52 protein-coding genes and 1 tRNA gene are annotated in these 57,022 nt (G+C 63.5%); 15 read left to right on the top strand and 38 right to left on the bottom strand.

What is annotated here, in order from left to right; genetic code table 11:
• The first annotated feature begins 297 nt into the window (after positions 1 to 297).
• Entirely contained in the window at positions 298 to 3,486 is a 3,189-nt protein-coding gene (gene rne, locus BVH06_RS02310; protein WP_075933037.1) for a ribonuclease E, read from the top strand.
• Between the two features lie 253 nt (positions 3,487 to 3,739).
• Here rne and murB read toward each other — a convergent pair whose 3' ends face one another.
• From murB to BVH06_RS02255, 11 genes are all read right to left on the bottom strand, one after another.
• Positions 3,740 to 4,759, bottom strand: a complete 1,020-nt coding sequence (murB, locus tag BVH06_RS02305) for a UDP-N-acetylmuramate dehydrogenase (RefSeq protein ID WP_075933036.1) — start codon at positions 4,757 to 4,759, stop codon at positions 3,740 to 3,742.
• The gene (locus tag BVH06_RS02300) at positions 4,756 to 5,220 is read right to left on the bottom strand and encodes a low molecular weight protein-tyrosine-phosphatase (protein ID WP_075929391.1); all 465 of its coding nucleotides are present in this window, start codon (positions 5,218 to 5,220) and stop codon (positions 4,756 to 4,758) included. The genes murB and BVH06_RS02300 overlap by 4 nt, the downstream gene beginning before the upstream one ends.
• Complete coding sequence (kdsB, locus tag BVH06_RS02295; RefSeq protein ID WP_075929392.1) at positions 5,220 to 5,984, bottom strand: 3-deoxy-manno-octulosonate cytidylyltransferase; 765 nt, start codon at positions 5,982 to 5,984, stop codon at positions 5,220 to 5,222. The genes BVH06_RS02300 and kdsB overlap by 1 nt, the downstream gene beginning before the upstream one ends.
• 1 nt (position 5,985) lies before the next feature.
• On the bottom strand, positions 5,986 to 6,171 hold the full coding sequence (locus BVH06_RS02290; RefSeq protein WP_013791977.1) for a Trm112 family protein: 186 nt from the start codon (positions 6,169 to 6,171) through the stop codon (positions 5,986 to 5,988).
• Between the two features lie 40 nt (positions 6,172 to 6,211).
• The gene (lpxK, locus tag BVH06_RS02285) at positions 6,212 to 7,219 is read right to left on the bottom strand and encodes a tetraacyldisaccharide 4'-kinase (RefSeq protein ID WP_075929393.1); all 1,008 of its coding nucleotides are present in this window, start codon (positions 7,217 to 7,219) and stop codon (positions 6,212 to 6,214) included.
• Entirely contained in the window at positions 7,219 to 7,647 is a 429-nt protein-coding gene (locus BVH06_RS02280) for a biopolymer transporter ExbD (RefSeq protein WP_075929394.1), read from the bottom strand. Before BVH06_RS02280 ends, lpxK begins: the two co-directional genes overlap by 1 nt.
• Complete coding sequence (locus tag BVH06_RS02275) at positions 7,644 to 8,300, bottom strand: MotA/TolQ/ExbB proton channel family protein (RefSeq protein ID WP_075929395.1); 657 nt, start codon at positions 8,298 to 8,300, stop codon at positions 7,644 to 7,646. Before BVH06_RS02275 ends, BVH06_RS02280 begins: the two co-directional genes overlap by 4 nt.
• 72 nt (positions 8,301 to 8,372) lie before the next feature.
• Positions 8,373 to 10,595, bottom strand: coding sequence for a DNA internalization-related competence protein ComEC/Rec2 (locus BVH06_RS02270; RefSeq protein ID WP_177345387.1), 2,223 nt, complete (start codon positions 10,593 to 10,595; stop codon positions 8,373 to 8,375).
• Between the two features lie 119 nt (positions 10,596 to 10,714).
• The gene (locus tag BVH06_RS02265; protein ID WP_075929397.1) at positions 10,715 to 11,959 is read right to left on the bottom strand and encodes a lipoprotein-releasing ABC transporter permease subunit; all 1,245 of its coding nucleotides are present in this window, start codon (positions 11,957 to 11,959) and stop codon (positions 10,715 to 10,717) included.
• Positions 11,959 to 12,660, bottom strand: coding sequence for a lipoprotein-releasing ABC transporter ATP-binding protein LolD (lolD, locus tag BVH06_RS02260; protein ID WP_075933035.1), 702 nt, complete (start codon positions 12,658 to 12,660; stop codon positions 11,959 to 11,961). The genes BVH06_RS02265 and lolD overlap by 1 nt, the downstream gene beginning before the upstream one ends.
• Positions 12,653 to 13,903, bottom strand: a complete 1,251-nt coding sequence (locus tag BVH06_RS02255) for a lipoprotein-releasing ABC transporter permease subunit (RefSeq protein WP_075933034.1) — start codon at positions 13,901 to 13,903, stop codon at positions 12,653 to 12,655. Before BVH06_RS02255 ends, lolD begins: the two co-directional genes overlap by 8 nt.
• Before the next feature lie 95 nt (positions 13,904 to 13,998).
• On the opposite strand from BVH06_RS02255, the gene BVH06_RS02250 reads away from it, so the two are divergent.
• From BVH06_RS02250 to BVH06_RS02235, 4 genes are all read left to right on the top strand, one after another.
• A complete protein-coding gene (locus BVH06_RS02250; RefSeq protein ID WP_075929400.1) occupies positions 13,999 to 14,571 on the top strand; it encodes a PilZ domain-containing protein in 573 nt (190 codons plus the stop codon).
• Positions 14,568 to 14,864: a phosphodiesterase gene (locus BVH06_RS02245; RefSeq protein WP_075933033.1), complete on the top strand. Its 297-nt coding sequence runs from the start codon at positions 14,568 to 14,570 to the stop codon at positions 14,862 to 14,864. Before BVH06_RS02250 ends, BVH06_RS02245 begins: the two co-directional genes overlap by 4 nt.
• Positions 14,865 to 14,873: 9 nt before the next feature.
• A complete protein-coding gene (locus BVH06_RS02240; RefSeq protein ID WP_075933032.1) occupies positions 14,874 to 15,593 on the top strand; it encodes a glycerophosphodiester phosphodiesterase in 720 nt (239 codons plus the stop codon).
• 108 nt (positions 15,594 to 15,701) lie between these two features.
• Complete coding sequence (locus BVH06_RS02235) at positions 15,702 to 16,208, top strand: AAA family ATPase (protein ID WP_075933031.1); 507 nt, start codon at positions 15,702 to 15,704, stop codon at positions 16,206 to 16,208.
• 157 nt (positions 16,209 to 16,365) lie between these two features.
• On the opposite strand, the gene sthA is transcribed toward BVH06_RS02235, so the two are convergent.
• From sthA to BVH06_RS02185, 10 genes are all read right to left on the bottom strand, one after another.
• Positions 16,366 to 17,760 (bottom strand): Si-specific NAD(P)(+) transhydrogenase, encoded by a 1,395-nt coding sequence (gene sthA, locus BVH06_RS02230; RefSeq protein WP_075933030.1) that lies wholly within the window; start codon positions 17,758 to 17,760, stop codon positions 16,366 to 16,368.
• A 128-nt stretch (positions 17,761 to 17,888) separates the two neighbouring features.
• Positions 17,889 to 18,122, bottom strand: coding sequence for a (Na+)-NQR maturation NqrM (gene nqrM, locus BVH06_RS02225; protein ID WP_075929405.1), 234 nt, complete (start codon positions 18,120 to 18,122; stop codon positions 17,889 to 17,891).
• Positions 18,119 to 19,162 (bottom strand): FAD:protein FMN transferase, encoded by a 1,044-nt coding sequence (locus tag BVH06_RS02220; protein ID WP_083651830.1) that lies wholly within the window; start codon positions 19,160 to 19,162, stop codon positions 18,119 to 18,121. The genes nqrM and BVH06_RS02220 overlap by 4 nt, the downstream gene beginning before the upstream one ends.
• On the bottom strand, positions 19,159 to 20,382 hold the full coding sequence (gene nqrF, locus BVH06_RS02215; protein ID WP_075929406.1) for an NADH:ubiquinone reductase (Na(+)-transporting) subunit F: 1,224 nt from the start codon (positions 20,380 to 20,382) through the stop codon (positions 19,159 to 19,161). Before nqrF ends, BVH06_RS02220 begins: the two co-directional genes overlap by 4 nt.
• Before the next feature lie 10 nt (positions 20,383 to 20,392).
• Positions 20,393 to 21,001, bottom strand: a complete 609-nt coding sequence (gene nqrE / locus BVH06_RS02210; protein ID WP_075929407.1) for an NADH:ubiquinone reductase (Na(+)-transporting) subunit E — start codon at positions 20,999 to 21,001, stop codon at positions 20,393 to 20,395.
• A 1-nt stretch (position 21,002) separates the two neighbouring features.
• A complete protein-coding gene (locus BVH06_RS02205) occupies positions 21,003 to 21,671 on the bottom strand; it encodes an NADH:ubiquinone reductase (Na(+)-transporting) subunit D (RefSeq protein ID WP_075929408.1) in 669 nt (222 codons plus the stop codon).
• A gap of 3 nt (positions 21,672 to 21,674) precedes the next feature.
• Positions 21,675 to 22,460, bottom strand: coding sequence for a Na(+)-translocating NADH-quinone reductase subunit C (locus tag BVH06_RS02200; protein WP_075929409.1), 786 nt, complete (start codon positions 22,458 to 22,460; stop codon positions 21,675 to 21,677).
• A complete protein-coding gene (locus BVH06_RS02195; RefSeq protein WP_075929410.1) occupies positions 22,453 to 23,664 on the bottom strand; it encodes an NADH:ubiquinone reductase (Na(+)-transporting) subunit B in 1,212 nt (403 codons plus the stop codon). The genes BVH06_RS02200 and BVH06_RS02195 overlap by 8 nt, the downstream gene beginning before the upstream one ends.
• 2 nt (positions 23,665 to 23,666) lie before the next feature.
• Complete coding sequence (locus BVH06_RS02190; RefSeq protein WP_075933029.1) at positions 23,667 to 25,004, bottom strand: Na(+)-translocating NADH-quinone reductase subunit A; 1,338 nt, start codon at positions 25,002 to 25,004, stop codon at positions 23,667 to 23,669.
• Positions 25,005 to 25,358: 354 nt separating this feature from the next.
• Positions 25,359 to 26,807: a glyceraldehyde-3-phosphate dehydrogenase gene (locus BVH06_RS02185; protein ID WP_075933028.1), complete on the bottom strand. Its 1,449-nt coding sequence runs from the start codon at positions 26,805 to 26,807 to the stop codon at positions 25,359 to 25,361.
• Between the two features lie 152 nt (positions 26,808 to 26,959).
• Here BVH06_RS02185 and mfd point away from each other — a divergent pair, with 152 nt between their 5' ends.
• Positions 26,960 to 30,403: a transcription-repair coupling factor gene (gene mfd / locus BVH06_RS02180; RefSeq protein WP_075933027.1), complete on the top strand. Its 3,444-nt coding sequence runs from the start codon at positions 26,960 to 26,962 to the stop codon at positions 30,401 to 30,403.
• Positions 30,404 to 30,586: 183 nt separating this feature from the next.
• Here the strand turns inward: mfd and nagZ are convergent, their stop codons facing one another.
• Complete coding sequence (nagZ, locus tag BVH06_RS02175) at positions 30,587 to 31,585, bottom strand: beta-N-acetylhexosaminidase (RefSeq protein ID WP_177345389.1); 999 nt, start codon at positions 31,583 to 31,585, stop codon at positions 30,587 to 30,589.
• 147 nt (positions 31,586 to 31,732) lie between these two features.
• Positions 31,733 to 32,437 carry a TetR/AcrR family transcriptional regulator gene (locus BVH06_RS02170; RefSeq protein ID WP_013792001.1) on the bottom strand — a complete coding sequence of 235 codons (705 nt, stop codon included), beginning with the start codon at positions 32,435 to 32,437 and terminating at the stop codon, positions 31,733 to 31,735.
• 554 nt (positions 32,438 to 32,991) lie between these two features.
• Here BVH06_RS02170 and lexA point away from each other — a divergent pair.
• On the top strand, positions 32,992 to 33,603 hold the full coding sequence (gene lexA, locus BVH06_RS02165) for a transcriptional repressor LexA (protein ID WP_075929415.1): 612 nt from the start codon (positions 32,992 to 32,994) through the stop codon (positions 33,601 to 33,603).
• Between the two features lie 11 nt (positions 33,604 to 33,614).
• Complete coding sequence (gene sulA / locus BVH06_RS02160; protein WP_075929416.1) at positions 33,615 to 34,070, top strand: SOS-induced cell division inhibitor SulA; 456 nt, start codon at positions 33,615 to 33,617, stop codon at positions 34,068 to 34,070.
• A gap of 102 nt (positions 34,071 to 34,172) precedes the next feature.
• On the opposite strand, the gene BVH06_RS02155 is transcribed toward sulA, so the two are convergent.
• From BVH06_RS02155 to fadB, 6 genes are all read right to left on the bottom strand, one after another.
• The gene (locus BVH06_RS02155) at positions 34,173 to 34,412 is read right to left on the bottom strand and encodes a hypothetical protein (RefSeq protein WP_027910358.1); all 240 of its coding nucleotides are present in this window, start codon (positions 34,410 to 34,412) and stop codon (positions 34,173 to 34,175) included.
• 112 nt (positions 34,413 to 34,524) lie between these two features.
• Positions 34,525 to 35,046, bottom strand: a complete 522-nt coding sequence (locus BVH06_RS02150; RefSeq protein WP_075933025.1) for a DUF6586 family protein — start codon at positions 35,044 to 35,046, stop codon at positions 34,525 to 34,527.
• Positions 35,047 to 35,091: 45 nt separating this feature from the next.
• Positions 35,092 to 37,698, bottom strand: coding sequence for a type I DNA topoisomerase (topA, locus tag BVH06_RS02145; RefSeq protein WP_075933024.1), 2,607 nt, complete (start codon positions 37,696 to 37,698; stop codon positions 35,092 to 35,094).
• 261 nt (positions 37,699 to 37,959) lie between these two features.
• Entirely contained in the window at positions 37,960 to 38,196 is a 237-nt protein-coding gene (locus BVH06_RS02140) for a DUF1653 domain-containing protein (RefSeq protein WP_075929553.1), read from the bottom strand.
• Positions 38,197 to 38,389: 193 nt separating this feature from the next.
• The gene (fadA, locus tag BVH06_RS02135) at positions 38,390 to 39,565 is read right to left on the bottom strand and encodes an acetyl-CoA C-acyltransferase FadA (RefSeq protein WP_075933023.1); all 1,176 of its coding nucleotides are present in this window, start codon (positions 39,563 to 39,565) and stop codon (positions 38,390 to 38,392) included.
• Between the two features lie 30 nt (positions 39,566 to 39,595).
• Complete coding sequence (fadB, locus tag BVH06_RS02130) at positions 39,596 to 41,743, bottom strand: fatty acid oxidation complex subunit alpha FadB (RefSeq protein WP_075929420.1); 2,148 nt, start codon at positions 41,741 to 41,743, stop codon at positions 39,596 to 39,598.
• A 434-nt stretch (positions 41,744 to 42,177) separates the two neighbouring features.
• Here fadB and BVH06_RS02125 point away from each other — a divergent pair, with 434 nt between their 5' ends.
• Complete coding sequence (locus BVH06_RS02125) at positions 42,178 to 42,996, top strand: hypothetical protein (protein WP_075933081.1); 819 nt, start codon at positions 42,178 to 42,180, stop codon at positions 42,994 to 42,996.
• A 26-nt stretch (positions 42,997 to 43,022) separates the two neighbouring features.
• On the opposite strand, the gene BVH06_RS02120 is transcribed toward BVH06_RS02125, so the two are convergent.
• The gene (locus tag BVH06_RS02120) at positions 43,023 to 43,460 is read right to left on the bottom strand and encodes a hypothetical protein (RefSeq protein WP_075933022.1); all 438 of its coding nucleotides are present in this window, start codon (positions 43,458 to 43,460) and stop codon (positions 43,023 to 43,025) included.
• A gap of 88 nt (positions 43,461 to 43,548) precedes the next feature.
• On the opposite strand from BVH06_RS02120, the gene BVH06_RS02115 reads away from it, so the two are divergent.
• Positions 43,549 to 43,992 (top strand): universal stress protein, encoded by a 444-nt coding sequence (locus BVH06_RS02115; protein WP_075929422.1) that lies wholly within the window; start codon positions 43,549 to 43,551, stop codon positions 43,990 to 43,992.
• 79 nt (positions 43,993 to 44,071) lie between these two features.
• Here BVH06_RS02115 and BVH06_RS02110 read toward each other — a convergent pair whose 3' ends face one another.
• A complete protein-coding gene (locus BVH06_RS02110) occupies positions 44,072 to 46,000 on the bottom strand; it encodes an ATP-binding cassette domain-containing protein (protein ID WP_075933080.1) in 1,929 nt (642 codons plus the stop codon).
• Between the two features lie 366 nt (positions 46,001 to 46,366).
• Between BVH06_RS02110 and BVH06_RS02105 the strand changes: the two genes are divergently transcribed.
• Positions 46,367 to 48,295, top strand: coding sequence for a transglycosylase SLT domain-containing protein (locus BVH06_RS02105; protein WP_075929423.1), 1,929 nt, complete (start codon positions 46,367 to 46,369; stop codon positions 48,293 to 48,295).
• 485 nt (positions 48,296 to 48,780) lie between these two features.
• Positions 48,781 to 50,421, top strand: a complete 1,641-nt coding sequence (locus tag BVH06_RS02100; RefSeq protein ID WP_075933021.1) for a hypothetical protein — start codon at positions 48,781 to 48,783, stop codon at positions 50,419 to 50,421.
• Between the two features lie 125 nt (positions 50,422 to 50,546).
• On the opposite strand, the gene BVH06_RS02095 is transcribed toward BVH06_RS02100, so the two are convergent.
• From BVH06_RS02095 to moaB, 5 genes are all read right to left on the bottom strand, one after another.
• Positions 50,547 to 51,347 carry an MOSC domain-containing protein gene (locus tag BVH06_RS02095; RefSeq protein ID WP_075933020.1) on the bottom strand — a complete coding sequence of 267 codons (801 nt, stop codon included), beginning with the start codon at positions 51,345 to 51,347 and terminating at the stop codon, positions 50,547 to 50,549.
• 72 nt (positions 51,348 to 51,419) lie between these two features.
• A complete protein-coding gene (locus BVH06_RS02090) occupies positions 51,420 to 52,349 on the bottom strand; it encodes a chemotaxis protein CheV (RefSeq protein WP_075933019.1) in 930 nt (309 codons plus the stop codon).
• A gap of 121 nt (positions 52,350 to 52,470) precedes the next feature.
• Positions 52,471 to 53,367, bottom strand: a complete 897-nt coding sequence (yegS, locus tag BVH06_RS02085; RefSeq protein WP_075929427.1) for a lipid kinase YegS — start codon at positions 53,365 to 53,367, stop codon at positions 52,471 to 52,473.
• 100 nt (positions 53,368 to 53,467) lie between these two features.
• Positions 53,468 to 54,679, bottom strand: coding sequence for a gephyrin-like molybdotransferase Glp (gene glp / locus BVH06_RS02080; RefSeq protein ID WP_075933018.1), 1,212 nt, complete (start codon positions 54,677 to 54,679; stop codon positions 53,468 to 53,470).
• Complete coding sequence (gene moaB / locus BVH06_RS02075; protein ID WP_075929429.1) at positions 54,676 to 55,215, bottom strand: molybdenum cofactor biosynthesis protein B; 540 nt, start codon at positions 55,213 to 55,215, stop codon at positions 54,676 to 54,678. Before moaB ends, glp begins: the two co-directional genes overlap by 4 nt.
• Positions 55,216 to 55,283: 68 nt before the next feature.
• On the opposite strand from moaB, the gene mobA reads away from it, so the two are divergent.
• The 3 genes from mobA (at position 55,284) to BVH06_RS02060 (ending at position 56,363) form a co-directional block, all read left to right on the top strand.
• Complete coding sequence (gene mobA / locus BVH06_RS02070; protein ID WP_075933017.1) at positions 55,284 to 55,856, top strand: molybdenum cofactor guanylyltransferase MobA; 573 nt, start codon at positions 55,284 to 55,286, stop codon at positions 55,854 to 55,856.
• A gap of 106 nt (positions 55,857 to 55,962) precedes the next feature.
• The gene (locus BVH06_RS02065; protein WP_075929431.1) at positions 55,963 to 56,184 is read left to right on the top strand and encodes a YgdI/YgdR family lipoprotein; all 222 of its coding nucleotides are present in this window, start codon (positions 55,963 to 55,965) and stop codon (positions 56,182 to 56,184) included.
• A gap of 102 nt (positions 56,185 to 56,286) precedes the next feature.
• Positions 56,287 to 56,363, top strand: a tRNA-Pro gene (locus BVH06_RS02060).
• Between the two features lie 171 nt (positions 56,364 to 56,534).
• Here BVH06_RS02060 and BVH06_RS02055 read toward each other — a convergent pair.
• Both BVH06_RS02055 and BVH06_RS02050 read right to left on the bottom strand, forming a co-directional pair.
• On the bottom strand, positions 56,535 to 56,717 hold the full coding sequence (locus BVH06_RS02055) for a hypothetical protein (protein WP_075933016.1): 183 nt from the start codon (positions 56,715 to 56,717) through the stop codon (positions 56,535 to 56,537).
• Positions 56,718 to 56,885: 168 nt separating this feature from the next.
• Positions 56,886 to 57,022, bottom strand: a 137-nt coding sequence (locus BVH06_RS02050) for a transposase (protein WP_139315544.1), incomplete at its 5' end; no start/stop codon positions are given.

The following is a 57,022-nucleotide window of genomic DNA, read 5'->3' as shown; positions in this document are numbered from 1 at the left end:
TTAGTAACAGCCCCCAATATGGGGCGGGCAAGGAAACGACCTTTACTTCAATGGTAAACGGGCCTTCCAGACCGGTGTTAACGCAGCAAGGCCGATGCTTAGCCGATCACAAGCGAGTTCTGAGGGCTTTCTGTCACATACAGCAAGCAGGAGACGTCCGTCGCGGCCCAGCACAACTGGCTGCTGCCGCTAGACAATGAAACGATTTACGCCCGTTTCTGACGCACCTGACACCGACCCTGATCGTCGTGTGTGCCTAACGCGGCTTCCGGCAGCACCGGAAACCACTGGTACCACATGAAAAGAATGCTGATTAACGCAACTCAACCCGAAGAGTTGCGTGTTGCGCTGGTAGATGGCCAGCGCCTGTACGATCTGGACATCGAGTCCGGCGCCCGTGTACAGAAGAAATCCAACATCTACAAAGGTCGCATCACCCGCGTAGAACCCAGCCTCGAAGCGGCGTTCGTCGACTTCGGCTCCGAGCGTCACGGCTTCCTTCCCCTCAAAGAAATCTCCCGCGAATACTTCAGCAAGGCCCCCGAAGGCCGCGTCAACATCAAGGACGTGCTCAAGGAAGGCCAGGAAGTCATCGTTCAGGTCGAGAAAGAAGAGCGTGGCAACAAGGGCGCAGCCCTGACCACCTTCATCAGCCTCGCCGGCCGCTACCTGGTGCTGATGCCCAACAACCCGCGCGCCGGTGGCATCAGCCGCCGTATCGAGGGTGAAGAGCGCAACGAACTGCGCGAAGCGCTGAACGGCCTCGACATCCCGGGCGACATGGGTTTGATCGTGCGCACTGCCGGCCTGGGCCGCAGCAGCGAAGAAATGCAGTGGGACCTCGATTACCTGCTGCAACTGTGGAGCGCCATCAAGGAAGCCTCCCAGGACCGCCCTGCCCCGTTCCTGATCTACCAGGAAAGCAACGTCATCATCCGCGCCATCCGCGACTACCTGCGCCAGGACATCGGCGAAGTACTGGTCGACAGCGTCGAAGCCCAGGAAGAAGCCCTGACCTTCATTCGCCAGGTAATGCCGCAGTACGCCAGCAAGATCAAGCTGTACGAAGACAGCGTGCCGCTGTTCAACCGTTTCCAGATCGAAAGCCAGATCGAAACCGCCTTCCAGCGTGAAGTGAAGCTGCCGTCCGGCGGCTCGATCTACATCGACCCGACCGAAGCCCTGGTGTCCATCGACATCAACTCGGCGCGCGCCACCAAAGGCAGCGACATCGAAGAAACCGCCCTGCAGACCAACCTGGAAGCGGCCGAAGAGATCGCCCGCCAGCTGCGCCTGCGCGACATCGGCGGCCTGATCGTCATCGACTTCATCGACATGACCCCGGCCAAGAACCAGCGCGCCGTCGAGGAGAAGGTTCGCGAAGCCCTGGAAGCCGACCGCGCCCGCGTACAGGTCGGCCGCATCTCGCGCTTCGGCCTACTGGAAATGTCCCGTCAGCGCCTGCGTCCCTCCCTGGGCGAAAGCAGCGGCATCGTCTGCCCGCGCTGCAACGGTCAGGGCATCATCCGCGATGTCGAATCGCTGTCGCTGGCCATCCTGCGCCTGATCGAAGAAGAAGCCCTGAAGGACCGCACTGCCGAAGTACGCGCCCAGGTGCCGATCCCGGTCGCCGCCTTCCTGCTCAACGAGAAGCGCAACTCGATCACCAAGATCGAACTGCGTACCCGTGCGCGCATCGTCATCCTGCCGAACGATCATCTGGAAACCCCGCACTTCGAAGTGCAGCGTATCCGTGACGACAGCCCGGAAGCCCAGAGCGCCCAGACCAGCTACGAAATGGCCACGGTCGAAGCCGAAGAAGAGAAACCGGCAGCCGCCACTCGCACCCTGGTTCGCCAGGAAGCCGCCATCAAGGCCGCGCCGCCACGCAGCGCGCCGGCTCCGGTCAGCGAAGCCGCTCCGGCTGCCCCGGTTGCCGCTGCAGCGCCTGCCGGTGGCCTGTTCAAAGGCCTGGTGAAATCCCTGGTCGGTCTGTTCGCCGGCGCCGAAGAGCAAAAGCCGACCGTCGTCGAGAAGAAAGCGGGCGAGCGTCAGCCGCGTGGTGACGAACGTCGCAACGGCCGTCAGCAGAACCGCAACCGCGGCAACCGCCGTGACGACGACCGCAAGCCACGCGAAGAGCGCGCCCCACGTGAAGATCGCGCAGCCCGCGAAGAACGTGCGCCACGTGAAGAGCGTGCACCGCGTGAAGAGCGTCAGCCTCGCGCTCCGCGTGAAGATCGCCAGCCGCGTGAAAACGTGGAAGTACGCGAGCCTCAGGAAGTGCGTCAATCCCGTCCGCCGCGCGAACCGCGTGAAGGCCAGGAAAACCGCCGCGAGCGTCGCCCGCGCGAAGAGCGTCAGCCACGCGAACTGCGTGCCCCGCTGGACGCCGAGCCGCAGAACGAGAACGCCGCCGTTGCCAGCGAGGAAGCACCCCGTGCCGAACGCCCGCAACGCGAGCCGCGTCAGCCACGTCAACCTCGTGAGGAGCGTCAACCACGCACCGAGCAGGCTCAGGCCGATAGCGCCGAAGAAGAAGTGCTGAACGGCGAAGAGCAGCAGGATGACGAGCAGGACGGCACCGAGGGCAGCGAGCGCCCACGTCGCCGCTCCCGTGGTCAGCGTCGCCGCAGCAACCGTCGCGAGCGTCAGCGTGATGCCGATGGCAACCCGATCGAAGGCAGCGAAGAAAATGCCGAGCAGCCGGTCGCCGGCGCCAGCATCGCAGCCGCCGCTACCGTAGCCGCCGTGATCGCAGAAACCGAGCAACCTGCCGAGCAGAACGTCGCCAGCGAAAGCCAGGCGGCCGCCCCTGCCGAGCCAGCTCAGGCTGCCGCTGCAGTCGAAGCCGAGCAACCGGCACCGACCGTAGAAGACGCGCCGGCGCCAGTGGTCGCCGAGCGCGCCGACGTGGTGGTCGAAGCACTGCCGCAAGTCGAGCAGCCACGTGAACCGGCTCCGGTTTTCGAAGCCGTCGCTGAGCAGCCAGTTGTCGCCGAGCCGGTCAGCGAGCCTGCTGTCGTTGAAGCAGCCGCCATCGAAAAGCCGCTGGTCGAGGCGCCGATCGCCGAAACTACCGTCGTCACCGAGGCAGCGCCTGCAGTCGAAGCAGCCCCGATCGCTGAAGCCGAGCCCGTCGTCGAGCAGATCACTGTCGCGCCAGCCGAGCAGCCTGCGCCAGCAGCGCCGGCCAGCAGCAACGGCCGTGCACCGAACGATCCGCGTGAAGTGCGTCGTCGCAAGCGTGAGGAAGAGCGCCTGGCTCGCGAAGCCGAGGAGGCTGCCAAGGCCGCCGCTGTTGCGCCTGCCGTCGTCGAGGCTGCTCCAGTGGTTGAAGCGCCGCAGATCGCGGAAAGCGAAGCCGTGGTCGATGCCCAGCCGGCCAGCGAGCCGGTCGAGCAAGCGGAACAGGCTGACGTGATCGTCACGCCGGTCGACGAAAGCGCCCAGCGCGATCAGGATGCGCCCAAGCCGCAAGCCTGATAGCTGACGCGTAAACGAAAGGGATGCTTCGGCATCCCTTTTTTATTGCCTGCGATTCGAGACTCCGTCGCCTCCTGTATCAGCTGGACTGACCTGGGTATCGCCGGGCTCAACCCAGGCTACGGAAAGCCTGCCCTGCACACGCGGGGATATGCGCGATGTAGCCCGCGGTTGAGCGCAGCGATACCCGGGAGCAACGAGAAATGGGATAAGGAGACCTACGCAGCCCCGCCAATGCAGCGGGGCTACGCAATCAGAGCACGTTCGGCTCGATCTCCAGGCTGACACCAAAACGCTCGGCGATATCCACCTGAATGCGCTGCGCCAGGCCGAGCAATTGCTGCCCGGTGGCGTTGCCATGGTTGACCAGCACCAGCGCCTGCAGGCGGTGCACGCCAGCGTCGCCGTCGCGGTAGCCCTTCCAGCCGGCCTTCTCGATCAGCCAGCCGGCAGCCAGTTTCACCTGGCCATCGGCCTGCGGGTAGGCCACCAGGTCGACGTATTCGGACTGCAGGCGCTGCGCCAGTTCGGCGGGCACCAGCGGATTCTTGAAGAAACTGCCGGCATTGCCGAGCAGCGCCGGGTCCGGCAGCTTCTCGCCACGAATCGCGCAGATGGCGCGACTGACATCCAGGGCGGTTGGCGCCTCGATACCCTGCTCTGCCAGGCGCTGGCGCACCGGGCCGTAATCCAGATGCAGCGCTGCGTTGCGGCTCAGGGCGAAGCGCACGCGCAGGATGATCCAACGCCCGCTTTCGCGCTTGAACAGGCTGTCACGGTAGGCGAAGGCGCAGTCCTGCAGGCTGAACTCGCGAACCTCGCCGCTCTGCCGATCCAGGGCCGTGAGACCGAGAAAACAGTCCTTGAGCTCGACGCCGTAGGCGCCGATGTTCTGCACCGGCGAAGCGCCGACCGTGCCGGGAATCAGGCTGAGATTCTCCAGACCGACCAGGCCCTGAGCCAGCGTCCACAGCACGAAGTCGTGCCAGGGCTCACCGGCTTCGGCTTCGATCTGCACGTGCTCGCCGTCGTCGGCCAGCACGCGAATGCCGCGGCCGACCATACGCAGCACCAGCGCCTCGATATCGGCGGTCAACAGCAGGTTGCTACCACCGCCTAGCACCAGCAACGGCACCTGACGCTCGCGCGCCGCTTCGAGCGCCTGACGAACCTGCTGCACGTCGCCCGCCTCGGCCCAGTAGCGCGCGGCCACATCCACACCGAAGGTGTTGTAGGCCTTGAGCGATACGCCCGACTGCACCACCAGGCTCATAACCGCCCCTTGAGTTCGATCAACAAGGCATCGCTGGCCTGCTCGAGCAGATCCAGCACATGCTCGAAACCCTCACTGCCGCCGTAATACGGATCCGGCACGTCGTCCTCGGCCAGTTCGAAACGGCGCAGGTAGAGGTCCAGCTCGCCCCGCGCCTGGGCCGGACGCATACGCTGCAGATCGCGCAGGTTGGCGCCGTCCATGGCGAGGATCAGGTCGAAACGCGCGAAATCATCCACCGAGACCTGGCGGCCGCGCAGGCTGGACAGGTCATAGCCACGGCGGCTGGCCGCCTGCTGGGTGCGCGAATCCGGCGCCTTGCCCACGTGCCAGTCGCCAGTACCGGCGGAGTCGACTTCGATACGCTCGGCCAAGCCGGCCTGCTGCAGGCGCTGACGCATGACCGCCTCGGCGGTAGGTGAACGGCAGATGTTACCCAGGCAAACGAACAGGACGCGCATCAGGCACCTAGCAAACGACGGACACGATCCAGGTCTTCCTGGGTGTCGACGCCCGCGGGCGGTGCTTCCAGGGCGTCGGCGACATGGATACGCACGCCATGCCAGAGCGCACGCAGCTGCTCCAGGCATTCGGTGTTCTCCAGCCAGCACGGGCCCCAGGCGACGAAATCCTGCAGGAACCCGGCGCGGTAGGCATAAATGCCGATATGCCGGCGGTAAGGCACGCCCGCCGGCAACGCGTCACGGTCGGCGGCAAAGGCATCACGCGCCCAGGGCAACGGCGCTCGGCTGAAGGTCAGCGCCAGGCCGTTGAGGTCGCTGGCGACCTTGACCACGTTGGGATTGAACAGCGCGGCGACATCCTCGATCGGCTCGGCCAGGGTGGCGATGCCCGCCTGGGGATTGCCAGCCAGGTTGGCGGCCACCTGATCGATGATCGACGGCGGCACCAGCGGCTCGTCGCCCTGCACGTTGACCACGATGGCATCGGCTGCCAGGCCCAGCGCCGCGGCCACTTCGGCCAGGCGATCGGTACCGGAGTTATGGTCGACGCGGGTCAGCAGCACCTGGGCGCCAAAGCCTTTGCATGCTTCGACGATGCGCGCATCGTCGGTGGCCACTACTACCTGGGTCGCACTGCTCTTGCAGGCCTGCTCCCAGACATGCTGGACCATCGGCTTGCCGGCGATGTCCTGCAGCGGCTTGCCAGGCAGGCGGGTCGACGCATAGCGCGCTGGAATAACCACGGTAAAGGCGTTGCTCATGTTACTTGTCCAGGCGCTCGTCATCGTTGAGGGTGCGGGCTTCGCTTTCCAGCATGACCGGAATGCCGTCGCGGATCGGATAGGCCACACCGGCGCCCTTGCTGATCAGTTCGGTCTTGTCCTGGCTGAGCTTGAGTGGGCCCTTGGTGATTGGGCAAGCCAGGATATCGAGCAGTTTCGGGTCCATGGGAAATCCTTGAGAACAGGGAGGAAATAGGCGCGCAGGCTTAGTGTCGTTCGCCGAGCAGACGTTCCAGCCGGGCGTCGAACCAGGCGCGGAAAGCAGCGGACGGCTGGGCATCGACGGCTAGGTACCACCAGTCGTCGGCCGCGAAGGCCCGGCATTTCACCGCATCCTTCTCGGTCATCACCAGCGGCAGCGCCGGCGAGAAATTCAGCAGCTCCGCGCTGTAGGCAGCATGGTCGGCGAAGGCATGCGCGACAGGCCGCCAGTGTAGCGCCTCGAGGGTCTTGAAGAAACGCTGCGGGTTCCCAATGCCGGCCACGGCGTGCACGGCCTGGCCGGGGGGGAAATGATCGAGTGAACGGCGCTCACCGCTGCGCAGGTTGATCAGCGCGCTGGGCACCAGGGTGAAGGCGTAGCCGCCAGGTGGATCCTCGGGCGCGCCATTGTAGAGGCAGGCATCCACGCTCTGCAGGCGCTCGGCCGGCTCGCGCAGCGGCCCGGCGGGCAGACAGCGGGCATTGCCGAGGCCGCGAGCGGCGTCGATCAGCACCAGTTCCACGTCGCGGGCCAGGCGGTAATGCTGCAGGCCGTCGTCGCTGAGCAACAGATCCAGCGGCTCCTCGGCAAGCAGCGCGCGGGCCGCACGGCTGCGATCCGGGTCGATCATCAACGGCACGCCGCTGCGTTGCACGATCAGCAAGGGTTCGTCCCCCGCCTGCTCGGCACTCTGTTCGGCGCGAACCCGCCAGGGCAGGCTCGGCGGCTTGGCGCCGTAGCCGCGGCTGATCACCCCAACGCGCAGGCCGCGGGCCTGGCACTGCTCGACCAGCCAGAGAATCAACGGGGTTTTGCCGGTACCACCGACGGTGATGTTACCCACCACGATCAGCGGCACCGGCGCGCGGTAGATCTCGCCGTCACCGGCCAGGAAACGCTCGCGCTTGCGCTCTACCACGCGGCGGTAAAGGGCCTCCAGCGGGCGCAACAAAGCCAGCGCCGGGTGCCCCGCATACCACGCCCGTACCAGGCGGTCGGACAGGCTCGCCATCAGGGTGCGGCCTGGGTCTCGACCGTGGTGATACGCAGGTGCGCGAAGCCCAGCTTGCCGGCGGCGTCCATGGCAGTGATCACCGACTGGTGGCTGGTCTTGGCATCGGCGCTGATGGTCAGCGGCAGGCTGTTGTCGCCGCCGGATTCTTTCTGCAACGCAGCCATCAGGTTGTCCAGGTCGTTCTTGATCAGCGCCTGACCGTTGAGCGAGAAAGCGCCGTCAGCGGAAATCACCACTTCCAGCTGCTTGAGCTCGCTCTGCTCCGGCGGCGTGCCACTGGCCGCCTCGGGCAGATCGACCTGCATACGGGTCTCACGGGTGAAAGTGGTGCTTACCACGAAAAACAGCAGGAGGATGAACACCACGTCGATCAGCGAGGCGAGATTGATCTCGACCTGCTCACGCCGTCTACGTCTGAACTTCACGCCTTTTTGCTCCCCTTGGCCGGCTTGGGCTCCTCGGCCAGGTCGACGTCGCGTTCGCCCTGCACCATCTCCACCAATTTGATCGCCTCCTGCTCCATGCCGATGACCAGTTCATCGACACGGCGCTGTAGGAAGCGGTGGAAGAACAGGGCTGGAATCGCCACGGTGAGGCCCGATGCGGTGGTGATCAGCGCCTTGGCGATACCGCCGGCGAGCAGCGCCGGGTTGGCGGTGCTTCCGCCCATGAACGAGCCGAAGATGTCGATCATGGCGATTACCGTACCGAGCAGGCCGAGCAGCGGCGTGATGCCGGCGATGGTGCCCAGCGCATTGAGGTAGCGCTCCATTTCGTGCACCACCCGTGCGGCGGCCTCCTCGATGCACTCTTTCATGATCTCGCGACCATGCTTGGAGTTGGCCAGGCCCGCTGCGAGGATCTCACCGAGTGGGGAGTCGGCGCGCAGTTCCTTGAGCTTCTGGCTGTTCAGCTGTTTGTCCTTGATCCAGCGCCAGACCTGCCCCAGCAGATGCGGTGGCGTGACGCGGCTGACGCGCAGCGTCCACAGACGCTCAACAATGATGCCCAGGGCAGCGATTGAACACAGAATGATCGGCAGCATCACCCAGCCGCCAGCTTTAACCAGTTCCCACACGGTGGCAGATCCCCTTCGCAAAAGTGGCGCCACTCTAGCATAGGGTCGTGATGTCGCCGACGGCTGCGGTTCTCATTTTTCCCGCCAGAAACGCGGTATTTCACGCAACGCCTGCGGCTCGTCAAAGCTGCCGAGGTCGATACGCAGCGCGCCGGTCTCGACGCTGTCGTAGGCACGGGCATCGAAGACCTCGTAGCGAGAGACGATTGCCGGATGGGGATGGCCATAGGCGTTATGGTTGCCCCGCGAATACAGCACCGCCCGGGGCTGCACCGTCTTGAGCAACGCCCAGGACGACGAGCTGCGGCTGCCGTGGTGCGGCGCCACCAGCCAGTGAGCCTGCAGGTCACGGCCCGTGTCGATCAGTGCACGCTCGGCCCGGGCATCGATATCACCGGTCAGCAGGATGCGCTCGCCGGCAGCCTCGATGATCAACACGCAGGATGACTGGTTGCTGTTCGCCGCATCGGCCCAGCGCCAGGTGTCGAATTGCACGCCATCCCACGACCAACTCGTTTCCTCGCAATCCTCCGCACCAAGCCCCCCGGGTAGCTCAGGAGCTTCGCCGCTGACTACGCGCTTGACCGGCATGCCACGCGCCACCGCTTCGGCACCTCCGGAATGATCGTTGTCCGAATGACTGATCAGCAGCATGTCCAGCCCGCGCACGTCCAGCGCCCGCAACGACGGCAGCACCACCCGCTCGCCCATGTCGAAGTCGCCGAAACTGGGGCCGGCGTCGTACAGCAACGCGTGATGGCGGGTCAGCACCAGCATCGACAGGCCCTGGCCGACGTCCAGCATCCACACCTCGGCGCGCTGCTCGGCAGGCCGCGGTACAGGCGTGAAAAACAAAGGCAGCAGCAGGATCAGCCCCAGGCCGCGCATTGGCACACCGCTGGGCAGCAGAATGAACAAGGCCCCCAGCGCCACCAGCAGCCAGCCCCACAACGGCAGGTCGCTGGGCAACCAGGCCGGCAGCCACTCGGCCATCGCCCCAAGCACGCGAAACAGCCACTCCAGCGAGAAGCCGGCTAGCCACAGCAGCCCCTCGCCGAGCCAGGGCACCGGTAGCAGCAAGGTGCCAAGCAATGCCAGCGGCACCACGGCGAAGCCGACCCAGGGTACGGCGATTAGATTGGCCAGCGGGCTGCTGGCACTGACCGGCAGGCCAAGGGCCAGCAACATCGGTAGCAGGCCCGCGGTCATTGCCCACTGCGCGCGACCCAGGGTGCGCCACCAGGCCCAGGCCCCCAGGCGCGCGGCGAAGATCAGAATCAGCAGCCCCACCGCGCCGAACGACAACCAGAAGCCTGGCTGCAAGACCGCCAGCGGTTCGAGAATCAGCACTGCGACCAGCGCCACCAGCAACGGCAAGGTGATACCCAGGTGACGAAAACGCCAGCGCCATAAAAGTACCAGGCCGATCATTGCGCAGGCACGCTGCACCGGCACCTCGAAACCCGCCAGCAAGCTGTAGCCCAGCGCCGATGCGAAGCCCAACAGACAGGCAACCGGCAGCCAGGGCAGCGTGCGCGGCCACCAGCCCAGGCGCGCCAGCCAGAACACCAGGCCGTAGAACATGCCGGCCACCAGCGTCACGTGCTGGCCGGAGATCACCAACAGGTGCACGGTGCCGGTGTCCTGCAGCACCCGCCAGTCGGCCACCGACAGGCCAGAACTGTCGCCCAGCACCAGAGCGGCCAGGCCACCGGCGCGGCCATGGGGATCCTTGGCGAGCATGTGCTGGCGCAACCCATCGCGCCATGCCGAACTGCCGCCGGCTTCGCTCAGGCGCTGGCCGGACTTGATGGTGCCCACCCCGCCTATGCGCTGGGCCAAGAGCCACGCCTCGTAATCGAAGGATTGCGGATTGACCAGCCCATGGGGCCGCTTGAGGTTCACCGCCACGCGCCAGCGCTCACCGGCACGAATCTCCGGCCCGTCGTACCAGGACAGGCGCAGCAACTGCGGCAGCTCGGCGCGACGCGAGTATGGCTCGGCCAGATGAAAGCGCACCACGCCTTCGCGCACGTCCGGCAGGTCGACCACCCTGCCCTCCAACCACAACGTGCGACCGTCCAGTTCCGGCTCCAGGCGATCATCCAGCGCCCATTGCGCAGAGGTACATGCCCAACTGAAACCAAGCAGAAACAGACCGACCAGATAGCCGCGAGAAACCAGAAGTACCAGCCCCAGCAGCGCCGTCATCCACAACAAAGAGGTGGGCGGTAGTTGCGGCAGGAAGCGCAGCAGCAGCAAGCCGGCTGCCAATGCCAGCAAAGCGCTACGCAAATCGCCTGTTCGAGTGCCGCCCATGGACGTCCCGCTGAGCAAAGGGTACAGAAACGCGAAGGCCGCTACGTTCATAGCGGCCTTGCGAGCCTAGCAGGCGGATGATGCGGCGGCGGGCGTCACTCGTAACGCAATGCCTCGGCCGGCTGGGTACGTGATGCGCGCCAGGACGGATACAAGGTGGCGAGGAAGCTCAGGGTCAGCGCGGCACTGCAGATCAGTACCACGTCGGCGACCTGCAACTCCGACGGCAAGGTGCTGATGAAGTACACGTCGGAGCTGAACACGTGCTGGCCGCTGACGCGCTCCAACCAACCCACCAGTTCGCTGACGTTGAGCGCCGCCAGCACGCCCAGCACGCCACCGATCAGTGTGCCGATCACGCCGATCACCGTGCCCTGGACCATGAAGATGCCCATGATTTGCCGTGGCGTGGCACCCAGCGTACGCAGGATGGCGATATCGGCGCCCTTGTCGGCAACCACCATGATCAGCGTGGCGATGATGTTGAAGGCCGCCACCGCGACGATCAGCAGCAGCAACAGACCGATCATGGTCTTTTCCATCTTCATGGCGCTGAACAGGCTGCCCTGGGTCTGGGTCCAGTCGCTGGCGTGGTAGCCCTCGCCCAATTGCGCGGCAATCGCCGCCGCCACCTGGGGCGACTGATACAGGTTCTTGAGCTTGAGGCGGATGCTCTGCACCGACCCCGGCTCCAGGCGCTGGATCTGCGCGGCATCGGCGACGTTGATCAGCGCCAGGGAGCTGTCCAGGTCGGCGCCGACCTTGAAGATGCCGACCACGTTCAAACGCTGCATGCGCGGCGTGATGCCACCAGGCACGGAGCTGACTTCCGGCACGATCAGCGCCAAGCGGTCGCCGATCTGTAGCTGGAAACGCCGTGCGGTGATCTCGCCGATGATCACCCCGTACTCGCCTTCGCGCAGATCGCTCAGCCGGCCCTGCACCATGTGGTCACCGATGATCGAGACCTTCGGCTCCAGCGCCGGGTCGATGCCATGCAGCTGGATCGGCTGCATCACGCCGCGGTAGGAAAGCATGCCTTCCAGCTCGGCGAACGGCACCGCGGCCTCGACCTGCGGATTTTGCAGCGCCACCTTGGCCGGCGCCTGCCAGTCGGCCAGGGCAGGTGCCCCGGCGATGGTAGCGTGGGGCACCATGCCGAGGATGCGCGAGCTCATTTCCCGGTGAAAGCCGTTCATCACCGACAGCACCACGATCATCGCCAGCACGCCCAGGGACAGGCCGATCATCGAGGTCAGGGAAATGAACGAGATGAAATGATTGCGCCGCTTGGCGCGGGTATAACGCAGGCCGATGAAGACACTCAGCGGGCGAAACATCAGGCGCGCACCAGCTTGCCGTCTTCCAGGCTCAGCACCCGGTCCATCTGCCGCGCCAGATGCAGATCGTGGGTCACGATCAGGAAGGCGGTCTGCGACTGGCTGCTCAGCTCGCGCATCAACTCCTGAATACCCTGGGCAGTATGGGAATCGAGGTTGCCGGTAGGCTCGTCGAGCAGCACCAGGCCGGGGCGGTTGACCAGTGCCCGGGCGATCGCCACACGCTGGCGCTCACCGCCGGACAGCTCGGCCGGCTTGTGGCTCAGGCGATGGCCAAGGCCGACTCGCTCGAGCAGCTCGGTGGCGCGCTGGCGCGCTTCGGGAATCGACGTTTTGCCGATCAACAGCGGCATGCACACGTTCTCCAGCGCAGTGAACTCGGCAAGCAGGTGGTGAAACTGGTAGACGAAGCCCAGCGCGCGGTTACGCAGCAGGCCGCGTTGCTTCTCGTTGAGTGCCGACAGCTCCTCGCCAGCCAGCCAGACGCTGCCGCTGCTCGGCGTATCCAGGCCGCCGAGCATGTTGAGCAGCGTGCTTTTGCCCGAACCGGAACTGCCGACGATGGCCACGCGCTCGCCGGGAAACAGCTCCAGCTGCAGATCGTCGAGCACTACCACCGATTGCGGGCCTTCTTCGTAGCGCTTGCTCAGGTTGCGGCAGCTGAGCACGGCGCCTTGCGCCTGCACGACCGGTTCACTCATAACGTAATGCCTCCGCGGGCTGGGTGCGCGCCGCGCGCCAGGCCGGATAAAGAGTAGCGAGGAAACTCAGGACCAATGCCGCACCGCACACTTGCACCACGTCGGCGAGCATCAGCTGCGACGGCAGGTAGTCGATGAAATACACGTCGGCATTGAGAAACTTGAAGCCCAGCAGGCGCTCGACGCCGGCGATGATGGCGCTGATGTTCAGCGCGGCGAGAATGCCCAGCACCGCACCGATGATGGTGCCGATTACCCCGATCACCGTGCCCTGCACCATGAAGGTGGCCATGATCTGCATCGGCGTGGCGCCCAGGGTGCGCAGAATGGCGATGTCGCCCTTCTTGTCGGTGACCACCATCACAAGCGTGGAAATGATGTTGAACGCGGCGACGGCAACGATCAGCAGCAGCAGCAAGCCGATCATGGCTTTTTCCATGCGGATGGCCTGATAGAGGTTGCCGTGGGTGCGCGTCCAGTCGCGGGCCAGGTAATCCTGCTGACCGAAGCTCTGGGCCAGTTGCCAGGCGGTGCGCGGCGCCTGGAACAGGTCGGCGAACTTGAGGCGGATACCCTGGACCTGGTCAGGCTGATGACGCTGCAGGCGGGCCAGATCCTGGACGTGAGTCATGGCCATGAATCCGTCGATTTCGCCAGCACCGACATGGAAGATGCCGACCACGGTAAAGCGCTTCAGGCGCGGGAACACGCCGCCCGGGGTAACGGTGACTTCCGGCGCCACGAAAGTGATCTTGTCGCCCATGCCGACGCCGAGCTTGGCGGCGGCCTTGTCGCCGATGACGATGCCGAAGGTGCCCGGCTGCAGATCCTCGAGGCGACCTTCCCGGAAGAAGTCGCCGATGATCGACACCTTGGGCTCCTCGACGGGATCCACGGCATTGATCAATACCTTTTGCACCTTGCCGTCGTTGGTCAGCAGGCCCTGCATCTGACTGAAAGGCGCCACCGCCAGCACCTGCGGGTTCTCCAACGCGCGGTCGGCCAGGCGCTGCCAGTCGGTGATCGGCGTAGCGCTCTCGATGGTCGCGTGGGGCACCATACCCAGCACGCGGGTGCGCATTTCATGGTCGAAGCCGTTCATGACCGACAACACCAGGATCATCACCAGCACACCAAGTGCCAGCCCGATCATCGAGGTCAGGGAAATGAACGAAACGAAGTGGTTGCGACGCTTGGCCCGCGTGTAGCGCGTACCGAGAAAAACGGACAGGGGTCTGAACATGTGGGGCGCTTGTTCGAGGGAAAGAGAAACGTCCTTGTGGCGGGGCCTGGCGAGCGGCCTTACACTCTGACCACCACTGCTGCCATGGGTTCGCCATGTCGACTCAAGACGAAAACGATCGCCGCGAATACTACCGTATCGAGGACACGATCGCACTGGATTTCACCCCCCTGGCCGGCGCCGAGGCCCTGGCCAGTGACGAGCTTCACGACGCATCCCCCCTGTTCAACCTGCTCAGCGAACTGCACGTGATGGACTTCGAATCCCAACACCTGCTGCGCAACATCAGCGAGCGCGACCGCACCCTGGCGGGCTACCTCAAGGTAGTCAACAAGCGCATCGACCTGCTCGGCCAGGCGATGGCCCAGAGCCTGCTGCGCGATATCGGCCCGCCCAAGCGGGTGACGCTGTCCGAGGGCGGCATCAGTTTTCTCAACACACAGCCGGTAACAATCGACAGCCACCTGGCCATGAAGATGGTCTTGATGCCCCAGGCACTCGGCCTGCTGCTGCGCGCCAAGGTGCTGCATTGCACCGAGCGTGACGGCCAGTTCGAGATCGGCGCCGAGTTCGAAGCGCTGACTGACGCACAACGCCAATTGCTCGCCCGGCATATCCTGCAGCGTCAGGCGCAGGAGCGCCGCCAGGCCCGCGAGGAACTCACGTGATACCGTCCCGACTGCTGCTTTCGCTAATCCTGCTGCTGCCCCTGGCGGCCCAGGCCGAGACCCTGACGATTCCCGTCGGCCAGCAAGGCGCCGATCTCACCGACCTGCCGCAAAAGGGCCAGTCGAAGCGTTTGGTGCTGGAACGCTTCGGCCTCGCCGATGAAGAACACCCCGCGGTCGGCAAGCCGCCGATCACCCGCTGGGACTACCGCGAATTCAGCGTCTACTTCGAATACGATCATGTGATCGACAGCGTGCGCCACCTGCAACCGCGCACCACCGCCACCGAGTAAGGAGCAACCGTGACCCTGATCTACGGCCATCGCGGCGCCAAGGGCGAAGCCCCGGAAAATACCCTGGTCAGCTTTCAGCAGTGCCTGGAGCACGGCGTACGCCGTTGTGAGCTGGATCTGCACCTGTCGCGCGACGGCGAGCTGATGGTCATCCACGACCCGACGCTCAAGCGCACCACCGGCCAGCGCGGCAAGGTGGTCGAGCACGATGCCGCCGAACTGGTGCATTACGACGCTCGCCGCGGCGGCCCGGGCTGGCGGCACCCCTGCCCCATTCCACGGCTGAGCGAACTGTTCGAGCAATGCGACTTCGAGCACTGGCAACTGGAGGTCAAGAGCGCCTCCAAGGTGCGCGCGGCACGAACCGTGGAAGCCATTGCCCTGCTCAGTCGCCGTTTCGGCCTGGACGACAAGATCACCATCACCTCCAGCTCTCGCGAAGTGCTCAGCGCCGCCCAGCGCCTGACGCCACATCTGGGTCGCGGCCTGGTCGCCGAATACGCCTGGCTGGACCCGATCAAGGTGGCACGTAACTATGGCTGCGACCTGCTCGCTTTGAACTGGACGCTGTGCACCCCGGAACGCCTGCTCAAGGCGCAGAAAGCCGGCCTGCACGTGTCGGTGTGGACCGTCAATGAACCCGCCCTGATGCGCCGTCTCGCCGACTTCGGTGCCGACAGCATCATTACCGATTTTCCCGGTATCGCCGTCAACACGCTGCGCAGCTAAGCGAAACGGCTCCTTAATGTGGGAACGGGCCATGCCGGTGATTTCGCGCGCATGGCGCGCTCCCACTTCCTGCCCCGCAGTGAAGGCGCAAGCACAAATGGATCGAACATGCTGATCGTCCTCAGCGGCCTGCCGGGCACCGGCAAGACCACCCTCGCCAAAGTCCTGGCCGCCCATCTCGAAGCCGTCTACCTGCGCATCGACAGCATCGAGCAGGCACTGCGTAACAGCACGGTACTCAGCCAGGGCGTCGGTAGCAGCGGCTACCAGGTGGCCAACGCCATCGCGCTGGACAACCTCAAGATGGGACGTCGGGTGATCGCTGACTGCGTCAATCCGGTAGAGGAAAGCCGCCAGGCCTGGGCCGATACAGCCGCACAAGCACGGTGCCCATTGTTGAACGTTCGGATCATCTGTTCCGATCCTGATCAACATCGCCGGCGCGTGGAGTCCCGAATCAGCGACGTACCGGGGCTGGTGGTGCCGGACTGGCAATCGGTCATGGTCCACGAGTACGAGCCCTGGCTGCAGGCGCCACTGACCCTCGATACCGCGCAGCTATCGACGGATGCAGCGCTGGCGCTGCTCATCGAGCACCTAACCGCCTATTCGTAAGCGCGCGTTTGAAAACGCCAGGGATCTCCCATAAAAAAACCGATCCACTGGGAATCGGTTTTCTGGCCTGCTCAGACGCTCTCGCGGTTTGGCCAGCGCCAGTCGCGGGAGTCGGCGAACGGATCCCCGACCGGCTCAGGCCGCCGGCCGGAGCCGCTCAAAAAAGCCGGTTGAGGCCGTCGAATGCCGCCACCCGGTAGGCTTCGGCCATGGTCGGGTAGTTGAAGGTGGTATTGACGAAATACTTGAGTGTATTCGCCTCACCCTTCTGGTTCATGATCGCCTGGCCGATGTGTACGATCTCCGAGGCCTGGTAGCCGAAGCAGTGCACGCCGAGCACTTCCAGGGTTTCGCGGTGGAAGAGGATCTTCAGCATGCCCACCGGCTCGTGGGAAATCTGCGCCCGCGCCATGCTCTTGAAGAACGCCTTGCCGACTTCGTAGGGAATCTTGGCCTTGGTCAGCTCGTGCTCGTTCTTGCCGATCGAGCTGATCTCGGGAATCGTGTAGATACCGGTCGGGATGTCGTCGACGATCCGCCAGCTACCATTGTCGACGATGCTGCCGGCGGCGGAACGGCCCTGGTCGGCGGCGGCACTGGCCAGGCTCGGCCAACCGATCACGTCACCCGCGGCATAGATGTTCGGGACTTCGGTACGGTAGTGCTCATCGACCTGCACCTGGCCACGGCTGTTGACGTTGATACCGATGTTTTCCAGGCCCAGCTTGTCGGTGTTGCCGGTACGACCGTTACACCACAGCAGCGCATCGGCCTTGATCTTCTTGCCGGACTTCAGGTGCAGGATCACGCCGTTGTCCAGACCCTCGATGCGCTCGTACTCCTCGTTGTGACGAATCAGCACGTTGTTGGTGCGCAGGTGATAGCTCAGGGCATCGGAGATTTCCGAGTCGAGGAAGCTCAGCAGTTGATCGCGGTTGTCGATCAGATCGACCAGCACGCCCAGGCCGCTGAAGATCGACGCATACTCGCTGCCGATCACGCCGGCACCGTAGATGATCAGGCGGCGCGGGGTGTGGCTGAGGGTCAGGATTGTGTCGCTGTCGTAGACGCGCGGATGGTTGAAGTCGACATCCGCCGGGCGGTAAGGGCGCGAGCCGGTGGCGATGATCACCTGCTTGGCGGACAGCGTTTCCACCACGCCGTTGGGGCAGACCACTTCGATGGTCTGCTCGTCGGCGAAGCTGCCGGTGCCGAAGAACACGTCGATGCGGTTGCGCGCGTAGTAACCGGTGCGCGAGGTGACCTGCTTGGCGATCACCCGCTCGGCACTTTTCAGCACGTCGGGGAAGGAGAACCAGCGCGGCTCGCCGATCTGGCGGAACATGGGGTTGGTGTTGAACTGCATGATCTGCCGCACCGAGTGGCGCAGCGCCTTGGACGGGATGGTGCCCAGGTGGGTGCAGTTGCCGCCGACTTCACGGCGGTCGTCGACCACCGCCACCTTGCGACCGGCCTTGGCCGCGTTCATCGCCGCCCCTTCACCTGCAGGGCCGGAGCCCAATACCACGACATCGTAGTTGTAGACCGCCATGTTCACTCCTCTGATCACGCCGTAACGCTTATCGCGCGTTATCGACAGAACCAGGCCGACCGGGCGGCCTGGCACGCAACATCATGCAAAACGTTGCATAGGGTAACGCCCTATGCGGCGCTTGGCGATCAGCGCTTGCTGGCGTCGTAGGTTTGCACGCCGGATTTGCCATTGCCTTCGGCATCACCCGACACTTCCGGGCACTTCTCGCGGTCGTCACCGCAGATCGAGCACTTCTTCTCGATCCCCAGGTTGGCGATACCGCCGCACGAACCGGCGATGGGCTTGCGGCCCATCATCACACCGACGGCCATCAGGCCGACGACGGTGAGCATGATCAGAAAAACCATCACGAACGTCATTGCTTGCCTCCCGCAGCGAATAGCTGCTCGAAAGTGGCGGTACTGCGTGTGACGAATCCGTCACCCTCACGGGTCACGAAGAACGCCGCGATACCTTCGCGCTCCGCGTACTCGAAGCCCTTATCCGGGCCGAGCACGAGCAGCACGGTGGACAGGCCGTCGGCCATCAGCGTAGTGGGCGCGGCCACGGTGACCGCCGCCAGGGTGTGCTGAATCGGTGCGGCGGTCTGCGGATCGAGGGTGTGGGAATAACGTACGCCCTGCTCCTCGAAATAATTGCGGTAGTCACCTGAGGTGGAAATGCCGTAACCGTCCAGCTCGATCACCCGCTGGATGGCACGCTGATCGTCTCGAGGCGCCTCGAGCGCAATGCGCCAGGGCTGGCCGTCGGGTTTGCGCCCGACTGCCTTGAGTTCACCCGTGGCTTCGACCAGGTAACTGCTCACCCCCTGTTCGACCAGCCGCGCAATGATTCGATCAACCGTATAGCCGGCCGCGATGCTGTTGAAGTCGACCTGCAGGTCGCGATCCTTGCACAGGCGCTCGCCGTCGATGTGCAAATGCTCCTGGCCGATACGCCCGCGCACCTCCTGCAGCGCCTCGGCATCCGGCACCTGACGTTGGCCATTGCCGCGCGGACCGAAGCCCCACAGGTCGAGCAACGGCTCGAGGGTCAGGTCGAAGGCACCGCCACTGTCGCGATGCAGGGTATTGCCGGTCTCGATCAGTTGCAGCACGCCCGCCGGCATCGGCATGCAGGTGCCGGCGGGGGCGCGGTTGAACTGCTCGATCAGCGAATCATCGCGGTAAGTGGACATCTGCTCGTCGACTTCGGCGAAGATCGCCTCCACATCGGCTTTGAGCGTGGCCTTGTCCGGCACGCCTTTGGCGCTGACGTACTTGACCGAGTAGGTGCTGCCCTGGGCGGGCCCACCGAACTCTTCGACGGTCTCGGAAAAACCGCAGCTCACGAGCGTAGCAACCAATGTCGCAGCCAGGGCTGCGACAAGGGCGGGCTGCTTCAGAGCGGCTGCAATCATCCGCCGAAGTCGTCGAGCAGGATGTTGTCCTGTTCGACACCCAGGTCGGTGAGCATCTTGATGACCGCGGCGTTCATCATGGGCGGGCCGCACATGTAGAACTCGCAATCCTCGGGCGCCGGGTGATCCTTGAGGTAGTTCTCGTAGAGCACGTTGTGGATGAAGCCCTTGAGCCCCGTCCAGTTGTCTTCCGGCTGTGGGTCGGACAGCGCCAGGTGCCATTCGAAGTTCGGGTTCTCCGCCTGCAGCTGGTCGTACTCCTCGGTATAGAACGCCTCGCGCATCGAGCGCGCGCCGTACCAGAAGCTGATCTTGCGCGTCGATTTGAGGCGCTTGAGCTGGTCGAAGATGTGCGAGCGCATCGGTGCCATGCCGGCACCCCCGCCGATGAAGACCATCTCGGCATCGGTGTCCTTGGCAAAGAACTCGCCGAACGGCCCATAGACCGTGACCTTGTCACCCGGCTTGAGGCTAAACACGTACGAGGACATCTGCCCCGGCGGCAGGTGATCCTTGCCGGGAGGCGGCGAGGCGATGCGGATGTTGAACTTCACCAGCCCGCGCTCTTCCGGGTAATTGGCCATGGAGTAGGCACGAATCACCGTTTCGTCGACTTTGGACACGTACTTCCACTGGTTGAACTTGTCCCAGTCGCCGCGATACTCCTCCTGGATGTCGAAGTCCTTGTAGTGCACTTCGTGGGGCGGGCACTCCAGCTGCACGTAACCACCAGCGCGGAAATCGACGTTCTCGCCTTCCGGCAGCTTGAGGGTCAGCTCCTTGATGAAGGTAGCCACGTTCGGGTTGGACTCGACCGTGCACTCCCATTTCTTCACGCCGAACACTTCTTCGGGTACTTCGATCTTCATGTCCTGCTTGACTGGCGTCTGGCAGGACAGGCGCCAGCCCTCGCGGGCCTCGCGCTTGTTGAAGTGCGACTCCTCGGTGGACAGCATCTCGCCACCACCGCTTTCCACGATGCACTTGCACTGCGCACAGGTTCCACCGCCGCCACAGGCGGACGACAGGAATATCTCGTTTTCGGCCAGGGTCTGCAGCAACTTGCCGCCGGCCGGAACGGTGATGGTGCGCTCACCGTTGATCTCGATGTTCACGTCGCCGGCGGAAACCAGACGCGCACGCGCCATGAGGATCACCGCCACGAGGAGGATGATCACCACAGTGAACATGGAGACTGCTACTAGAATCTCGAAAGCCATCGGCAACCCCTTACAGCTGTACGCCGGAGAACGACATGAAGCCCAGCGACATCAGGCCAACGGTGATGAAGGTCAAACCCAGGCCGCGCAGGCCGGCGGGTGGGTCGCTGTACTTGAGCTTCTCGCGGATGGCGGCCAGCAACACGATGGCCAGCGCCCAGGACACACCGGCACCGGCACCGTAGACCACGCTCTCGGTGAAGTTGTAGTCGCGCTCGACCATGAACAGCGTGCCGCCGAAGATGGCGCAATGCACGGTGATCAGCGGCAGGAAGATACCCAGCGCGTTGTAGAGCGCGGGCAGGTACTTGTCGAGCACCATCTCCATGATCTGCACCACCGCAGCGATCAGGCCGATGTAGCAGATCAGGCCGAGGAAGCTCAGGTCGACTTCCGGCAGGCCGGCCCAGGCCAGCGCGCCGTCCTTGAGCAGGTAGACGTACAACAGGTTGTTCAGCGGCACGGTGATGACCATCACCACGATGACCGTCAGGCCGAGCATCAGGGAGGTTTCGACCTTCTTGGAAATCGCCAGGAAGGTACACATGCCCAGGAAGAACGCCAGCGCCATGTTCTCGATGAACACCGCGCGGACGAACAGGCTGATGTAATGTTCCATATCAGTAAGCCTCCTCGTTCTTCACTTGCGGCGCCATGCGGTACTCGACCTTCTCGACCTGCTCCTTCTTGTAGCTACGCAGGGCCCAGATGAACAGACCGATCAGGAAGAACGCCGACGGCGGCAGCAGCAGCAGGCCGTTGGGCTGGTACCAGCCGCCATTGTTGACGGTGTGCAGGATCTGCACGCCCATCAGCGAACCGGCACCGAACAGCTCGCGCACGATACCCAATGCCACCAGCATGGCGCTGTAGCCCAGACCGTTGCCCAGGCCGTCGACGAACGACGCCACCGGCGGGTTGGACATGGCGAACGCTTCGGCACGGCCCATGACGATGCAGTTGGTGATGATCAGGCCGACGAACACCGACAGACGCTGACTCAGGCTGTAGGCATAGGCCTTGAGGAACTGGTCGATGACGATCACCAGGGAGGCGATGATCACCACCTGGGCGATCATGCGAATGGAACCCGGGATCTGGTGGCGCACCATCGAGATGAAGAAGCTCGAAAACGCCGTAGTCAGGGTCAGCGCGATGGACAGTACCAACGCGGTGCTCAGGCTGGAGGTAACCGCCAGCGCCGAGCAGATGCCGAGAATCTGCAGGCCGATCGGGTTCTTATTGAGAATCGGATCGAGCAACAGCTCTTTCATGGTGGGTTTGGACATGGATCAAGCCTCCCCTGCGGACAGCTTCTTGAGGAACGGCGCGAAGCCATCCTCACCGAGCCAGAAGTGGATCATGTGGGTCACGCCGTTGGCGGTGATGGTCGCCCCGGCGATGGCGTCCACCTGGTAATCGGCCTGCGGGCTCTGGGCATTGACGCTGCCTTTGATCACGCGCAATACCGGCTCACCGTTCTGGTAAACCTTCTTGCCGACCCACTTGGCCTGCCAGTTGGGGTTGTCGATCTCGCCACCCAGGCCCGGCGTTTCACCGTGCTGGTAGAAGCCGATGCCGGCCACCGTTTCCAGGTCGCCCTGCAGGGCCACGAACCCGTACATGGTCGACCACAGGCCGTAGCCGCGCACCGGCAGCACCAGGCGATCCATCTGCCCGTTCTGCTCGATCTGGTAGACCACCGCGTAGTGTTCCAGGCGACGGATCGAGGCGATATCGCGCTCTTCCGGAATCGCGCTGGACAGCGACGAATCGGCAACCGCCTTGTTCTGGTCGAAGGTGTGCGGGTCGAAGGCGTCGCTGTAATCACCGGTGCGCAGATCGACCAGGCGCGGCGTGACGCGCGAGGCGAACACCTCGCGCACTTCGTCGCTGGACATGCCGGGCTGCCACAGCTCGGCGATCACCAGCACCGCGCGCTGGCGATCCACCAGGGCATTTTCCTGCTGGGTAGGACGCAGGATCAGTGCAGCGGCCGAGACGGCGATGGAGCACACCAGGCACATCACCAGGGTGACGACCAGCGTGCGTGTCGGGGTTTCTTTGAGCTTAGACATTACGCGCCAGCCTCCGCTTGATGTTAGCCCGCACCACGTAATGGTCGATCAGGGGCGCACACAGGTTGCCGAACAGGATCGCCAGCATCATGCCTTCCGGGAACGCCGGGTTGACCACACGGATGATGGTCACCAGCAGGCCTATGAGAATGCCGAAGATCCACTTGCCGGTATTGGTCATGGAGGCCGACACCGGGTCGGTGGCCATGAAGATCATGCCGAAGGCGAAGCCCCCGGTGACCAGGTGCCAGTACCAGGGCATGGCGAACAGCGGGTTGTTGTCCGAGGCGATGGCATTGAACAGCGTGGCGGTGGCGATCATGCCGATCATCACGCCGCTGACGATGCGCCACGAGGCGATCTTGGTGATCAGCAGCACCGCGCCGCCGAGCAGAATCGCCAGGGTGCCGGTCTCGCCGATGGAGCCCGGCATCAGGCCGATAAAGGCATGCGTCCAGGTCAGGCCATCGTTGACCAGGCCGTTGACGCCGCCGTCGGCGATAGCGGTCAGCGCCGTGGCGCCTGCGTAACCATCGACAGCCGTCCACACGCCGTCACCGGATATCTGCGCCGGGTAGGCGAAGAACAGGAAGGCGCGACCGACCAAAGCCGGGTTGAGGAAGTTCTTGCCGGTACCACCGAACACTTCCTTACCGATCACCACGCCGAAACTGATGCCCAGCGCGACCTGCCAAAGCGGAATGCTCGGCGGCAGGATCAGGGCGAACAGCACGGAAGTGACGAAGAAGCCTTCGTTGACCTCGTGACGGCGGATGGACGCGAACAAGACTTCCCAGAAGCCGCCGACGATGAACGCCGTGAGGTACACGGGCAGGAAGTACGCCGCCCCCTGGATGAAGTTGTCCCACAGGCTGGTCGGGTCGAAGCCGCCCAGCGCACCGATCAGCGCGAAGCGCCAGCCGTCCTGGGCGGCGAGCAGGTCAGGGCTCTGCGCATAGATCAGGTTGGCCTGATAACCGGTGTTCCACATGCCGAAGAACATGGCCGGAAAGGTGCAGGCCCACACGGTAATCATCATGCGCTTGAGGTCGATGCCGTCACGCACGTGGGCGGTGGTTTTGGTCACGCTGCCGGGGCGATAGAAGAAGGTGTCAACGGCCTCGTAGAGGGCGTACCACTTTTCGTATTTGCCACCTTTTTCGAAGTTGTGCTCGATCTTGTCGAGGAACTGGCGAACGCCCATGTTCAACCCTCCTTCTCGATGAGGGCCAGACAATCACGCAGGATCGGACCGTATTCGTATTTGCCGGCACAAACATAGGTGCACAGCGCCAGGTCTTCCTCGTCGAGCTCCAGGCAGCCGAGCTGCTGGGCCATCTCGGTGTCGCCGACGATCAGCGAACGCAGCAGCTGCGTCGGCAGGATGTCCAGTGGCATCACTTCCTCGTAGTTACCTACCGGCACCATGGCGCGCGGGCTGCCATTGGTGCTGGTGGAAAACGCGAAGCGCTTGGCGGCGTTGAGCTTGGACACGAAGATATTGAGGATCGAGTGCTTGTTCACCCCGGCACGCAGGTAATGCAGCATTTCGCGTTCGGTGCCTTCGCTCAGGCACGACACCTGCAAGTGGTAGCGCCCCAGGTAGGCGCAGGCGCCACGCGAAGTGCGACCACCGAGTACCGAGCCGGAGATCACTCGATTCTCGCCAGGTGCCAGTTCACCTGCCGTCAGCTCGGTGAGGTTGGCGCCCAGACGGGTACGCAGCAGGCGCGGACGCTCGACGACGGGGCCGCCCAGCGCGACCACGCGCTCGACCCATAGCTGGCCGCTGGTGAACAGCTTGCCGACGGCGATCACGTCCTGGTAGTTGATGCTCCACACGCTCTTGCTGGCGCTGACCGGGTCCAGGTAATGAATGTGGGTACCCGGCAAACCAGCCGGGTGCGGCCCGGCGAAGGCCTGGCTGCGCACGCCTTGGGCCTGCTCGCCCGGCACGCTCACGCCTGGCGCCTTGCACAGGAATACCGGGCTCAGGCGAGCCAGCACCTTGAGGCCGTTTTCGAAATCGCCAGCATGCTCGGCGATGATCGGGGCTGGGTCTGCAGCCAGGGGGTGGGTGTCGATTGCGGTGACGAAGATCGAACTCGGCACGGCATCGACTGCCGGCACCTTGCTGAACGGCCGCGTACGCAGCGCCGTCCACAGGCCGGACTGCTGCAGGTTGTCGCGCACCTGCGAAGGCTCCAGGCTGCCCAGTTGGGCGGCCGGATACTGGGCGAAGGTTTCCTGCTCGTCGCCATCGAGATCGATGACCACCGACTGCAGCACCCGTTTTTCACCGCGGTGAATCGCGCTCACCACACCGGCACCTGGCGCGGTGTAGTGAATGCCTTCCGAGCGCTTGTCGGAGAACAGAATCTGGCCCAGCTTGACCCGGTCGCCCACCTGTACCGCCATGGTGGGCTTCATCCCGTGATAATCGAAGCCTATGACAGCCACGCTGCGCACCGGTCTCGAGTTATCGATCTGCTGAGCCGGCGCGCCCGCTATGGGCAAATCGAGCCCACGTTTTATTTTGATCATAGGTTTGCCTAGCCACTGAGCTTATAAATTTTTGAATGACGCTCGACAAACCGTCAGTCACAAAGCAAGACGCACCCCAATATCGCTACTGGTGTGGATCAATGTCGAACGCAGGTAAGAAATCGCCGGGATTATAGAGTTATGCGACAACGTGAAGCCACCCGGGCGGCCGGCTTTTTTCGGATTTCCGTTACAGAACGCAACAGGAATTTAGCGATGGCAGGCTCACCAGGCGGCGACATAACGCCGCACCACCCTACCCGCCGGCTTCGCCGTTGAGCGGCCGCGCAAAAACGGCAGGCAAAAAAATGGGAGCCCGAAGGCTCCCATCTGGTGTCGCGCGGTGCGCTGCGATCAGCGCGGGAAAGCAGGCGGGTTGACCCCGGCCATGTCTTCCATGACGCGGATCACCTGGCAGCTGTAGCCGAACTCGTTGTCATACCACACGTACAGTACGACGCGGTTGTCGTTGGCGATGGTGGCTTCGGCATCGACCACACCGGCGTGGCGCGAGCCGACGAAGTCGGTGGAAACCACTTCCTGGGAGCTGACGAAATCGATCTGCTTCTGCAGGTCGGAGTGCATGGCCATCTGGCGCAGGTACTCGTTGATCTCTTCGCGGCTGGTGGCCTTCTCCAGGTTCAGATTGAGAATGGCCATGGACACGTTCGGCGTCGGTACGCGAATCGCGTTGCCGGTCAGCTTGCCCTTGAGCACCGGCAGTGCCTTGGCAGCGGCAGTGGCTGCACCGGTTTCGGTGATGACCATGTTCAGCGCGGCGCTACGACCACGACGACTGCCCTTGTGGAAGTTGTCGATCAGGTTCTGGTCGTTGGTGTACGAGTGAACGGTCTCGACGTGACCGTTGACGATGCCGTACTGGTCATTGACGGCCTTGAGCACCGGCACGATGGCGTTGGTGGTGCAGGAAGCGGCCGAGATGATCTTGTCGTCAGCGGTGATCTCGCCATGGTTGATGCCATGCACGATGTTCTTCAGCGCGCCCTTGCCCGGTGCGGTGAGGATCACGCGGTCGATACCCGGGCACTTGAGGTGCTGGCCCAGGCCCTCGGCATCACGCCATACGCCGGTGTTGTCGACCAGCAGCGCATCCTTGATGCCGTACTGGGTGTAATCGATGGCCGACGGGTCCTTGGCGTAGATTACCTGGATCAGGTTGCCGTTGGCGGTCAGGGTGCTGTTCTCTTCGTCGATGGTGATGGTGCCATCGAACTTGCCGTGTACCGAGTCGCGGCGCAGCAGGCTGGCGCGCTTGACCAGGTCGTTCTCGGCGCCCTTGCGCACCACGATGGCACGCAGACGCAGGCCGTCGCCACCACCGGTGTGTTCGATCAGGATGCGTGCCAGCAGACGACCGATACGGCCGAAACCGTACAGCACCACGTCGGTGCCCTTGCGCGGCGAAGCGTTCTGCTGGTTGGCGACATCGGCCAGCTCGTCCTTGACGAACTGCTCTATGCTGCGGCCATTACCTTCGGCCTTGAACTTGCCGACCATCTTGCCCAGGTCGACGGACGCAGCGCCCAGCTTGAGCTCGCTCATGGCCTTGAGCACGGCGTAGGAATCGTGAACGGCCAGGCCGTTCTGATCAGCCTGACGGTGACGGGCGAAGCGATGCGCCTTGAGAATCTCGATGACCGAGCGGTTGATCAGGCTGCGGCCATGGATCGACAGCACCACGTTGTTGTTGCGGTACAGCTGACCAATCAGCGGAATCATCGCCTCGGCGAGGGCTTCACGGTCAATCCATTCACCAAGACACTGGTCGGGCTTCTGAGTCACGGCAATACCTTCCACATGTAGGGGCTGAAAAAAGGGGCTACATTATGACGACCCAGCTGTGGGTCGGCAATCTGCAGCGGTCGAAACACTGACAGCCATCCTCGCGGATAGTTACAATCGGGGGCCAAATCGTTACCAATCGCGAGCCACCCGTGCCTGTACTGCGTCTGCCGTCCTTGCCGGCCACCGCCGGTAAACAACACTGGGGCAACCTGCCCGGTGCCGCGCTGAGCCTGGCCATCGCCGAGGCGGCCAGCTCCGCCAAACGCTTTACCCTGCTGCTTACCGCCGACAGCCAGAGCGCCGAGCGCCTGGAGCAGGAATTGAGCTTCTTCGCGCCGGAATTGCCCGTGCTGCATTTCCCAGACTGGGAAACGCTGCCCTACGACCTGTTCTCGCCGCATCAGGACATCATCTCCCAGCGCATTTCGGCGCTCTATCGCCTGCCGTCGCTGAGCCATGGCGTGCTGGTGGTGCCGATCACCACCGCCCTTCATCGCCTGCCGCCGAAGCGTTTCCTGCTGGGCAGCAGCCTGGTGCTGGACGTGGGCCAGCGCATAGATGTCGACGACATGCGCGCGCGCCTGGAGGCGGCCGGTTATCGCTATGTCGATACCGTCTACGAGCATGGCGAGTTCGCCGTACGCGGCGCGCTGATCGACCTGTTTCCCATGGGCAGCAAGCAGCCGTTCCGTATCGATCTGTTCGATGACGAGATCGAAACCCTGCGCACCTTCGACCCGGAAACCCAGCGCTCGATCGACAAGGTCGAGTCGATCAAGCTGCTGCCGGCCCGGGAATTTCCACTGGAGAAGAAAGCCGTCACCGATTTCCGCGGCCGCTTCCGCGAGAGCTTCGATGTCGACTTCCGGCGCTGCCCGATCTATCAGGACCTGTCCACCGGCATCACCCCGGCGGGCATCGAGTACTACCTGCCGCTGTTCTTCGAGGAAACCGCCACCCTCTTCGACTACCTGCCCCAGGACACCCAGGTGTTCTCGCTACCCGGTATCGAAAAGGCTGCCGAGCAGTTCTGGCTCGACGCACGCAACCGCTACGACGAGCGCCGCGTGGACCCCGAGCGCCCGCTGCTGCCACCAGCCGATATCTTCCTGCCGGTCGAGGACTGCTTCGCGCGCCTGAAGGACTGGCCGCGCGTAGTGGTCAGCGCCGACGACATCGAGCCGGGCGTTGGCCGCACGCGCTTCGAGGCCGCCGCCCTGCCTGACCTGGCGATCCAGGCCAAGACCAGCGAGCCGCTGGCGGCGCTGCGCCGCTTCATCGAGGAGTATCCGGGCCGCGTGCTGTTCTGCGCAGAATCCGCGGGGCGCCGCGAGGTGCTGCTCGAGCTGCTCGCCCGTCTCAAGCTCAAGCCCAAGGAAGTCGAGGGCTGGCCACAGTTCTGCGCGAGCAAGGAGCGCCTGGGCATCACCATCGCGCCGCTCGATGAAGGCCTGCAGCTCGAAGATATCGCGCTGATCGCCGAAAGCCCGCTGTTCGGCCAACGCATCATGCAGCGCCGTCGCCGCGAGAAGACCCGCGATGCCGGCGACAACGTGATCAAGAACCTTACCGAGCTGCGCGAAGGCGCACCGGTGGTGCACATCGATCACGGCGTAGGCCGCTACCTGGGCCTGGTGACCATGGAGTTCGACGGCCAGGCCGCCGAGTTCCTGGCGCTGATGTACGCCGAGGAAGCCAAGCTCTACGTGCCGGTGGCCAGCCTGCACCTGATCGCCCGCTACACCGGTAGCGACGACGCCCTGGCGCCATTGCACCGCCTGGGCTCGGAAACCTGGCAGAAGGCCAAGCGCAAGGCTGCCGAACAGGTGCGCGACGTCGCCGCCGAGCTGCTCGACATCTACGCACGCCGCGCCGCCCGTGAAGGCTACGCGTTCCGCGATCCAAAGGCCGATTACGAAACCTTCAGCGCCGGCTTCCCGTTCGAGGAGACGCCGGACCAGCAGAGCGCCATCGAGGCGGTGCGCGAAGACATGCTCGCCGCCAAGCCGATGGATCGCCTGGTGTGCGGCGACGTCGGCTTCGGCAAGACCGAAGTGGCCATGCGCGCGGCGTTCATCGCCGTGCACGGCGGCCGCCAGGTGGCGATTCTGGTCCCCACCACCCTGCTCGCCCAGCAGCACTACAACAGCTTTCGCGACCGCTTCGCCGACTGGCCGGTGACCGTCGAGGTGATGAGCCGCTTCAAGAGCGCCAAGGAAGTCAGCGCCGCCATCGAGCAGCTCGCCGAAGGCAAGATCGATATCATCATCGGCACCCACAAGCTGTTGCAGGACGACGTCAAGATCAAGAACCTTGGCCTGGTGATCATCGACGAGGAACACCGTTTCGGCGTGCGCCAGAAGGAGGCCCTCAAGGCCCTGCGCAGCGAGGTGGACATTCTCACCCTGACCGCCACGCCGATCCCGCGCACCCTGAACATGGCCGTGTCGGGCATGCGCGACCTGTCGATCATCGCCACGCCGCCGGCGCGGCGCCTGTCGGTGCGCACCTTCGTCATGGAGCAGAACAAGCCGACCATCAAGGAAGCCTTGCTGCGTGAGCTCTTGCGCGGCGGCCAGGTGTATTACCTGCACAACGACGTGAAAACCATCGAGAAATGCGCGGCGGATCTGGCCGAGCTGGTGCCCGAAGCACGCATCGGCATCGGCCACGGGCAGATGAACGAGCGCGAGCTGGAACAGGTGATGGGCGACTTCTATCACAAGCGCTTCAACGTGCTGATCGCCTCGACCATCATCGAAACCGGCATCGACGTGCCGAGCGCCAACACCATCATCATCGAGCGCGCCGACAAGTTCGGCCTGGCCCAGCTGCACCAGTTGCGCGGTCGGGTCGGCCGCAGCCACCATCAGGCGTACGCCTACCTGCTGACCCCGCCACGCAAGCAGATGACCGACGATGCGCAAAAGCGCCTGGAGGCCATCGCCAACGCTCAGGACCTGGGTGCCGGCTTCGTGCTCGCCACCCACGACCTGGAAATCCGCGGCGCCGGCGAGCTGCTCGGCGACGGCCAGAGTGGGCAGATCCAGGCGGTCGGTTTCACCCTGTACATGGAAATGCTCGAACGTGCGGTCAAATCGATCCGCAAGGGCGAGCAACCGAACCTCGACCAGCCCCTGGGCGGCGGCCCGGAAATCAACCTGCGGGTGCCGGCGCTGATCCCCGAGGACTACCTGCCGGACGTGCACGCCCGCCTGATCCTCTACAAGCGCATCGCCAACGCCACCGACGAGGACGGCCTCAAGGAACTGCAGGTGGAGATGATCGACCGCTTCGGCCTGCTGCCCGAGCCGACCAAGAACCTGGTGCGCATCACGCTGCTCAAGCTGCAAGCCGAGCGGCTGGGCATCAAGAAGATCGATGCGGGCCCGCAGGGCGGGCGCATCGAATTCGCGGCGGAAACACCGGTCGATCCGCTGACGCTGATCAAGCTGATCCAGAGCGCGCCGAACCGCTACAAGTTCGAAGGTGCCACGCTGTTCCGCTTCTCGGTACCGATGGAGCGCGCCGAGGAACGCTTCAATACCCTGGAAGCACTGATGGAGCGGCTTCTGGCGACGGTGAAGAGCTGAAAATGATCAGGGCCGCTTATGCGGCCCTGAGCGTTTGTGGTTGAGCTAAAGCAGACACAGCCGAAAGTAATACTCTGTGGGAGCGGACGGGGACGCCTAGTTCATGCCCGCGAAAGAAGTCACGGGCATGGCCCGTTCCCACAGACTGCCTACCCTGTCACTTCGCGGCGACTCGCCTCAAGCTCACTCCACCAACTGCGCCGCCCGTAGCGCCGAAAGCGCCTGCGCCCAGCGCGGATCCTGGCGATAGTCGACGCCCGGAAAGGCCCGCCGACGCATGCGTGCAAGGCCCTTGGGTGCAACGACATTGAGACGCTGCGCGGCCGACAGGGCCAGCTCCGCGGCCGCCCGGTCGTTGCATACCAGGCCCATGTCGCAGCCAGCAGTCAGCGCCGCCTCGATACGACTGGCCGCATCACCGACCACGTGGGCGCCCGCCATCGACAGGTCGTCACTGAAAATCACTCCATCGAAGCCCAGCTCGCCGCGCAGGATGTCCTGCAGCCAGCGACGCGAGAAGCCGGCCGGCTGGCTATCGACCTGCGGGTAGATGACGTGGGCCGGCATCACGGCGGCCAGGTCACGACTCAGCGCCGCGAAAGGTCGCAGATCGTTCTGGCGGATTTCCTCCAAGCTGCGCTCATCGGTAGGAATCGCCACGTGGGAGTCGGCCTCGGCCCAGCCATGGCCAGGGAAATGCTTGCCTGTAGCGGCCATGCCCGCCTCTGCCATGCCGCGGATAAAGGCCCCGGCCAGCTGGGTAGCGCGCTCGGGGTCGCCCTCGAAGGCGCGATGGCCGACCACCGCGCTGCGCTCGTGGTCCAGATCCAGTACCGGGGCAAAGCTCAGATCGAGCCCCACCGCCAACACTTCGGTGGCCATCAACCAGCCGCACTGGCGCGCCAGTTGCTCGGCGTCGGCGCAACCGGCGATCGCCCGTATGGCCGGCAGCTTCACGAAGCCCTGACGCAGACGCTGCACGCGACCGCCTTCCTGATCCACCGCCAGCAGCAGATCGGGACGAATCGCACGGATGGACTCGCACAGCTCACGCACCTGGCGCGGGCTCTCGATATTGCGGGCAAAGATGATCAGGCCGCCCACTTCGGGCTGGCGCAGCAACTGGCGGTCTTCGGCGGTCAGCCAGGTACCGGCGATGTCCACCATCAGGGAGCCATACAGGGGAGTCGTCACAACGCGTATTCCTTGAATAGAAGCTTCACGCCCATGGGACATTGGTGCCGGCCAGAGTTCCGGGCCGTGGGCGGTTATCTCGAAGGACGCTAGCTTAGGGGCAGCCAGGAGCCACGGGCAAGCAGTGCCCCCGACTCATGGCTTGATGATGGGCGGGCTTTTGTGGCGAGGAATGAGCTGGGCAGCGGCAAGGCGCGGATCGGTCACGCCGCTCTCCGAACGCATGCCGGCCGCCAGGAAAGGCACCATCAGGCGCATCACCTGCTCGATGGAGGTGTCCACGCCAAAGTCGCTTTCGGCCATGGCGCGCAACGCCTTGATGCCGGACATGCTGAACGCCGCCGCACCGAGCATGAAGTGCACGCGCCAGAACAGCTCGAGGGGAGGAATACCGGGAGCAGCTTCATGCACCAGGAACATGTAGCGGCGGAACACCTTGCCGTAGACCTCTTCGAGGTATTTACGCAGGTGGCCCTGGCTCTGGCTGAATGCCAGGCCCAAAAGGCGCATGAAGATCGACAGATCGTTGCCACTGCGCGGCTTGACCGCCAAGGCCTGCTCGACCAGGAGTTCGAGCAGCTCCTCTAGGCTGAAGGTGACCCCTGGCTTGCTTTGGCGCTTGTCCAGTTCACGCTCCAGGCTGGTGCAGAATGGCCCGAGAAAGCGTGAGAACACCGCCTGGATCAGGGCCTTCTTGGAGCCGAAGTGATAATTGACGGCCGCCAGGTTCACCCCGGCCTTGCTGGTGATCAGGCGCAGCGACGTTTCGGCAAAGCCCTTCTCCGCGAACAACTGCTCCGCAGCGTCGAGAATGCGTTCAACGGTTTCAGATTGCGCCATGACATCCACCAGACAAACAAGTGTTTGAAACATACGTTTCAGCGCGTGCCACTGTCAAGTCGCGCAAGGCGTATTCTGGATGCTCAGTCACCATTTGGCGATAGCGTCGCACGCAACCACGCTATCCGGTGCCTCGAAGGCTACCGGTCATCCGCCGCCCGGCTGTTAGAACCCGTTCATAATCTTTAAGCCTAGGTTCGTCGACTTTGGCGGCTAAGTGGGGCGGACATTTGTAGGGTGGACCGGGTCGCGTAGACGACGCTTCACCTACGCGGCCCGACCCGTCCACCGCTTCGTGATCGCAACGGTGGATGCAAAGAGCGTCATCCACCCTACGTGGCTGTGGTGCGGGCCATGCCCGCGAAAAATCACGGGCATGGACGGTCCCACAGGTGAAGCAACGATGTCCGCCTCTGCCTTGTAGTTGCCTCTTCATGCGCATACAACACTCTGAACAGGTTCTTTTATATGGGCGGCACCTTCATCAACCGATTGCCAAGCATGCCTTACTGTATATAATTCCAGTCACTGTATAAAAAGCCAGAGCGCCTCACATGATCAAGCTGACGCCCCGCCAAGGCGAAATTCTCGCCTTCATCAAGCAGTGCCTGGAAGACAACGGCTACCCGCCGACCCGCGCGGAAATCGCTCAGGCGCTCGGTTTCAAGTCGCCGAATGCCGCCGAGGAACACCTCAAGGCCCTGGCGCGCAAAGGCGCCATCGAGATGACCCCGGGCGCTTCCCGCGGTATCCGTATTCCGGGTTTCGAACCCAATCAGGAAGAGGAAGATGGCCTGCCGGTGATCGGCCGGGTCGCCGCCGGCGCACCCATCCTGGCGCAGCAGCATATAGAGGAGGCCTGCCGGATCAACCCGGACTTCTTCCGCCCCAAGGCCGACTACCTGCTGCGCGTGCGCGGCATGAGCATGAAGGATATCGGCATCATCGACGGTGACCTGCTGGCGGTGCACACCACCAGCGAGGCACGCAACGGCCAAGTGGTAGTGGCGCGCATCGATGACGAAGTGACGGTCAAGCGATTCAAGCGTGAAGGCAACACCGTTTGGCTGCTGGCGGAAAACCCGGAGTTCGCCCCGATCGAAGTGAATCTGGAAGAGCAGGACCTGATCATCGAAGGTTTGAGTGTCGGCGTCATCCGCCGCTAATTGGAGGCGTCATGCAGTTTCCCCAGTCGTTGAGCCGTAACCAGCTGCCCCTGTTCGATGCCTTCCTGGCATCGACCATCGCAGCCGTCGAGGAACCAACCAGCCACGAAGCCACCTTCAGCGAGGTGTCGCTGCGTGGTGCCGCGGGGCATTGCCTGACGCTACTGGCGCCCATGCTGCGGGAACTGAGTGAGAAAGATGACGAGCGCTGGCTGACCTTGATCACCCCACCCGCCAGCCTGACCCAGAGCTGGCTTCGCGAGGCGGGCCTGAACCGCGAGCGCATTTTGCTGCTGCAACCACGCCACAATCAGAGCGCACTGCAACTGGCCCAGGAAGCACTGAAGCTCGGTCGTAGCCATACCGTGGTCAGCTGGCTGCATCCCCTGCCCCAACATGCACGCCAGCAATTGGAAGCTGCCGCCCGTATCGGCAAGGCGCAAAGCCTGAACATCAGCCTGGGCTAAGATTCAGCAGCGGGTAAGCATCAATCCAGAAAGACAAAGGCCAGCAATATGCTGGCCTTTCGTTTAGTTGCGTTCGCCTGACTGGATGCAGACGAATGCCTGTCAGTGAAGAACGCGCGGCTGCTCGTCTTCTTCGTGCTCGAAATCACCTTCCGCCATTCGGCCGGCCATCTGCACGCCGACGTTGAGCATCGCCTTGGCGACCTCCACATGCTGGCCCTGCAGGAACGCCTTAGCATCTTCCGAGAAGTCCAGCACCACCAGTGCTTCCTCATCGTCGGCTCGACGCAGGGCGATACGCCCATCGGGCAGTTCGACGATTTCAAGGAAAGACGTAGGCATGACTCGGGTTCTCCACGAAAGGCCGCCCAGTGTAACAGCGAGCCCGCCCGATCGCTTGGCGAAAAAACCGCCAATTGCCGAACGGGCGTTCAATCAATGGCAAGCGGCGTGATTACCACTCACTGAGGCCGACACGAAAACGCTGGGCCAGCGCCTTGAGTTCCTGCCGCCAGCTTTCCAGGGTTTCGCGCTCGAGCAATGGCGGCTCGTCGCCCACGCTTACCGCCTCGATCAACGTCGAAGCGCCGGGATCGCTCTTCTGCTCGCGCGGCGGACGCGGCGGTTTGAACAGCTCGGCATGGGCGGCCAGAAGCTGCCCCAGCCAGGTCTGCCGGTTCTCGGCCAACTCGATCAGCTCAGCCAGCTCCGGGCTCGGCGCCCCATCGAGGTTCTGACGATCGAGCAGCACTTCGGCACGGGCCGCGCTGCTGTCGGGCAAGCGGTAGAAACCGGCGATTTCATGGCACAGCCCGAGCAACGCGCCGTACAGGTGGAACAGCGTAGCCTCGCGCTCGGCCTGTACCAGCGCCTGGGCATTCATCGCCCGCCCTTCCTCGGCCTTGCGCCAGGACTCCAGGGAGAGCCCGGCGTAAAAGATCTTCTGGTTGGTGCGGGTATACAGTTCGCCAGCCATTTGCACTCCTTCAGGTGCGCCCATCAAGCGCGCACCGAACACGGATCAACGCTTGTCTTCGACCTTCCACTTGCCGCCGTCGAAGAACGCCTTCCAACCAGTGGGCTTGCCGTCCACTTCGGTCTGCACGTACTGCTCCTTGGTCTTGCGGCTGTAGCGGATGACCGCTGCGCGGCCTTCCGGATCCTTGGCCGGCGCATCGATCAGGAAGTGGTACTTCGGATCGATCTCGTCCTTGTGCGGAATCAGTTCCAGCACCAGCGGCGCACGGGTTTCGCGGTTCTTCGGGAACTGACTGGCAGCCAGGAACAGCCCCGAGGCGCCGTCGCGCAGCACGTAAGTGTCGTCGACCTTCTCGCACTTGAGCTCCGGCATCTTCACCGCGTCCATCTTGGGTGGCGCAGGCTCGCCGTTGCGCAGCAATTTACGGGTGTTCTTGCACTCGCTGTTGGTACAGCCGAAGAACTTGCCGAAGCGGCCGGTCTTGAGCTGCATCTGACTGCCGCACTTGTCGCATTCCAGGCTCGGGCCTTCGTAGCCCTTGATGCGGAACTGGCCCTGCTCGATTTCATAGCCCGCGCAATCCGGGTTGTTGCCGCAAATATGCAGTTTGCGGGTTTCATCCAGCAGATAGGCGTCCATGGCGGTGGCGCAGATCGGGCAGCGATGCTTGCCAAGCAGCACGCGAGATTCCGACTCGCCCTCGTCGTCAGCGGCGATCTCGTCGCCCGGCACCAGGTTGATGGTGGCCTTGCAACGCTCTTTCGGCGGCAGAGCGTAGCCCGAGCAACCGAGGAACACACCGGTGGACGCGGTGCGGATCATCATCGGCCGGCCACATTCGCGGCACGGAATGTCGGTCAGCGTCGGCGTGTTGGCACGCATGCCGCTGTCGCCGTCGGCGGCCACTTCGAGCTTCTTCTTGAAGTCTCCATAGAACTCGTCGAGCAGGTGCTTCCACTCGCGCTCGCCCTGGGCGACGTCATCGAGGTTCTCTTCCATGCCGGCGGTGAAGCCGTAGTCCATCAGGTCGGAAAAGCTCTCGCTGAGGCGTTCGGTGACGATGTCGCCCATCTTCTCGGAATAGAAGCGGCGATTGTGCAGGGCCACGTAGCCGCGATCCTGGATGGTGGAAATGATCGCCGCGTAGGTCGACGGGCGGCCGATGCCGCGCTTTTCCATTTCCTTGACCAGGCTGGCTTCCGAATAGCGCGCCGGCGGCTTGGTGAAGTGCTGGCTGGGGTCGAGCTTGATCAGCTTGAGCGACTCGCTTTCCTTCATTTCCGGCAGAACGGCGTCGTCGCCCGGCTTGCTCATCTGCGGCTGGGCGCGGGTGTAACCGTCGAACTTGAGGATACGGCCCTTGGCACGCAGTTCGAATTGCGCAGCGGTGACGGTCACGGTGGTCGACAGGTACTCGGCCGGCGGCATCTGGCAGGCCACGAACTGGCGCCAGATCAGCTCGTACAGGCGCTCGGCATCGCGCTCCATACCGGACAGCTGGGTGGGCCGCAGGTTGACGTCCGAAGGTCGGATCGCTTCGTGCGCCTCCTGGGCGCCTTCCTTGCTGGAGTAGAAGTTGGGCTTCTCCGGCAGGTATTTCTTGCCGTACTCGCTGTCGATGAAGCCGCGCACCATCTCGATGGCGTCGGCCGACAGGTTGGTCGAATCGGTACGCATATAGGTGATGTAGCCGGCCTCGTAGAGACGCTGGGCCATCATCATGGTCTTCTTCACCCCGAAGCCCAGGCGCGTGCTCGCCGCCTGCTGCAGAGTGGAGGTGATGAACGGTGCCGACGGCTTGCTGCTAGTCGGCTTGTCCTCGCGCTTGGCGACGCTGTAGCTCGACGCCTTGAGGGTCGCCAGCGCGGCCATGGCCTGGGATTCGTTCAGCGGCTTGAAGGCGGCGCCGTTCTCACGAACCACTTCGAAACGCACTTGGGCGTCCTTGGCGGTACCCAGGTCGGCGTGCACTTCCCAGTATTCTTCGGGTACGAAGGCGCGGATTTCCTTCTCGCGCTCGACCACCAGCTTCACCGCAACCGACTGCACGCGGCCGGCCGACAGGCCACGGGCGATCTTCGCCCACAGCAGCGGCGAGACCATGTAGCCCACCACGCGGTCCAGGAAGCGGCGCGCCTGCTGGGCGTTCACACGGTTGATATCCAGCTCGCCCGGGGCGGAAAACGCCTCCTGGATGGCCTTCTTGGTGATTTCGTTGAATACCACGCGTTTGTAGCGGCTGTCATCGCCACCGATGGATTCGCGCAGGTGCCAGGCGATGGCCTCCCCCTCTCTATCCAAGTCGGTCGCGAGATAGATGGTGTCGGCTTCCTTGGCCAGGCGGCGCAGTTCCTCGACCACCTTTTCTTTGCCGGGCAGGATTTCGTATTTGGCTTTCCAGCCATGCTCCGGGTCGACGCCCATGCGCGCGAACAGCTGGCGCTTGGCCTTTTCCTTCGGCGACAGCGCCGGCGCTTCGCCTGCTGCTGCTTTGCCGCGCTTGGCAGGTTCCTTGGTAGCCGCCCCGCCGCTGGTGGGCAGGTCGCGGATATGGCCGATGCTCGACTTCACCACGTACTGGCTACCCAGGTACTTGTTGATTGTCTTGGCCTTGGCCGGGGATTCCACGATGACCAGCGATTTACCCATGGATTGGAAAATTCCTGAAATTCGGTAGGTGAAGGCGACGGACGCCTGGAAACACTATTGGGCGTATCGGGCCGACGCTAATCACGTCGACGATGAAGGCGCTCGCCCGATGAAGCGAACGCAAAAAGCGTGGTGCTGCCGCGGGTTCCAGACCGATATCGCGCTCTTGCACGATCCTGACTGCCCTGCGATCAGCTTTGGCCCCGCTATATATAGTGGCGGTCAAGGCGAGGTCAAGGGCGAGCGCTTCCTGATGTGCCGTCAGGGACGGGTCAGAACGCTCGCCTCGGCCTCGACGAAAGCAAAGCGTGGAACCCGCTTGCCGTCCAGTTCGACCTCACCGGCGAACATCGCCAGCGGCCTTACCCAGAGCCCGAACTCGCCGTACAACGCCTGATAGACGACGACTTCCTCTTCCGTCTCCGAATGCCTGGCCACGCCCAGCACGCGGTACTCGGGACCTTTGTAATGACGGTAGAGACCGGGTTGCAGCGACATCATTCAATTTCCTGGAAATATTTTTCGTCTGATAGAAAGGGTCGACCGTGATTTTCACCAGGGCCCGCGCACATTGGCGCAACGCAAAAAAACAAAAACCGGGGCAGAAGCCCCGGTCGTGCAACCCATACAACGGATTTTGCCAAAGCCTGCTGCGCGAAACGCGTGCGGCGCAGCAGCCCCTGGCGAATCCTCAGATGCGCTCGAACACCGTGGTGATGCCCTGGCCAAGGCCAACGCACATGGTCGCCACGCCAAAGGTGCCGTTGTTCTGCTTCATCACGTTCAGCAGGGTACCGGAGATACGCGCCCCGGAACAACCGAAGGGGTGGCCCAGCGCAATGGCGCCGCCATGCAGGTTGACCTTCTCTTCCATCTTGTCGAGCAGCTTGAGGTCCTTGAGCACAGGCAGTGCCTGGGCCGCGAAAGCTTCGTTGAGCTCGACGAAATCGATGTCATCGATGGTCAGGCCGGCGCGCTTGAGCGCCTTCTGGGTGGACGGCACCGGGCCGTAGCCCATGATCGCCGGATCGACACCGGCCACGGCCATGGCACGCACCACGGCCATCGGCTGGATACCCAGATCCTGAGCGCGCTGGGCGCTCATGACGATCATGCAGGAAGCGCCATCGGTGATCTGCGAGGAGGTACCCGCGGTCACGGTGCCGCCCTTCGGGTTGAACGCCGGCTTGAGGTTGGCCAGGCTTTCCAGGGTGGTTTCCGGGCGAATGGTTTCGTCGTAGTCGAAGACCTTCAGGAAGCCGTTCTCGTCATAGCCCTGCATCGGGATGATCTCGTCCTTGAACTTGCCTTCCACCGTGGCCTTGTGGGCCAACTGGTGCGAACGCACGCCGAACTTGTCCTGGGCCTCGCGGCTGATGTTGTGCATCTTGCCCAGCATCTCGGCGGTCAGGCCCATCATGCCGGACGCCTTAGCCGCGTACAGCGACAGGTGAGGGTTCGGGTCGACCCCGTGCATCATGCCAACGTGCCCCATGTGCTCGACGCCGCCGACCACGAATACATCGCCGTTACCGGTCTGGATCGCCTGCACGGCGGTGTGCAGCGCACTCATCGACGAGCCGCACAGGCGGCTGACGGTCTGCCCGGCACTGGTGTGCGGGATCTGGGTCATCAGCGACGCCATGCGCGCGATGTTCCAGCCCTGCTCCAGGGTCTGGTTGACGCAACCCCAGATGACGTCCTCGACTTCCTTGGGATCGACCTTGCCGTTGCGCTCCAGCAGCTTGCTGATCAGCTGCGCCGACATGGTTTCGGCGCGGGTGTTACGGTGCATGCCGCCCTTGGAACGACCCATCGGGGTCCGGCCGAAGTCGACGATGACTGCATCTCTTGGATTCAGGCTCATAAATTCACTCTCGCTCCAATCGTTGCGCGATTAACCAAAGAAGGTCTGGCCGTTTTTGGCCATTTCACGCAGTTTCTCGGTCGGCTGATACAGCGCACCCAGATCGGCGTACTTGTCGGCCAGGGCCACGAATTCGGCGACCCCGACGCTGTCGATGTAGCGCAGCGCGCCCCCACGGAACGGAGGGAAACCGATACCGTAGATCAGGCCCATGTCGGCCTCGGCGGCGGTCTCGACGATGCCGTCTTCCAGGCAGCGCACGGTTTCCAGGCACAGCGGGATCATCATGATGTTGACGATGTCCTCGTCGCTCAGCTCGCGCTGCTCGGCCACGATCGACTTGAGCAGTTCGTACGCCTCGGGATCACTGACCTTCTTCGGTTTGCCGCGCTTGTCGGTCTCGTAGGCGTAGAAGCCCTTGCCGTTCTTCTGGCCCAGGCGGTTGGCTTCGTACATCACGTCGACGGCGGTACGACCTTCCACGGCCATGCGGTCCGGGAAGCCTTCGGCCATCACGTCACGGCCATGGTGGCCGGTGTCGATACCGACCACGTCGGACAGGTACGCCGGGCCCATGGGCCAGCCGAACTTCTCCATGACCTTGTCGATGCGCGCGAAGTCGACGCCGAAGCTCAGCAGTTTGGAGAAGCCGCCGAAGTACGGGAACAGTACGCGGTTGACCAGGAAGCCCGGGCAGTCGTTGACCACGATCGGGTTCTTGCCCATCTTCTTGGCATACGCCACGGTGGTGGCCACCGCTTCATCACTGGACTTCTCGCCACGGATGACTTCGACCAGCGGCATCATATGCACCGGGTTGAAGAAGTGCATGCCGACGAAGTTTTCCGGACGCTTGAGGGCCTTGGCCAGCAGGCTGATGGAAATGGTCGAGGTGTTGGACGCCAGGATGGTGCCCTCCTTGACCGTCGCCTCGACCTCGGCCAGTACGGCCTGCTTGACCTTGGGGTTCTCGACCACGGCTTCGACGACGATGTCGACGTGGCCGAAGTCGCCGTAGGACATGGTCGGGCGGATGGCACTCAGCGATTCGGCCATCTGCGCAGTGGTCATGCGGCCTTTCTCGACGCGCTTGGCGAGCAGTTTGGAGGCCTCGCCCAAGCCCATCTTGATGCCTTCCTCGCGGATGTCCTTCATCAGGATCGGCGTGCCCTTGGAGGCCGACTGATAGGCGATGCCGCCACCCATGATGCCGGCGCCGAGCACGGCGGCCAGTTTCACGTCCTGGGCGATGGCGTCATGGGCCTTGGCCTTCTTCTTCAGCTCCTGGTCGTTGAGGAACAGGCCGATCAGGCTTTGCGCCACGGAGGTCTTGGCTAGCTTGGCGAAACCGGCGGCTTCCACTTCCAGGGCCTTGTCACGACCGAAGTTGGCGGCCTTCTGGATGGTCTTGATCGCTTCGACCGGCGCCGGGTAGTTCGGGCCAGCCTGACCCGCAACGAAACCCTTGGCGGTTTCGAAGGCCATCATCTGCTCGATGGCGTTGAGCTTGAGCTTCTCGAGCTTGGGTTGACGCTTGGCCTTGTAGTCGAGCTCACCGGAGATGGCGCGCTTGATCAGGTCCAGGGCACCGGCCTGCAGCTTGTCGGCGGCGACCACGGCATCGACCGCGCCGACCTTGAGCGCTTCCTCGGCACGGTTTTCCTTGCCGGATGCGATCCACTCGACGGCGTTGTCGGTACCGATCAGACGCGGCAGGCGCACGGTGCCACCGAAGCCCGGGTAGATGCCCAGCTTGACTTCGGGCAGACCGATCTTGGCGCCTTCGGCCATGATCCGATAGTCGGCGGCCAGGCACATTTCCAGACCGCCACCCAGGGCGATGCCGTTGATGGCAACCACGGTGGGCACGTTCAGGTCTTCGAAATCGCTGAAGATCCGGTTGGCTTCCAGGCCGCTGGAAACCAGCTGCTCCTCGGGCAGCTTGAAGTTGTCGACGAACTCGGTGATGTCGGCACCGACGATGAACACGTCCTTGCCGCTGCTGACGATCACGCCCGTGATCGAGGCATCGGCCTTGATCGCATCGACGCTCTGGCGCAGCTCGCTCAGGGTCAGACGATTGAACTTGTTGACGGACTCACCCTTGAGGTCGAACTTGAGTTCGACGATGCCGCTTTCAAGAGCCTTAACCGTGATGGCTTTACCTTCGTAAATCATCAACTGATCTCCACGCTAAGGGAATCTGAACAGTACACACCGGAGCCAACCGGCCAATTCACGCTACGAACAACGTAGACGAAAAAGAGCTACCCGCCGATGCGATAGTCGGACTGGATTGGGCACTGCCAGCGAGGCAAACGCTCAATTCATACGCCCGTTTGATTTGGGTGAGCACACCTTCTCGGAAAAGCCTGCGATTGTCAATTGGCGTTATGTAGCCGAGTGAAGCCGGCACTACGCAGACCATACAGTCACTTTCAGCCTGGGCGAAAAGTCGATCATCGGTGTCGATAACGCATCATTCGGGCGGCGCAGATAACCCCTTTGCAGGCGCTAGCCAAAACGCCCGACCGCGGGTAGAGTCGCGGCCATTCGGCTGCCACCGAATACCAAAAAAACAACAAGAACGAGCGATGACCCGAGGTGCCAGCATGCCAGCCTACTTGCGTGCCTTCTCTCTGCGTACCCTCCTGCTGACCGCCCTGCTGCTCTCGAGCACCGGGCACGCCAGCACCACCACCGATTTCCAGCATCTGCAGACCTTCCATCTCGCCACCCAGAAAAGCCTGGGCGACTTCTACATGTACAACGCCATGGAAGGCGATCAGCGTTACGCGCGAATGATCGACGCTTCACGCCAACAGGCGCGCGACGGGCTGAACAAATTGGCGAACCTGGCCGATGTGGGCGCCGCGCGCCTGCAGACGCAACTGCAGCAACAATGGCAGTTGTACGACGGGGAGCTGACGACCCTGATGGCCGCGCTCCAGAAACAGGGCTACACGGACCTGCAGCCGGTCGCGGACCTGGCCGCACGCAACCGCCAGCTTCTGGCCACCGCCCAGGCGCTTTACGAAGCGCTGCAACGCATGGACGACAGCGCCATCAGCGCACAGATGGCGGCCACACGCGAGCTCAGCGTGCTGATGCAAGGCATCGCGGTGAACTACGCCGCGCGTAGCGCCTCAGTGGGTGCGAGTTTTTCGGGGGACAGCAGCGAACGCCCCATCGAGGAGCTGGTGGCCGACTTTTCCGCGCGCCTGACCGCACTGCGCAAGCAGCCCGGCAACAGCGTGGCGGTCAACACCACGCTCGACGGCGTGGCAACCAAATGGCGCTATATCGAGGGTTCGCTGCGCAACTACAACGAAAAGAGCGTGCCATTTCTGGTCAACAAGTACTCGGACAGCATCATCCGCAGCCTGGCGGATGTCGACGCGATCTACGCGCAGTCAGGCAGCCAGTCGTGATCCATTGCCATGAACCGGCCTGCGACTCAGGCGCGGCCCTTGAGAAAGGCAGCAATCGCCGGCAGGGATTCCGGCTGCGCGCGCTCGCCCCAGAACAGCGCGATCATTTGCGGCGTGGCCTCGGCCTTGTAGACGTCGGCGGGCAAGGTGGCGAGCTGCTCGCTCAGCGACGCATCCGCGCAGGGTTCCTGCCACTTGTTCAGCCACTTGCCCGGCTCGCTCTGCCAGTAGCACCAGCTGTCCTGTCGGCCCCTAGGGCGCGGGCTGTGGTACTGCGGGCAGGGGTTGGGCGGCGTTTTACTCAGCCAGTACGGCCACTCCTCGCGGGCCAGCTGCATCGCCAAACCGAGACGCCGGGCCTGCATGCGCACGTCCATCTGCCCGCGCTGGCGACGCGACGGCACCAGCCAGACCAACGGGCTGAGGGCGAAAACCAGTAGGGCGAGAACGATCCATCCCGTCATAATTTCTATCTCGACTGCGCAACCTGTGGTAAATGCTCAAACCAGCCATACTTGAAATCACTGGTCACCCTTGTAAGGAGACAACCCCATGTCCTACCAGCACATTCTGGTCGCCGTCGATCTGACCGAGGAGTGCGACCCGGTAATGAAGCGCGCCCAGGCTCTGGCGAGCAGCACCCAGGCCAAGCTTTCCGTGGTGCATATCGTCGAACCCATGGCCATGGCTTTCGGCGGCGACGTGCCGATGGACCTGTCGATGCTGCAACAGCAGCAGTTCGAACAGGCCAAGGAGCGCCTCGATGCCTTTGCCATCAAACACCCGCAACTCACCGCCGAGAACCGTCACCTGGCCTACGGCCAGCCGCGTCAGGAAATCCACCGCCTGGCCGCCGAACAGCACTGCGACCTGATCATCGTCGGCAGCCATGGCCGCCATGGCCTGGCCCTGCTGCTCGGTTCCACCGCCAACGACGTGCTGCATGGCGCGCCGTGCGACGTACTGGCGGTCAGCCTGAAGAAACCAGCGGCCTGATCAGCCCTGCCGAATGACGCCGGGTACCCGCCCGGCGTCATCCCACCCGATCCTTCCGACGCTGCGCCGCCCTAGCCTGTCAGCCTTCCAGCTCAGCCCAACGCTCGACCAGGCGATCCAGTTCTTCCTGTTGGGCCTGCAGTTGCGCCAGTACCGCGGAGGTCTGCTCGGCCGGCTGCTGATAGAAGGCCGGATCGGCGATTTTGGCTTCCAGCGCGGCAATCGCCTGCTCGGCGGTATCGATCATCTCCGGCATGGCGTCCAGCTCACGCTGGTGCTTGTAACTCAGCTTCTTCTTGGCTGCCGGTACAGCGGCGGCAGTCTCGACGACCGCCGCCTCGACCACGGGTGCTTCGACGATGGCCGAGCCCAGTTCTGCCTTGCCCGATTTGCTCTCGCCCACACCCAGCAGGCGCGGCGAGCCGCCTTGGCGCAGCCAGTCCTGATAGCCGCCGACGTACTCACGGACTCGCCCTTCGCCCTCGAAGACCAGGGTGCTGGTCACCACGTTATCGAGGAAGGCCCGGTCGTGGCTGACCATCAGCACGGTGCCCTTGAAGTTGGAAAGCACCTCTTCGAGCAGCTCCAGTGTTTCCACGTCGAGGTCGTTGGTCGGCTCGTCGAGCACCAGCAGGTTGGCCGGCTTGCTGAACAGCTTGGCCAGCAGCAGGCGCGCACGCTCGCCACCGGACAGCGCCTTGACCGGCGTGCGTGCACGCTGCGGGCTGAACAGGAAGTCGCCCAGGTAGCTCAGCACGTGACGGTTCTGGCCATCGATCTCGATGAAGTCGCGGCCCTCGGAAATATTGTCGATAACGGTCTTTTCGATATCCAGTTGGTGGCGCAGCTGATCGAAATACGCCACTTCGATCTTGGTGCCCTGCTCCACCTTGCCGGCAGTCGGCTGCAGACCGTCGAGCATCAGCTTGAGCAGCGTGGTCTTGCCGGTGCCGTTGGCGCCGAGCAGGCCGATGCGATCACCGCGCTGCAGCACCATGGAAAAGTCCCTGATCAGCAGCGGGCCGCCCGGATGGGCGAAGCTGACGTTTTCCAGCACCATTACCTGCTTGCCGGACTTATCCGCCACATCCAGCTGGATATTGGCCTTGCCGGTGCGCTCGCGGCGCTCGCTGCGCTCCACGCGCAAGGCCTTCAGGGCACGTACGCGGCCTTCGTTACGGGTGCGGCGTGCCTTGATGCCCTGGCGGATCCACACCTCTTCCTGGGCCAGCTTCTTGTCGAACAACGCATTGGCGGTTTCTTCGGCGGCCAGCGCGGCCTCCTTGTGCACCAGGAAACTGGCGTAATCGCCGTTCCAGTCGATCAACCCGCCGCGGTCCAGTTCGAGAATGCGCGTGGCCAGGCTCTGCAGGAAGGCACGGTCGTGGGTGATGAACAGCACGGCGCCCTGAAAATCCTTGATGGCTTCTTCGAGCCAGGCGATGGCGCCGATGTCCAGGTGGTTGGTCGGTTCGTCGAGCAGCAGCAGATCCGGCTCGCTGACCAACGCCTGGGCCAGCAGCACGCGACGGCGCCAGCCGCCAGACAGCTCGGCGAGGGTCTTGTCGGCCGGCAGTTGCAGGCGACTCAGGGTACTGTCGACCAGTTGCTGCAGGCGCCAGCCGTCCTTCGCCTCCAGCTCCTGCTGCACATGCATCAGCTTGTTGAGGTCTTCCTCGGTCACGCAGTTCTGCGCCAGGTGATGGTACTGGGCGAGCAGATCACCCACGCCGTCGAGGCCCTGGGCGACCACGTCGAACACCGTACGGCCATCGGCGACCGGCAACTCCTGGGGCAACTCGCCGATCTTCAGGCCCGGCGCCCGCCAGATCGTGCCGTCGTCGGGCTTCTGCTGGTCGTTGACCAGCTTGAGCATGCTCGACTTGCCGGTACCGTTGCGACCGATGATGCACACCCGCTCACCGCGCGCGATCTGCCAAGACACCTTGTCCAACAGCGGCATGGCGCCAAAGGCCAGGGAAACATCGGTGAACTTGAGCAGGGTCATCAGGGTTGCCTCGGACAATACGCGGGAGTGGTGGACGAAAACCTGGGGCGCGACCAAGGCCTCGTTGCTGCCGACCACGAAAGTGATCTGGCCGACGCGTGCGCCAACCAAAAACGGGCGCGTATTCTAACCGAGATGGCCGGCGGCGTCTGTGAGCCCGCATTGATGTGACATAAACAGACATGCGCCATGTACCGGCGGCCCTTTCGCGGCACGCAGGCAAAAGGCTAAGCTAGCGACCATTGCCGCCGCCGCGCCTGACGATGCACGTTTCGCAGCGGCGCACACCGGTAACCGCCCCAAGGGCACATCAGGCGACCGGCACCAGCCAGTCGCGCCCGATCACGAGATGACCCCGGAAGTGCCATGCGCTGTCGTTTGCCCAGTCTGCTGTCCTGCCTGATTCTTTGCGCCGCCACATCCACGCTGAGCCAGGCCGCGAGCCTGCAGCAGCAACGCCAGTACTACGACGAGGCCAAGGCCGCTCTCGCCAAGGGCGACAAGGGGCCTTACGAGCGCTACGCCAGCGCGCTGCGCGACTACCCGCTGACGCCGTATCTGACCTACGACGAGCTGACCGCACGGCTGAAATGGGCCAGCAATCAGGAAATCGAAGCCTTTCTCGCCGCCCATGGTGACCTGCCCCAGGCCAACTGGATGAAGTTGCGCTGGCTGCGCTGGCTCGCCGAACGCGGCGAATGGCAAACCTTCGCCAAGTACTACGACCCGGGGCTCAACTTTACCGAACTGGACTGCCTGAACGGCCAGCGCCAGCTTGCCCAGGGCCAGACCGCCGAAGGCTATGCCACCGCCGAGAAGCTCTGGCTGGTGGGCAAATCCCAGCCCGAAGCCTGTGACCGCCTGTTCGATCGCTGGGCCGCCGAAGGCCAGTTGACCGAGCAACGTCGCTGGCAGCGCGCCAAACTGGCCGCCGAAGCGCGCAACTACAGCCTGGCAACCTTCCTGAGCAAGGACCTGCCGACCCTCAGCAACCACGGCAAGCTCCTCGTGGAAGTCGCTCAGAAACCGCAGATTCTCACCCAGACCGCCCGCTTCACGCCGGCCGACGACGCCATGGGTGACGTGGTCAGCCTCGGTCTGCGTCGCCTCGCGCGCCAGGATCCGGAACAGGCCCTGAGCCTGCTCGAGGGCTACTCCCAGCGCATGCATTTTTCCGATCAGGAAAAGGTCGCCATCGCCAACGAGATCGGCCTGACCCTGGCGCGCCGCTTCGACCCACGCGCCCTCGACATCATGGCCAAGTACGACCCCAACCTGCGTGACGACACCGTCAGCGAGTGGCGCGCCCGCCTGCTGCTGCGCCTGGGCCGCTGGGACGAAGCCAATAAGCTGATCAGCCGCATGCCCGAGTCCCTGGCCAGCACCAACCGCTGGCGCTACTGGCAGGCGCGCAGCCTGCAACTGGCCCAGCCCAACAGCAAGGCCGCCCAGCCGTTGTTCCACGACCTGGCCAAGGAGCGCGACTTCTATGGTTTCATGGCCGCCGACCAGGTCAAGGAGCCCTATTACCTGAAGAATGCACCGCTGCAGCTCAGCCCTGCCGTGATCAAGAAAGTACGCAACGCGCCCGGCATCCGCCGCGCCATGGAATTCCACGACCGCGGACAGATCGTCGAAGGCCGCCGCGAGTGGTACCACGCCAGCCGCCATTTCGACCGTGACGAGCTGGTCGCCCAGGCGCGCCTGGCCTACGACATGCAATGGTATTTCCCGGCAATCCGTACCATCAGCCAGGCCAAGTACTGGGACGACCTGGACATCCGCTTCCCCATGGCCCATCGCGAGCCGCTAACCGCGGAAGCCAAGAAGCGCGGCCTGCATTCGAGCTGGGTATTCGCCATCACCCGCCAGGAGAGCGGCTTCATGGCCGATGCCAAGTCCCACGCCGGGGCCCTGGGCCTGATGCAGGTGATGCCGGCCACTGCCAAGGAGACCGCGCGCAAGTTCGGCATCCCCCTGAGCAACCCTAACAACGCGCTGCTGCCCAGCGTCAACATCCAACTGGGCGCCGCCTACCTGAGCCAGATCTACGGCCAGTTCAACGGCAACCGGGTGCTCGCTTCGGCCGCCTACAACGCAGGCCCGGGCCGCGTGCGCCAATGGCTGCGCGGCGCCGATCACTTGTCCTACGACGTGTGGGTGGAGAACATTCCGTTCAACGAGACCCGCCAATACGTGCAGAACGTGCTGTCCTACGCGGTGATCTACGGCGACAAGCTCAACGCGCCCCAGCCGCTGGTTGGCTGGCATGAGCGCTTCTTCGAGGATCAATGAACATCAGCCAAAATGCTGAGCTCCGGCTCTGTCACCCTGGCCTCCACTGACTGAAACCACAACCCCGACAACAGCCGCTGCAGGGCAAGCCTGCAGCGGATCGTACGCAGAACAGCCTGCTTGGCTGAGCCCTGTGACTGCCTCCAGTCTCTCCAGCTATGTAGCTGACCGCCTCCAGCATCCTCCCTCCTCGCTCGGCATCCGCAGCGCTCTGGCGCAGTGATCCGCAACCTCCAAGGCTCGATCAGCCGCTTGTGGGTAACGTAGTTGACTCACGCAGGGAACCAGTTCGCCGCCCAAACCACCCAGCGATATGGCTTTCTCACTGGAGAAGGCGGCTGATTAATGCCCCAGCCCTCCAACTGCGCGCAAGGAGCTAGGCCATTTCAGCCCAAAGCACATAACAACGATGAAACAGCAACATCACTGACTGCCCTGCTACGCGGCTTGATGCCTTGTATTTCATAAAGAAAAGAGGATTCGTTATGGATGGAGTTTCGCGCGGTACCCCTGCATTACCAGCTGTATCGCATACCCAGGTCGAAAATGACTCTCGCGCCGAGGGCCGCCGGGCAACCGAGATAAATGCAGCACAGCGCCAAGCACGCAACCAGCGTGAGATACATGATCACCTGGACGGTATGTTCCAGAAATATCGCAAACCCACCACGTTGCCACCAGGTGCTAGCGCGCAAGATCATGCGAAAGTAGCCGAGCACAATACAAAGATCGACGCTCTGGTGAGCTCCCGAGCCGAGCTGCTGGCGAGTGAAGGCGAAGATCTCGATTCAGTTCGCAGAACGCTGGAGAACGCCCATTCACTCGACAGCAAGTCGACATCAGGCTCTTCATTGGTTGCAGGATTGCCGTTCGCCTTGGTTGCGATTGCTCAGCATCTCAAACCCAACCTGGTGGAGGCCCCTGCCAAGATGTTGACCAGCCTTGCTGGCACAACTTCCCCATATGCCGAAGCGGCAGCTCAAGGCCTGGTTGCTGCTCTAGAAGCGGTCGCGCTCGATCAGATATCCACCGCCGCTCAGAATGAAATGAACAAGGACTTGCTGTTTTTCAAAGCACCTGAGGACAACTTGCACGATGTCATGGTGGAGGCGTTGAAAGACAAGGAGCCAGGACGGTTGACACAGGCCGGTACTGGCGCCGCGGAAATGCAAACGTTCAGTGTGCGTAATGTGTTGCGTAACGGCCTTGACACGCACCTCTCTTCTCAGGCGAATCAGCCCGGTCTTCGGCCGGAAGCGCAAGCGGCAGCGACAACCAAGGCCGCGAACGCCGGGACGACGATCACCAGTGTCGGCGGTGTTTTTTCGACAATGGGGTCAGCGCATCTTGCACGTATGCGGGAAGAAAAGAGTGGCCTACGCGATCCTGCGCAAATCTTCGCGCGCAAAGATGCCGAGCCCAAGGAAAATCTCGCTGATGAAAGGGACTGGTACGACATCTATAAAGCGGCCAAAGACACCAGTTGGAAGGCCATGGCCAGTCATGGTGCCAGCCGCGTAGGCAATGCCGCGATGGGTACCCTGAGTAGTACCCTGGACGGCGTACGAAGCCTCGGCACCGCGCGTAGCGTTCTGGCCAATGGCGGCTTTGCGGCAACGTTTAGCGGGGTCAGCGCCATTCAGAAAGCGGCTACGGCCCCAATCAGCAATCCTCTGGCCAAGGCTGCGGTCAACAACGCGATCAACCTTGTCGGCTCAGCTACGGCGTTTGGCGTGTACGGTGCCATGAACGCCGTGGGTCAGAAAGTGGCCGATAAAGCCTCAGAGTGGTACGACAAAGACAACCACGCGGCCCCCAAAGCGGCCGCTCGCCAGGCGATGGAGTCCACGCGTGACGGGACAAAGCACGCCTTCGAGGCAACACGCAACGGGACAAGCCACGCCATAGAAGCCACGCGTAACGGCGCAAACCAAGCGCTCGAATCCACACGCAATGGCATCAACTCGGCACTTGCAACAGGCCGACAAACGCTCGATACCGCTGCCGCCATGGTGGGTAGCATCGACTCGGACGCGATAACTCGACAGCTGATGGGGCAAGTCAATGAACTACGTCAGCGCCAGCGACAACAGCCGAATGAGGAAGATGGTATAGAGATGGTCTAAATATGCGCTGACTGTACGAGCACCTGCGCCTTTCGACTCGTTACTCCTCGTAGTAAGAGTCGAAATGGCAACACGGGCCAAGCCATGGATGGCAGCCCCGTGTGATACGCGTTTGTAGCTCTACCCTACTGCAATATTTCAACCGGCATGCCAACGCGCAGCTCGCCGCTGCCGTGGTTGATCAGGTTCTGTCCGAACATGATGCCGTCTTCGCCCTGGCGATAGCTGCGCAAAGTGGTCAGCGGCTCACGGTCGGCGCTGCGCTCCCCGGTCCTGGGGTCGATGGTGGTGATCACGCAGCGCGAGCAGCGTTTGGCGAGGGTGAACTCGACGTCACCGATACGAATGCGCTTCCAGCCGTCTTCGGCGTAGGGTTCGCTGCCCTGCACTACCAGGTTGGGACGAAAGCGCAGCATCTCCAGCGGCCTGCCGACCCGGGCCACCAGATCATCCAGTGAAGCCTGACCGATCAGCAGCAACGGGAAGCCATCGGCGAAGCCGACCTTCTCGTCGCCATCGACGTTGCCTTCAATGAAGCGCGCCCGCTCTGCCGGCACATGCACCAGCCGGCAGCTCTTGCCCATGAACTCGCTGCCCCAGGCGGCGGCCTCGTCACCGGCATCCGGTACCCGCAGAGTGTCGCGCCAGATGATCACACCGCGCAGCGCCTGGTCAGGATCCGGCAACGCCACCTGCAACACCGGCATGCCAGGCGCTTGCAGGGTAAGGCCACCGTCGACATTCCAGCGCGCCTGCAACTGGCTCATATGGGGAAAGGTGCGCTGCGTCATGAACCGACCGGTTTGCGCATCCGCGAACATCCAGCGGCGATCGCCGGCCACGCCCAGGCCATCGAGCTGCAGGCTAGGCAGGGACTCGCCCATGGCGGATTTGAGAGGGAAACGATATAGCGCGGAGAGATGCATGGCTCGGCGTCCTGACTTGAGCGAAACGGCGGTTATACGCAAACCGCCGCCAGGGCTCAAGCCAGCAGAGCTCTACTTTTCGTCGAGCGCCAGACGCTGACGAATCACATCCACCAGCTTGTCCGGCTGGAACTTGGACAGGAAGTTGTCACACCCCACCTTCTTGACCATCGCATCGTTGAAACTGCCGGACAACGAGGTGTGCAGCACCACGTACAGGTCACGCAGGCGCGGATCCTGACGAATCTCGGTGGTCAGGCGATAGCCGTCCATTTCCGGCATCTCGGCGTCGGTGAACATCATCAGCAGCTTGTCGGTGATGACTTCACCGGCATCGGCCCAGGCCTTGAGCATCTGCAGGCCTTTGAGGCCATCGGTGGCGACGTGCAGCTTGATGCCCAGTTGCGACAGGGTATCGCGCAGTTGCGCCAGGGCCACGCTGGAGTCATCGACCAGCAGCACTTCGCGGCCACGGGCTTTTTCCAGCAATGGATCGGCCAGACGGTCACCGGAAATGCGCGTGTCGTACGGCACGATTTCGGCCAGCACCTTTTCCACATCGATGATTTCCACCAGTTGGTCGTCGACCTTGGTGATGGCCGTCAGGTAATGCTGGCGCCCTGCACCACCGGGCGGCGGCAGGATGGATTCCCAGTTGAGGTTGAGAATGCGGTCGACGCCACCGACCAGGAACGCCTGGATCGAGCGGTTGTACTCGGTGACGATGATGGTGCTGCGCTCATCCGGCACGATCGGGCGCATGCCGATGGCCTGGGACAGGTCAATCACCGGCAGCGTCTGGCCGCGCAAGTGGATCACCCCGCAAACGAAGCGATGACGATGCGGCATCAGCGTCAGCTTGGGCATGTGCAGCACTTCCTGCACCTTGAACACGTTGATGGCGAACAACTGCCGGCCCGCCAGACGGAACATCAGGATTTCCAGGCGGTTCTCGCCTACCAACTGCGTCCGTTGATCAACGGTGTCGAGAATACCGGCCATTATTCGCTCCTGTGAGGCGTGGTGTTCGTATGAAGCTATCGGCCAGTCGTGCAATTACTGTAGGCGGCATGGCGCAACGCCATCTTGCACCAGCGCGCGGCGCCGCACCAGTACCCGCCGGTCAGTCACGCAGCAACGGCGACTGCGCCGGCAGATGCAGGCGCAATGCCTGGGGCCTTGCAGCGAAGCGTAGACGATGCCCGCCGCGAGGCTCGCCGTCGAGGTTCAAATCCAGCCCTTCGGGTGCGTCGATTTCCAGCCACGGCAGGCGCGCGCTGATCGATACCCCCTCAATGCCTTTCAGGCCGCCGGACAGCAGTGTGCCTAGCGTACCGACCACATCGGAGGCGGCCGGCACGATGCACACGTCCAGCAAGCCGTCATTCACGCGAGCATGGGGGCACAGCACATGCCCGCCACCGGCCTGGCGGCCATTGCCGATGCCAAGTGCGAGAAACTCGCCCTCCCAGGCGAAATCCGGGCCCTTGAAGCGACCAAAGGCCGAACGCACTTCGGCAAAGCGAGTCAGGCCGGTGAGCATGTAGGCCGCACCGCCCAGGAAGCGCTTGAGATCCTCGGAAGTATTCGCCGTGATATTCGAGCCAAAGCCGCCCGTGGCCATATTGAGGAACAGCTCGCCGTCGACCTCGCCCAGATCGATCGGCTGAGCAGGCGTGTCCAGCATAGCCAGGGCCTCACCAGGCGTCAGCGGAATGCCCGCGGCATGGGCGAAATCGTTGGCGGTACCCAGCGGTAGCAACACCAGGCTGGCATCGGTTTCGGCCTTGGCCATGGCCTCGGCGACGTCCCGCAGCGTGCCGTCCCCGCCGCCGGCGATCACGGTCGGATAACCCGCCTGCAAGGCCTCGGCGACCAGGCGCTGTGCATCGCCAGCTTCCCAGGTCAGCCGCACGGTCAGCTCCCAGCCGTTCTCGCGCTGGCTACTGACTGCCGCACGCACCTCTTCGTTGAGGGACTGCTTACCATGAAGGATCAACAGCGCTTTACGCTCTTGCATAACGGCTCCGAAAACGGGAATTGAACACTGTGCTGCCTAATGCAGACAGCGTGCGGGGCAAATAATCACGCCCACCGCACGCTCGTGCCGCTTGCCGGTGTCAGCCGAGCAGCTCGCTCATCGGGATGAAGTGCACGGCATCGCCTTCGGCAACGGTGCTGCCCTCCAATACCTGAGCCAACCCCTCGGCCCAGGCGGCGCTGCGCAACACGCCCGAGCTCTGGTTCGAATAGGGCACCACGCGGCCGTTTTCCAGGCGTGCGCGCAGGAACTCGCGCCGCTTGCCCGGCTTGGGCCAGGCGAAACCCGCCGGCACGCTGAAGCCCAGGGGCTCGACCTTCTGCACGCCGAGGCGACGCAGCAGATACGGGCGCGCCAGCAGGCCGAAGGTCACCAGGGTCGAGGCCGGGTTGCCAGGCAAGCCGATCACCGGGCGGCCGCGGAATTCGCCGACGGTCAGCGGTTTGCCGGGCTTGATCGCCAGCTTCCATAGAGCCAGTTCGCCGGCTTCGCGCAGGGCGATGCCGAGAAAATCCGCCTCGCCCACTGACACTCCGCCGGTGGACAGGATCAGGTCGACGTCATCGAGCTCACCCAGCGCCTGGCGCGTGCGGTCCAGGTCATCCGGCAGGATGCCGCCATCGACGACCTCGCACCCCATACGCTTCAGCCAAGCGACCAGCAGGTATCGGTTGCTGTTATAGATTTGCCCGCCGCTCAGCGCGTTGCCGGGCTCGACCAGTTCGTCACCAGTGGACAGCACCGCCACCCGCGGTCGGCGCCGTACCGGCAATTGTGCCAGACCGATGGAGGCGGCCAACCCCAGCTCGATGGGCCCCAGCCGCGTGCCGGCAGCCAGCAGTGTTTCGCCCTTGCGGTTTTCCTGGCCCTGAGGGCGAATGTTCTGCGCGACCTTCAGGGCCTGGTTGAAATGCACGCAGCCGTCGTCACCGACACTGACGTTCTCCTGCATTTCCACCGTATCGGCGCCCTCAGGAACCGGCGCGCCGGTAAAGATGCGCGCGCAGGTGCCGGGCCGCAGCGCATCGGGCGCCATACCGGCGAGAATGCGCTGGCTGACCGGCAGCGGCTCGCCCTGCCAGTCGGCCAGGCGCAATGCGTAGCCATCCATGGCGCTGTTCGGCCAGGGCGGCAGATCCAGACCGGCGACCATGGGCTCGGCCAGCACACGACCATCGGCCTCGGCCAGGTCGACCCGCTCGTGCTCGACGATCGGCGTCGCCTCGGCCAATTCCAGCAGCCGGGCCAGCGCCTGCTCCACCGGCATCAGCGGGGAATGCGCCTCGCTCATCCGCGGCTCTCGCAGGGCGCGGCGAGCTTCAGGTGTGGCACGAAATTGCACGGGCGATGGCGCGCATCGAGCTGTTCGGCGAGGATGCCATCCCAGCCGGTGCGGCAGGCGTTGGTCGAGCCCGGCAGGCAGCACACCAGGGTGCCGTTGGCCAGGCCAGCCAGCGCGCGGGACTGGATGGTCGAGGTGCCGATGTCGGCGATGGATATCTGCCGGAACAGCTCGCCGAAGCCATCGACCTGCTTGTCCAGCAGACAGGCCACCGCTTCCGGCGTGCTGTCACGCCCGGTGAAGCCGGTGCCGCCAGTGATCAGCACCACCTGCACCACGTCTTCGGCGATCCAGGTGGCGACCTGGGCGCGGATCTTGTACAGGTCGTCCTTGAGCAGCACGCGCTCGGCAAGGTTGTGGCCTGCCGCCTTGAGGCGGTCGACGAAGAGTTGCCCGGAGGTATCGGTTTCCAGCGTGCGGGTATCGCTGACCGTCAGCACGGCGATATTCAGGGGCACGAATGGCGCATCGGCCTTGTGGCTCATGGCAGGCTTCCAGTTGTCGTGAACAAAGGCCGGTGTTATACCACAGCGCCACCTCCGGAGACCCCGCCATGCCCGCCACCGCAACGCCCCAGCCCTTTTCGGTGGTTCTGCTCGCAGGTGGCCGGGGCCAGCGCATGGGCGGCCTGGACAAGGGCCTGGTGCACTGGCAGGCGCGACCGATGATCGCATGGCTGCACGAGGTGGTTCGCCCGCTCACCGATGACCTGATCATCTCCTGCAATCGCAACCAGTCGGCCTATGCCGCCTACGCCGGCCGCCTGGTCGGCGACGACAGCGCCGACTATCCGGGGCCCCTTGCCGGCATCCGCGCGGCCCTGCAGGTCGCCCGCCACCCGTTGCTGCTGGTGCTGCCGTGCGACGCCCCCAGGGTCGACCGCGCACTCATCGAGGGCCTGCTGGCCCTGGCAGACGGGCGCCCGGTGATGGCGCAGCGCGACGGCTACTGGGAGCCGCTGTTCGCGGTCATCCCTCGCCGCCTGCTGCCGTCGCTGGAAGAGGCCTGGCTTGAGGGCGAACGCAGCACCCAGCGCTGGCTGCGCGCGCATGACCCCGCCGCACTGCGTTGCGAGACCGACGATCCGCGCCTGAGCAACCTCAACTCCCCCGATCTGCTCGGCTGAAAGCTTGCGGCATGGGGCCACAGGTGGATAAATAGGGTGGAACTTGGGCTCGGCCTACTCGTCTGAGCCAAGGTAATCACTCTGCCTCGACTTAAGGAGACACGTCATGAAGCAACGGACGTCCGCTGCGTTTCTACTCGCCCTCGGCCTGGTGACCCTGGCTGGCTGCTCCACGCCATCGGTGATCACTCTCAATGATGGCCGTGAAATCCAGACCGTCGATCGCCCTGATTTCGACGACGACACCGGTTTCTACGAGTTCGAACAACTGGATGGCAAGCGCACCAAGGTCAACAAGGACCAGGTTCGTACCGTCAAGGAGCTGTAAGCGCCATTCGGGTCGTGGGCGCACGCCAGGTGCGGCGCCCCGATTAAAATTTTTTGCTAACCCCTTGTGTTGCAAAAGTTTTTGAGTAGAATTTGGCGAATTCGGAGTGTAGCGCAGCTTGGTAGCGCGTCTCGTTCGGGACGAGAAGGTCGCAGGTTCGAATCCTGTCTCTCCGACCAAATCCCAGAAAAACCGGCCCTCGCGGCCGGTTTTTTCGTTTTGGCGCCCTGGCATCCATCTTCCATGGACGCCAGCGCCACTCCCCTGCCATACGCCTCGTCCTACAAGGCATGAAAAAGCCCGCTCTGCGGGCTTTGTCTGGCATTGCTGGGCCAAAGGCTCCAGACGGTTCAGCCCTCGCCTCCGCCACCGCAGGCAATCAGCTCGATCAGCCCCATCTGATACCACTTGTTCTGGCAGCTCCAGCCATGCTCGAACGTCCAGGCACTGGCGGTGCCACTGAATGCGATACCGGCCAGCAATGCGGCCGCCAGCCCCAAACGGCGTGAACCCAGCTTCTTCATGTTTTTCATGGAAACCTCTCCATCGATCCAGGATTGATGGGCAGCGCATCGCACCGCAGCTATTCACGCCACCCTCACGGAAATGCTCCCGCAGGACCGGGCCTGGCTCAATAGAACAGGTGGCCTAGAGGCGAGGTGCCAGCCCGCCGGTTTTCGGCCGCCCATAAAAAAGGTTCTTCACGGATTGCCGGGAAAGTCATTCTTGATCTTCATAAAGAAGAATTCGCTGTCCCGGTAGCCGTAAGCCATCCGTTTGATGACCTTGATCCGGTTGTTAATCCCTTCTAGCTGACCCGTGTGCATGGGCCAGCGCA

It is taken from the genome of Pseudomonas sp. PA27(2017) (assembly GCF_001945445.1).
GTDB lineage: Bacteria > Pseudomonadota > Gammaproteobacteria > Pseudomonadales > Pseudomonadaceae > Aquipseudomonas.
Note: the sequence above shows the minus strand (reverse complement) of the source record. Positions and strands in the feature narration are given on the sequence as shown.

Coding starts and splice junctions, on each gene's coding strand:
- BVH06_RS02095 (WP_075933020.1), bottom strand. CDS start 51,347: ATGCATCTCTCCGCGCTATATCGTTTCCCTCTCAAATCCGCCATGGGC.
- mobA (WP_075933017.1), top strand. CDS start 55,284: ATGCCCGCCACCGCAACGCCCCAGCCCTTTTCGGTGGTTCTGCTCGCA.
- BVH06_RS02055 (WP_075933016.1), bottom strand. CDS start 56,717: ATGAAAAACATGAAGAAGCTGGGTTCACGCCGTTTGGGGCTGGCGGCC.
- BVH06_RS02120 (WP_075933022.1), bottom strand. CDS start 43,460: ATGACGGGATGGATCGTTCTCGCCCTACTGGTTTTCGCCCTCAGCCCG.
- BVH06_RS02065 (WP_075929431.1), top strand. CDS start 55,963: ATGAAGCAACGGACGTCCGCTGCGTTTCTACTCGCCCTCGGCCTGGTG.
- fadA (WP_075933023.1), bottom strand. CDS start 39,565: ATGAGCCTGAATCCAAGAGATGCAGTCATCGTCGACTTCGGCCGGACC.
- BVH06_RS02200 (WP_075929409.1), bottom strand. CDS start 22,460: ATGTCTAAGCTCAAAGAAACCCCGACACGCACGCTGGTCGTCACCCTG.
- BVH06_RS02090 (WP_075933019.1), bottom strand. CDS start 52,349: ATGGCCGGTATTCTCGACACCGTTGATCAACGGACGCAGTTGGTAGGC.
- BVH06_RS02155 (WP_027910358.1), bottom strand. CDS start 34,412: ATGCCTACGTCTTTCCTTGAAATCGTCGAACTGCCCGATGGGCGTATC.
- lpxK (WP_075929393.1), bottom strand. CDS start 7,219: ATGGCGAGCCTGTCCGACCGCCTGGTACGGGCGTGGTATGCGGGGCAC.
- BVH06_RS02235 (WP_075933031.1), top strand. CDS start 15,702: ATGCTGATCGTCCTCAGCGGCCTGCCGGGCACCGGCAAGACCACCCTC.
- BVH06_RS02265 (WP_075929397.1), bottom strand. CDS start 11,959: ATGTTTCGCCCGCTGAGTGTCTTCATCGGCCTGCGTTATACCCGCGCC.
- BVH06_RS02100 (WP_075933021.1), top strand. CDS start 48,781: ATGGATGGAGTTTCGCGCGGTACCCCTGCATTACCAGCTGTATCGCAT.
- BVH06_RS02150 (WP_075933025.1), bottom strand. CDS start 35,046: ATGGCTGGCGAACTGTATACCCGCACCAACCAGAAGATCTTTTACGCC.
- rne (WP_075933037.1), top strand. CDS start 298: ATGAAAAGAATGCTGATTAACGCAACTCAACCCGAAGAGTTGCGTGTT.
- murB (WP_075933036.1), bottom strand. CDS start 4,759: ATGAGCCTGGTGGTGCAGTCGGGCGTATCGCTCAAGGCCTACAACACC.
- BVH06_RS02170 (WP_013792001.1), bottom strand. CDS start 32,437: ATGGCGCAATCTGAAACCGTTGAACGCATTCTCGACGCTGCGGAGCAG.
- moaB (WP_075929429.1), bottom strand. CDS start 55,215: ATGAGCCACAAGGCCGATGCGCCATTCGTGCCCCTGAATATCGCCGTG.
- glp (WP_075933018.1), bottom strand. CDS start 54,679: ATGAGCGAGGCGCATTCCCCGCTGATGCCGGTGGAGCAGGCGCTGGCC.
- BVH06_RS02110 (WP_075933080.1), bottom strand. CDS start 46,000: ATGACCCTGCTCAAGTTCACCGATGTTTCCCTGGCCTTTGGCGCCATG.
- fadB (WP_075929420.1), bottom strand. CDS start 41,743: ATGATTTACGAAGGTAAAGCCATCACGGTTAAGGCTCTTGAAAGCGGC.
- BVH06_RS02115 (WP_075929422.1), top strand. CDS start 43,549: ATGTCCTACCAGCACATTCTGGTCGCCGTCGATCTGACCGAGGAGTGC.
- lexA (WP_075929415.1), top strand. CDS start 32,992: ATGATCAAGCTGACGCCCCGCCAAGGCGAAATTCTCGCCTTCATCAAG.
- BVH06_RS02300 (WP_075929391.1), bottom strand. CDS start 5,220: ATGCGCGTCCTGTTCGTTTGCCTGGGTAACATCTGCCGTTCACCTACC.
- BVH06_RS02255 (WP_075933034.1), bottom strand. CDS start 13,903: ATGTTCAGACCCCTGTCCGTTTTTCTCGGTACGCGCTACACGCGGGCC.
- sulA (WP_075929416.1), top strand. CDS start 33,615: ATGCAGTTTCCCCAGTCGTTGAGCCGTAACCAGCTGCCCCTGTTCGAT.
- lolD (WP_075933035.1), bottom strand. CDS start 12,660: ATGAGTGAACCGGTCGTGCAGGCGCAAGGCGCCGTGCTCAGCTGCCGC.
- BVH06_RS02125 (WP_075933081.1), top strand. CDS start 42,178: ATGCCAGCCTACTTGCGTGCCTTCTCTCTGCGTACCCTCCTGCTGACC.
- BVH06_RS02290 (WP_013791977.1), bottom strand. CDS start 6,171: ATGGACCCGAAACTGCTCGATATCCTGGCTTGCCCAATCACCAAGGGC.
- nqrF (WP_075929406.1), bottom strand. CDS start 20,382: ATGGCTTTCGAGATTCTAGTAGCAGTCTCCATGTTCACTGTGGTGATC.
- BVH06_RS02190 (WP_075933029.1), bottom strand. CDS start 25,004: ATGATCAAAATAAAACGTGGGCTCGATTTGCCCATAGCGGGCGCGCCG.
- BVH06_RS02195 (WP_075929410.1), bottom strand. CDS start 23,664: ATGGGCGTTCGCCAGTTCCTCGACAAGATCGAGCACAACTTCGAAAAA.
- BVH06_RS02220 (WP_083651830.1), bottom strand. CDS start 19,162: ATGATTGCAGCCGCTCTGAAGCAGCCCGCCCTTGTCGCAGCCCTGGCT.
- nqrM (WP_075929405.1), bottom strand. CDS start 18,122: ATGACGTTCGTGATGGTTTTTCTGATCATGCTCACCGTCGTCGGCCTG.
- BVH06_RS02250 (WP_075929400.1), top strand. CDS start 13,999: ATGTCGACTCAAGACGAAAACGATCGCCGCGAATACTACCGTATCGAG.
- BVH06_RS02140 (WP_075929553.1), bottom strand. CDS start 38,196: ATGTCGCTGCAACCCGGTCTCTACCGTCATTACAAAGGTCCCGAGTAC.
- BVH06_RS02105 (WP_075929423.1), top strand. CDS start 46,367: ATGCGCTGTCGTTTGCCCAGTCTGCTGTCCTGCCTGATTCTTTGCGCC.
- BVH06_RS02205 (WP_075929408.1), bottom strand. CDS start 21,671: ATGTCCAAACCCACCATGAAAGAGCTGTTGCTCGATCCGATTCTCAAT.
- sthA (WP_075933030.1), bottom strand. CDS start 17,760: ATGGCGGTCTACAACTACGATGTCGTGGTATTGGGCTCCGGCCCTGCA.
- kdsB (WP_075929392.1), bottom strand. CDS start 5,984: ATGAGCAACGCCTTTACCGTGGTTATTCCAGCGCGCTATGCGTCGACC.
- nqrE (WP_075929407.1), bottom strand. CDS start 21,001: ATGGAACATTACATCAGCCTGTTCGTCCGCGCGGTGTTCATCGAGAAC.
- yegS (WP_075929427.1), bottom strand. CDS start 53,367: ATGCAAGAGCGTAAAGCGCTGTTGATCCTTCATGGTAAGCAGTCCCTC.
- topA (WP_075933024.1), bottom strand. CDS start 37,698: ATGGGTAAATCGCTGGTCATCGTGGAATCCCCGGCCAAGGCCAAGACA.